Annotated in this window: 59 protein-coding genes (2 of these 59 cut by a window edge); 43 read left to right on the top strand and 16 right to left on the bottom strand. The window is 69.9% G+C overall.

Annotation, left to right across the window (positions count from 1 at the left end):
- Positions 1–462, bottom strand: the 5' portion of a protein-coding gene (locus ACWF82_RS05240; protein ID WP_452498200.1) for an RNA polymerase sigma-70 factor. It extends 417 nt beyond the left edge of the window; only the first 462 of its 879 coding nucleotides appear in the window; its start codon is at positions 460–462; its stop codon lies beyond the left edge, outside the window.
- Between the two features lie 148 nt (positions 463–610).
- Here ACWF82_RS05240 and ACWF82_RS05235 point away from each other — a divergent pair, with 148 nt between their 5' ends.
- The 3 genes from ACWF82_RS05235 to ACWF82_RS05225 all read left to right on the top strand — a co-directional run bounded on the left by ACWF82_RS05235 (position 611) and on the right by ACWF82_RS05225 (position 2,955).
- Entirely contained in the window at positions 611–1,522 is a 912-nt protein-coding gene (locus ACWF82_RS05235) for an EamA family transporter (RefSeq protein ID WP_452498151.1), read from the top strand.
- Between the two features lie 96 nt (positions 1,523–1,618).
- A complete protein-coding gene (locus tag ACWF82_RS05230; protein WP_452498149.1) occupies positions 1,619–2,125 on the top strand; it encodes a VOC family protein in 507 nt (168 codons plus the stop codon).
- Between the two features lie 29 nt (positions 2,126–2,154).
- Positions 2,155–2,955 (top strand): MerR family transcriptional regulator, encoded by an 801-nt coding sequence (locus tag ACWF82_RS05225; protein ID WP_452498147.1) that lies wholly within the window; start codon positions 2,155–2,157, stop codon positions 2,953–2,955.
- A gap of 113 nt (positions 2,956–3,068) precedes the next feature.
- Here the strand turns inward: ACWF82_RS05225 and ACWF82_RS05220 are convergent, their stop codons facing one another.
- Positions 3,069–3,452, bottom strand: a complete 384-nt coding sequence (locus ACWF82_RS05220; protein ID WP_452498145.1) for a hypothetical protein — start codon at positions 3,450–3,452, stop codon at positions 3,069–3,071.
- Positions 3,453–3,495: 43 nt separating this feature from the next.
- Here ACWF82_RS05220 and ACWF82_RS05215 point away from each other — a divergent pair, with 43 nt between their 5' ends.
- Together ACWF82_RS05215 and ACWF82_RS05210 are read left to right on the top strand one after the other, a co-directional pair.
- Positions 3,496–4,287, top strand: coding sequence for a helix-turn-helix transcriptional regulator (locus tag ACWF82_RS05215; RefSeq protein ID WP_452498143.1), 792 nt, complete (start codon positions 3,496–3,498; stop codon positions 4,285–4,287).
- A gap of 5 nt (positions 4,288–4,292) precedes the next feature.
- Positions 4,293–5,228 (top strand): MerR family transcriptional regulator, encoded by a 936-nt coding sequence (locus ACWF82_RS05210; protein WP_452498141.1) that lies wholly within the window; start codon positions 4,293–4,295, stop codon positions 5,226–5,228.
- A 46-nt stretch (positions 5,229–5,274) separates the two neighbouring features.
- Here the strand turns inward: ACWF82_RS05210 and ACWF82_RS05205 are convergent, their stop codons facing one another.
- Positions 5,275–5,565, bottom strand: coding sequence for a hypothetical protein (locus ACWF82_RS05205; protein WP_452498139.1), 291 nt, complete (start codon positions 5,563–5,565; stop codon positions 5,275–5,277).
- Positions 5,566–5,808: 243 nt separating this feature from the next.
- On the bottom strand, positions 5,809–6,627 hold the full coding sequence (locus ACWF82_RS05200; protein ID WP_452498137.1) for an SDR family oxidoreductase: 819 nt from the start codon (positions 6,625–6,627) through the stop codon (positions 5,809–5,811).
- Between the two features lie 335 nt (positions 6,628–6,962).
- Here ACWF82_RS05200 and pyrR point away from each other — a divergent pair, with 335 nt between their 5' ends.
- The 7 genes from pyrR (at position 6,963) to pyrF (ending at position 15,738) form a co-directional block, all read left to right on the top strand.
- Positions 6,963–7,595 (top strand): bifunctional pyr operon transcriptional regulator/uracil phosphoribosyltransferase PyrR, encoded by a 633-nt coding sequence (pyrR, locus tag ACWF82_RS05195; RefSeq protein ID WP_229739509.1) that lies wholly within the window; start codon positions 6,963–6,965, stop codon positions 7,593–7,595.
- Positions 7,592–8,548: an aspartate carbamoyltransferase catalytic subunit gene (locus ACWF82_RS05190; RefSeq protein ID WP_452498135.1), complete on the top strand. Its 957-nt coding sequence runs from the start codon at positions 7,592–7,594 to the stop codon at positions 8,546–8,548. Before pyrR ends, ACWF82_RS05190 begins: the two co-directional genes overlap by 4 nt.
- A gap of 71 nt (positions 8,549–8,619) precedes the next feature.
- The gene (locus ACWF82_RS05185) at positions 8,620–9,918 is read left to right on the top strand and encodes a dihydroorotase (protein WP_452498133.1); all 1,299 of its coding nucleotides are present in this window, start codon (positions 8,620–8,622) and stop codon (positions 9,916–9,918) included.
- Positions 9,919–9,931: 13 nt separating this feature from the next.
- Positions 9,932–10,438 carry a PH-like domain-containing protein gene (locus ACWF82_RS05180; protein WP_452498131.1) on the top strand — a complete coding sequence of 169 codons (507 nt, stop codon included), beginning with the start codon at positions 9,932–9,934 and terminating at the stop codon, positions 10,436–10,438.
- The gene (carA, locus tag ACWF82_RS05175) at positions 10,435–11,550 is read left to right on the top strand and encodes a glutamine-hydrolyzing carbamoyl-phosphate synthase small subunit (protein ID WP_452498129.1); all 1,116 of its coding nucleotides are present in this window, start codon (positions 10,435–10,437) and stop codon (positions 11,548–11,550) included. The genes ACWF82_RS05180 and carA overlap by 4 nt, the downstream gene beginning before the upstream one ends.
- Positions 11,550–14,912, top strand: a complete 3,363-nt coding sequence (gene carB, locus ACWF82_RS05170; RefSeq protein WP_452498127.1) for a carbamoyl-phosphate synthase large subunit — start codon at positions 11,550–11,552, stop codon at positions 14,910–14,912. Before carA ends, carB begins: the two co-directional genes overlap by 1 nt.
- Before the next feature lies 1 nt (position 14,913).
- Positions 14,914–15,738 carry an orotidine-5'-phosphate decarboxylase gene (pyrF, locus tag ACWF82_RS05165; protein WP_452498199.1) on the top strand — a complete coding sequence of 275 codons (825 nt, stop codon included), beginning with the start codon at positions 14,914–14,916 and terminating at the stop codon, positions 15,736–15,738.
- 129 nt (positions 15,739–15,867) lie between these two features.
- Here the strand turns inward: pyrF and ACWF82_RS05160 are convergent, their stop codons facing one another.
- Complete coding sequence (locus ACWF82_RS05160) at positions 15,868–16,962, bottom strand: serine hydrolase domain-containing protein (RefSeq protein ID WP_452498125.1); 1,095 nt, start codon at positions 16,960–16,962, stop codon at positions 15,868–15,870.
- Positions 16,963–17,117: 155 nt separating this feature from the next.
- Between ACWF82_RS05160 and ACWF82_RS05155 the strand changes: the two genes are divergently transcribed.
- The 3 genes from ACWF82_RS05155 to ACWF82_RS05145 are packed head-to-tail and all read left to right on the top strand — an operon-like array spanning position 17,118 to position 19,608.
- Entirely contained in the window at positions 17,118–17,768 is a 651-nt protein-coding gene (locus tag ACWF82_RS05155; protein WP_452498123.1) for a DedA family protein, read from the top strand.
- Between the two features lie 59 nt (positions 17,769–17,827).
- Complete coding sequence (locus tag ACWF82_RS05150) at positions 17,828–18,952, top strand: sensor histidine kinase (protein ID WP_452498121.1); 1,125 nt, start codon at positions 17,828–17,830, stop codon at positions 18,950–18,952.
- Positions 18,943–19,608, top strand: coding sequence for a response regulator transcription factor (locus ACWF82_RS05145; RefSeq protein ID WP_452498119.1), 666 nt, complete (start codon positions 18,943–18,945; stop codon positions 19,606–19,608). Before ACWF82_RS05150 ends, ACWF82_RS05145 begins: the two co-directional genes overlap by 10 nt.
- Before the next feature lie 9 nt (positions 19,609–19,617).
- On the opposite strand, the gene ACWF82_RS05140 is transcribed toward ACWF82_RS05145, so the two are convergent.
- Positions 19,618–19,965, bottom strand: coding sequence for a DUF6463 family protein (locus tag ACWF82_RS05140; protein WP_452498117.1), 348 nt, complete (start codon positions 19,963–19,965; stop codon positions 19,618–19,620).
- A gap of 30 nt (positions 19,966–19,995) precedes the next feature.
- Here ACWF82_RS05140 and ACWF82_RS05135 point away from each other — a divergent pair, with 30 nt between their 5' ends.
- The 9 genes from ACWF82_RS05135 to ACWF82_RS05095 all read left to right on the top strand — a co-directional run bounded on the left by ACWF82_RS05135 (position 19,996) and on the right by ACWF82_RS05095 (position 29,236).
- The gene (locus ACWF82_RS05135) at positions 19,996–20,586 is read left to right on the top strand and encodes a TetR/AcrR family transcriptional regulator (RefSeq protein WP_452498115.1); all 591 of its coding nucleotides are present in this window, start codon (positions 19,996–19,998) and stop codon (positions 20,584–20,586) included.
- Between the two features lie 347 nt (positions 20,587–20,933).
- On the top strand, positions 20,934–21,254 hold the full coding sequence (gene mihF / locus ACWF82_RS05130) for an integration host factor, actinobacterial type (RefSeq protein WP_030203531.1): 321 nt from the start codon (positions 20,934–20,936) through the stop codon (positions 21,252–21,254).
- 5 nt (positions 21,255–21,259) lie between these two features.
- Positions 21,260–21,844, top strand: coding sequence for a guanylate kinase (gene gmk, locus ACWF82_RS05125; protein ID WP_452498113.1), 585 nt, complete (start codon positions 21,260–21,262; stop codon positions 21,842–21,844).
- Positions 21,831–22,151, top strand: a complete 321-nt coding sequence (gene rpoZ, locus ACWF82_RS05120) for a DNA-directed RNA polymerase subunit omega (protein ID WP_378847075.1) — start codon at positions 21,831–21,833, stop codon at positions 22,149–22,151. Before gmk ends, rpoZ begins: the two co-directional genes overlap by 14 nt.
- Positions 22,152–22,179: 28 nt before the next feature.
- Entirely contained in the window at positions 22,180–23,397 is a 1,218-nt protein-coding gene (gene coaBC / locus ACWF82_RS05115) for a bifunctional phosphopantothenoylcysteine decarboxylase/phosphopantothenate--cysteine ligase CoaBC (protein ID WP_452498112.1), read from the top strand.
- Between the two features lie 204 nt (positions 23,398–23,601).
- On the top strand, positions 23,602–24,813 hold the full coding sequence (metK, locus tag ACWF82_RS05110; protein WP_452498110.1) for a methionine adenosyltransferase: 1,212 nt from the start codon (positions 23,602–23,604) through the stop codon (positions 24,811–24,813).
- Between the two features lie 14 nt (positions 24,814–24,827).
- Positions 24,828–27,440, top strand: a complete 2,613-nt coding sequence (locus ACWF82_RS05105) for a primosomal protein N' (RefSeq protein WP_452498108.1) — start codon at positions 24,828–24,830, stop codon at positions 27,438–27,440.
- Positions 27,441–27,666: 226 nt separating this feature from the next.
- Positions 27,667–28,482 (top strand): acyl-CoA thioesterase domain-containing protein, encoded by an 816-nt coding sequence (locus tag ACWF82_RS05100; protein WP_452498106.1) that lies wholly within the window; start codon positions 27,667–27,669, stop codon positions 28,480–28,482.
- A gap of 43 nt (positions 28,483–28,525) precedes the next feature.
- Complete coding sequence (locus ACWF82_RS05095) at positions 28,526–29,236, top strand: maleylpyruvate isomerase family mycothiol-dependent enzyme (RefSeq protein ID WP_452498104.1); 711 nt, start codon at positions 28,526–28,528, stop codon at positions 29,234–29,236.
- A 121-nt stretch (positions 29,237–29,357) separates the two neighbouring features.
- Here the strand turns inward: ACWF82_RS05095 and ACWF82_RS05090 are convergent, their stop codons facing one another.
- Positions 29,358–30,203, bottom strand: a complete 846-nt coding sequence (locus ACWF82_RS05090; RefSeq protein WP_452498102.1) for an SDR family oxidoreductase — start codon at positions 30,201–30,203, stop codon at positions 29,358–29,360.
- Positions 30,204–30,276: 73 nt separating this feature from the next.
- Between ACWF82_RS05090 and ACWF82_RS05085 the strand changes: the two genes are divergently transcribed.
- Complete coding sequence (locus ACWF82_RS05085; protein WP_452498100.1) at positions 30,277–30,858, top strand: TetR/AcrR family transcriptional regulator; 582 nt, start codon at positions 30,277–30,279, stop codon at positions 30,856–30,858.
- Between the two features lie 2 nt (positions 30,859–30,860).
- Here ACWF82_RS05085 and ACWF82_RS05080 read toward each other — a convergent pair whose 3' ends face one another.
- Positions 30,861–31,262, bottom strand: coding sequence for a nuclear transport factor 2 family protein (locus ACWF82_RS05080; RefSeq protein WP_452498099.1), 402 nt, complete (start codon positions 31,260–31,262; stop codon positions 30,861–30,863).
- 42 nt (positions 31,263–31,304) lie between these two features.
- Complete coding sequence (locus tag ACWF82_RS05075) at positions 31,305–32,879, bottom strand: HD domain-containing phosphohydrolase (protein WP_452498196.1); 1,575 nt, start codon at positions 32,877–32,879, stop codon at positions 31,305–31,307.
- Positions 32,880–32,969: 90 nt separating this feature from the next.
- On the opposite strand from ACWF82_RS05075, the gene ACWF82_RS05070 reads away from it, so the two are divergent.
- From ACWF82_RS05070 to ACWF82_RS05040, 7 genes are all read left to right on the top strand, one after another.
- The gene (locus tag ACWF82_RS05070) at positions 32,970–33,647 is read left to right on the top strand and encodes a PadR family transcriptional regulator (protein WP_452498097.1); all 678 of its coding nucleotides are present in this window, start codon (positions 32,970–32,972) and stop codon (positions 33,645–33,647) included.
- A 201-nt stretch (positions 33,648–33,848) separates the two neighbouring features.
- Positions 33,849–34,769 carry an esterase/lipase family protein gene (locus ACWF82_RS05065; protein ID WP_452498194.1) on the top strand — a complete coding sequence of 307 codons (921 nt, stop codon included), beginning with the start codon at positions 33,849–33,851 and terminating at the stop codon, positions 34,767–34,769.
- Positions 34,770–34,856: 87 nt separating this feature from the next.
- Positions 34,857–35,396, top strand: coding sequence for a peptide deformylase (gene def, locus ACWF82_RS05060; protein WP_452498095.1), 540 nt, complete (start codon positions 34,857–34,859; stop codon positions 35,394–35,396).
- Positions 35,396–36,319: a methionyl-tRNA formyltransferase gene (fmt, locus tag ACWF82_RS05055; RefSeq protein WP_452498093.1), complete on the top strand. Its 924-nt coding sequence runs from the start codon at positions 35,396–35,398 to the stop codon at positions 36,317–36,319. Before def ends, fmt begins: the two co-directional genes overlap by 1 nt.
- Before the next feature lie 150 nt (positions 36,320–36,469).
- Entirely contained in the window at positions 36,470–37,009 is a 540-nt protein-coding gene (locus ACWF82_RS05050) for a hypothetical protein (RefSeq protein WP_452498092.1), read from the top strand.
- Complete coding sequence (locus ACWF82_RS05045; RefSeq protein ID WP_452498090.1) at positions 36,955–38,319, top strand: RsmB/NOP family class I SAM-dependent RNA methyltransferase; 1,365 nt, start codon at positions 36,955–36,957, stop codon at positions 38,317–38,319. The genes ACWF82_RS05050 and ACWF82_RS05045 overlap by 55 nt, the downstream gene beginning before the upstream one ends.
- 301 nt (positions 38,320–38,620) lie before the next feature.
- A complete protein-coding gene (locus ACWF82_RS05040; RefSeq protein WP_452498088.1) occupies positions 38,621–38,965 on the top strand; it encodes an MmcQ/YjbR family DNA-binding protein in 345 nt (114 codons plus the stop codon).
- Positions 38,966–38,987: 22 nt separating this feature from the next.
- On the opposite strand, the gene ACWF82_RS05035 is transcribed toward ACWF82_RS05040, so the two are convergent.
- Together ACWF82_RS05035 and ACWF82_RS05030 are read right to left on the bottom strand one after the other, a co-directional pair.
- Positions 38,988–39,776 (bottom strand): RNA polymerase sigma factor SigF, encoded by a 789-nt coding sequence (locus tag ACWF82_RS05035; RefSeq protein WP_452498192.1) that lies wholly within the window; start codon positions 39,774–39,776, stop codon positions 38,988–38,990.
- Between the two features lie 104 nt (positions 39,777–39,880).
- Positions 39,881–40,303: an ATP-binding protein gene (locus ACWF82_RS05030; RefSeq protein ID WP_379309906.1), complete on the bottom strand. Its 423-nt coding sequence runs from the start codon at positions 40,301–40,303 to the stop codon at positions 39,881–39,883.
- A gap of 98 nt (positions 40,304–40,401) precedes the next feature.
- Here ACWF82_RS05030 and rpe point away from each other — a divergent pair, with 98 nt between their 5' ends.
- On the top strand, positions 40,402–41,058 hold the full coding sequence (rpe, locus tag ACWF82_RS05025; protein WP_379033572.1) for a ribulose-phosphate 3-epimerase: 657 nt from the start codon (positions 40,402–40,404) through the stop codon (positions 41,056–41,058).
- 13 nt (positions 41,059–41,071) lie between these two features.
- Here rpe and ACWF82_RS05020 read toward each other — a convergent pair whose 3' ends face one another.
- A complete protein-coding gene (locus tag ACWF82_RS05020) occupies positions 41,072–41,542 on the bottom strand; it encodes a hypothetical protein (protein ID WP_452498086.1) in 471 nt (156 codons plus the stop codon).
- A gap of 545 nt (positions 41,543–42,087) precedes the next feature.
- Between ACWF82_RS05020 and ACWF82_RS05015 the strand changes: the two genes are divergently transcribed.
- From ACWF82_RS05015 to ACWF82_RS05000, 4 genes are all read left to right on the top strand, one after another.
- Positions 42,088–42,711, top strand: coding sequence for a riboflavin synthase (locus tag ACWF82_RS05015; protein ID WP_452498085.1), 624 nt, complete (start codon positions 42,088–42,090; stop codon positions 42,709–42,711).
- A 205-nt stretch (positions 42,712–42,916) separates the two neighbouring features.
- Positions 42,917–44,161: a bifunctional 3,4-dihydroxy-2-butanone-4-phosphate synthase/GTP cyclohydrolase II gene (locus ACWF82_RS05010; protein WP_452498083.1), complete on the top strand. Its 1,245-nt coding sequence runs from the start codon at positions 42,917–42,919 to the stop codon at positions 44,159–44,161.
- A gap of 31 nt (positions 44,162–44,192) precedes the next feature.
- Entirely contained in the window at positions 44,193–44,669 is a 477-nt protein-coding gene (ribH, locus tag ACWF82_RS05005; protein ID WP_452498081.1) for a 6,7-dimethyl-8-ribityllumazine synthase, read from the top strand.
- An 11-nt stretch (positions 44,670–44,680) separates the two neighbouring features.
- Complete coding sequence (locus ACWF82_RS05000; protein ID WP_452498079.1) at positions 44,681–45,166, top strand: PH domain-containing protein; 486 nt, start codon at positions 44,681–44,683, stop codon at positions 45,164–45,166.
- Positions 45,167–45,170: 4 nt separating this feature from the next.
- Here ACWF82_RS05000 and ggt read toward each other — a convergent pair whose 3' ends face one another.
- A complete protein-coding gene (gene ggt / locus ACWF82_RS04995) occupies positions 45,171–47,117 on the bottom strand; it encodes a gamma-glutamyltransferase (protein WP_452498077.1) in 1,947 nt (648 codons plus the stop codon).
- 169 nt (positions 47,118–47,286) lie between these two features.
- Between ggt and ACWF82_RS04990 the strand changes: the two genes are divergently transcribed.
- Complete coding sequence (locus tag ACWF82_RS04990; protein ID WP_452498075.1) at positions 47,287–47,991, top strand: HAD family hydrolase; 705 nt, start codon at positions 47,287–47,289, stop codon at positions 47,989–47,991.
- Here the strand turns inward: ACWF82_RS04990 and ACWF82_RS04985 are convergent, their stop codons facing one another.
- From ACWF82_RS04985 to ACWF82_RS04975, 3 genes are all read right to left on the bottom strand, one after another.
- A complete protein-coding gene (locus ACWF82_RS04985; RefSeq protein ID WP_452498073.1) occupies positions 47,992–48,690 on the bottom strand; it encodes a hypothetical protein in 699 nt (232 codons plus the stop codon).
- Positions 48,691–48,805: 115 nt separating this feature from the next.
- A complete protein-coding gene (locus ACWF82_RS04980; RefSeq protein ID WP_452498071.1) occupies positions 48,806–49,225 on the bottom strand; it encodes a hypothetical protein in 420 nt (139 codons plus the stop codon).
- Between the two features lie 88 nt (positions 49,226–49,313).
- A complete protein-coding gene (locus ACWF82_RS04975; protein ID WP_452498069.1) occupies positions 49,314–49,967 on the bottom strand; it encodes a hypothetical protein in 654 nt (217 codons plus the stop codon).
- A gap of 167 nt (positions 49,968–50,134) precedes the next feature.
- Between ACWF82_RS04975 and uvrC the strand changes: the two genes are divergently transcribed.
- The 5 genes from uvrC to gap form a co-directional block, all read left to right on the top strand.
- A complete protein-coding gene (uvrC, locus tag ACWF82_RS04970) occupies positions 50,135–52,123 on the top strand; it encodes an excinuclease ABC subunit UvrC (protein ID WP_452498068.1) in 1,989 nt (662 codons plus the stop codon).
- A 121-nt stretch (positions 52,124–52,244) separates the two neighbouring features.
- Positions 52,245–53,201 (top strand): RNase adapter RapZ, encoded by a 957-nt coding sequence (gene rapZ, locus ACWF82_RS04965; protein WP_452498066.1) that lies wholly within the window; start codon positions 52,245–52,247, stop codon positions 53,199–53,201.
- On the top strand, positions 53,198–54,244 hold the full coding sequence (locus ACWF82_RS04960) for a gluconeogenesis factor YvcK family protein (protein WP_452498065.1): 1,047 nt from the start codon (positions 53,198–53,200) through the stop codon (positions 54,242–54,244). The genes rapZ and ACWF82_RS04960 overlap by 4 nt, the downstream gene beginning before the upstream one ends.
- On the top strand, positions 54,235–55,218 hold the full coding sequence (whiA, locus tag ACWF82_RS04955) for a DNA-binding protein WhiA (protein ID WP_452498063.1): 984 nt from the start codon (positions 54,235–54,237) through the stop codon (positions 55,216–55,218). Before ACWF82_RS04960 ends, whiA begins: the two co-directional genes overlap by 10 nt.
- 198 nt (positions 55,219–55,416) lie before the next feature.
- On the top strand, positions 55,417–56,356 hold the 5' portion of the coding sequence (gap, locus tag ACWF82_RS04950) for a type I glyceraldehyde-3-phosphate dehydrogenase (protein WP_452498061.1). 77 nt of this gene lie beyond the right edge of the window; 940 of the gene's 1,017 nt are visible here — the first part of the coding sequence; its start codon is at positions 55,417–55,419; its stop codon lies beyond the right edge, outside the window.

Below are 56,356 nucleotides of genomic sequence, written 5' to 3'. Positions count from 1 at the left end.
GGCCCGCGCCCGATGCGCGATCTGGCGCACCGCGGCCGGGGTCTTGTCGACAGCGGCGGCGATCTCGTCGTAGGCCAGGTCGAACACCTCGCGCAGGACGAACACCGCGCGTTCGACCGGCGCCAGCGTCTCGAGGACCAGCATCATCGCCATCGACACGCTGTCGGCGAGCTCGACATCCTCGGCGATATCCGGCGTGGTGAGCAGCGGCTCGGGCAGCCACGGCCCGACGTAGGTCTCCTTGCGGCGCCCGAGCGTGCGCAGCCGGGTCAGCGCCTGGCGGGTGGTGATCCGGACCAGGTACGCGCGCTGGTCACGGATCTCGGCCTGGTCGACATCGACCCAGCGCAGCCACGTCTCCTGCAGGACGTCCTCGGCGTCGGCGGCCGAACCGAGCATCTCGTAGGCGACCGTGAAGAGCAGATTGCGGTGGGCGACGAAGGCCTCGGTGGCGGAGTCCATGCTCACGGGTGATTCCTGTCTGTCGGCATGCGGTCGCTCATCAGACGCCGCTCCCCGCCGGTTTGTGACACCGACGGGTCGTGGCAACGCGCTCGCCGAGCGGCCGGTTCGCGTTGTCATCCGTCGTCGGCTGTGGATTACTCCTGGGATGAATTCGATCTCGGCTGCCGAACAACCGACGAAGAGCGCGCTACCCGGTTGGTCGGTACCGATGGTGTTCATCGTCGCCGCTACCTCACAGTATGTCGGGGCGGCGCTCGGCGTGTTCCTGTTCGACACCACCGAACCGTCCACCGTCGCCTGGCTGCGCGCCGCCGCGGCGGGCGTCGCGCTGCTGGCCTGGCGTCGACCGTGGCGGACCCGCTGGACGCGGCGGGGCATCGCGGTGGCGGCAGGGTTCGGCGTCGTCACCCTATCGATGAACATCGTGTTCTACGAGGCGATCGCGCGGATACCGCTGGGCACGGCGGTCGCCATCGAATTCCTCGGCCCGGTCGCCGTCGCCACGCTCGGCTCCCGACGGGCGAGGGACTTCGTCGCGGTGGCGCTGGTCGCCGTCGGTGTGGTGCTGCTGGCCGGTGTGCAGCTGGATGTCGAACCGGTCGGTGTCGCTTTCGCCCTCGCCTCGGCGATCCTGTGGGCGGCGTACATCCTGGTCGGTAAACGTGTCGCCGACAGCGGCGACGGACAGGATTCGCTCGCCGTCGGCATGGCGGCCGCGGCCGTCCTGCTCGCACCGCTCGTGCTGATCCCGCAACTGGCCGTCGACGCCGCGGTGTTCGCCGACCCGCGCACCTGGTTGCTCGGGCTCGGCGTCGGCGTGCTGTCGAGTGCGGTGCCGTACGCCCTCGACCAGGTCGTGCTGACCGCGGTCGGACGAGCGCGGTTCGCGTTGCTGCTCGCCCTGCTCCCGGCCACCGCGACTGTCGTCGGTGCCCTCGCGCTGAGTCAGCGGCTCACGATCCAGGAGCTGACGGGTATCGCGCTGGTCATGCTGGCATTGACGGTCAGCGCCCTGCCCACCCGCCAGCCCGCGCCGGAACCACCCGCGCCGCTGTAGCGCGATGGCGGACGGCGACCCACCGGTCGGCGTCCTGGTCGAGGTGCGCGGCCGACGGTTTGACCCTCACGCGGCGTGAGGGTTGACGATGCCCGTATGAGCACACCGTTTCCCGCTTTCGAGATCAGCCCGGTCCCCGTTCCCGGCCCCGATGCCGTGGCTCCCGAACCGTTCCACGGCCTGTACGGCATGCCGATGTTCGTCACCGTGCCGTCGGCCGATCTGACCGTGTCGACGGACTTCTGGGTCCGCGCGCTCGGCTTCTTCGATCTGTTCTCCGTCCCCGGTCAGCTGACCCATCTGCGCCGCTGGGCCTTTCAGGACGTCCTGCTGGTCGCGGGCGAACAGCGGGACGACACACCCGCCATGACGGTGAGTTTCTCCTGCGTGCTGAATGAGATCGAGGCGATCGCCGCCGCCTGTGAAGCGGTGTCACCCGGCTGCACGACCGGTCCGCGGCTCATGCCGTGGAACTCGGTCGAACTGGAAGTCCGCACTCCGGAGAACATCCGGGTCGTCATGACGGCCGCGCGGCCATGGGACCCCGACAGCCCGGAAGCCGCGCACCTGCGGTCGATCGGCATCGACGCGCCCGCGCAGTGACGGTCATCGGGCACGGCACACTGGATACCGTGTCCGAACCGCTCACCGTCGGCGCCGCGGCCGTACTGCTCGGCGTCACGACGCGCACGCTGCACCACTGGGACGCGGTCGGGCTGGTGCACCCGTCCGGCCGCACCGCCGCCGGCTACCGCCTGTACACGGCGGCCGACCTGGCCCGCGCCCAGCGCGTCATCGTCTACCGGGAGCTGGGCGTGGCACTGGACGAGATCGGCGCACTGCTGGACGCGCCCGCCGCCGACGCCATGGCCACGCTGCGCCGCCAACGCGAGGCACTGCATGCCAAGACGCTGCGCCTGCAGCGGATGACCGCGGCCATGGACCGGATGATCGAGGCGAGGGAGTCGGGGATCCTGCTGTCCGCGCAGGATCAGGTCGCGATCTTCGGCGCGGACTGGCAGCCGTCCTGGGTCGACGAGGCTCGCGAACGGTGGGGTGACACCCCGCAATGGACCCAGTACGCCGAGCGCGCCGCGGCCAGGTCGGCGGGGGAGTGGCAGCGCATCACCGACGACACCGCCGCCTTGCACGCCGACCTGGCCGAAGCTCTGCGCGCGGGCGTCACTCCCGGCAGCCCGCGCGCCGACGCGCTCGCCGAACGGCATCGCGCCTCGATCGCCGTCTACTTCGACTGCACCCACGCGATGCAGGTCTGCCTCGGGCGGCGCTACGTGTCCGACCCGGACTACACCGCGTTCTACGACGCCATCGAGCCGGGGCTGACCGCCTGGCTGAGTGCGCTCATCGACGCCAACGCCAAGGCGCACGGCGTCGACCCCGACACGGCGACCTGGGATCAGGGCTCGGAATGAGCTGTCACAGTGATGATCTCGTGGGGTTGTAGCAGGGACCGGCAGCTCGGGTTGCTGCGACACCAGTGGCCCGCTCACCCTTGGCCGGCGGGCTGGGCCGGCACTCGGGCACGTCACCCGGAGAAGCCGAACACAAGGGCGGCGACGACCAGTGCGGCGAGCGCGCCTACGTCGATTCGTGCCACCCGCTTGGTCGGGGCGCCGAGATCACCGAGACCGACCACGGCGGCGAGCACGAGAAACGAACTGGTGCTGATGATCCCGGCCGCGATGGTCACCGCCCGCACCGGTGGCACGAACGCCCCGACGATCAATCCGACGCCCACCAGGGCGAGCAATACCGCGCGATGGCGCAGCAACAGCTCGAGATCCCGGTTCGTGATCGCCGTGCCGTAGACCGCCGCCGCGCGCCCCGGCGCCAACGCCACCACGCCCGGCACCACATGCACCAGACCCACACCAACCAGCAGCACCGCGCCGACAATCTTTCCGACCATGTCCCCTCCTTCGTTCGACACCTGTCGTGCAAGCATTGCTGGCATGGGTGGAGCGCCACTTCCGGAAACGTGCAGCCCTCCGGCGACGGTGTGGCTGGGGGCAGGGCACGCCATCTACCTCGGCCCGTCGCTGCGACTGGACCGGCATTCCGGGTCGGTGGCATGCCTGGCGGTCGGGCTGGAAACACCGTTCACGGTCCACGCCGACGCGATCGGCGCCCGGACGATCCGCAGTGTGCTGGTCCCGCCGCGCACCCCGCACCGGATCGTCGCCGACGGGCGAATGCTGTTCTGCTACCTCGACTCCGGCTCGCCGCGCGCCGCGGCCTGCCGGGACCGGATGCTCGACCAGGCAGGCGGTTTCGGCTTCGGACACCGCGAGGAGGCCGCACTGATCCGCCGCGCCGCCGACTCCGCGCCCGCCGCCGTCCTCGATCTCGCCTGCGGCGCGGGCAGGCCCGGCATGGATCCCCGAGTCGCCGCCGCCACGGCCATCCTGTGCGCCGACCCGGCCGCCGCGATCTCCGCCGATCAACTCGCCGCCGCGGTCCACCTGTCGAAATCCCGCCTGCTGCACCTGTTCTCCGCTCAGGCGGGCACCACCTTCCGGCGCTACCGGGTGTGGGCACGCATGCTCGCCGTCGGCCGGGCGGTCGCCGACGGCGCCGACTTCACCACCGCCGCCGCGAATGCCGGGTTCGCCAGCCCCTCTCATTTCAGCGACACCTTCCACGCCATGTTCGGCCTGACCGCCGCGGAACTGCTCGGCGCGGGCGTCCGCATCGTCGTCGACGATCCGGGCTTGCTTCTCCCCCGAGGGGAGACGGCACGCTGAGCGACATGGACGACGACACGCTGTTCACGATCGGGGAAATCGCGGAACGGACCGGACTGACGGTCAAGGCGATCCGCTTCTACGCCGACCGCGGCATCGTGGCGCCGACCACGCTCAACCCGGTAGGCCACCGCCGCTACGACACCGCCGCCCTCGCTCGCCTGGAACTGGTCCGCACTCTGCGCACCCTCGGCATCGACCTCGCCACCGTGCGCCGCGTGCTCGCCCGCGAGGCCTCGATGACCGAGGTCGCCGCGACGCACGCGGACGCGCTCGACGTCGAGATCCGAACCCTGCGCGTGCGACGAGCGGTGTTGCGCGCGGTGGCCGCCCGGGAACCCACCACACCGGAGATGGATCTCATGCACCGACTCGCCATCCTGTCCGCCGCCGAACGACACCGCCTGATCCAGGATTTCGTCGACGACACCTTCGGCCGCTACGCCGCCAACCCCGCCATGGTCGACCTCGTCCGTGCCGCGATGCCCGATTTGCCCGACGATCCGACGCCCGACCAGCTCGCGGCCTGGATGGAACTCGCGGAACTGGTGCGGGACAACGATTTCTGCGACGCCGTCCGGCGCATGGCCGAGTACCAGGCCAGGGAACGCGCCGCGGGCGACACCACCGGCCTGCACCACGACCTCACCGAAGCCGTCCGCACCCGGGTCGGCGCGGCCGTCACCGCGGGCATTTCCCCCGGCTCCGCGGCCGCGATCCCGGTGCTCGACGCACTCACGGCCCGCTACGCGAGCACCTTCGACCGCCCCGACGACCCAGCGCTCCGGCACTGGATCCTCGAACGGCTCGACATCGCCGATGACCCACGCGTGCACCGCTATTGGCGGTTGCTCGGCAGCGTGAACGGCTGGCCCGAACAACCGGATCTGACCCCGGTCTTCACGTGGTTCGCGCAAGCGCTGCGCGCGGCGACGACCTGACCTCCACCGCCGGCCGTGAGTGGTACCCGCGGCCGGCGGTGTCGCCTCAGCTTCCCTGGGTCAAATAATTGTGGAGCTCGTGGATAGTGACGGTGGGCTGAGTGGTGATGCCGACCTCTTGGCTCAGCGGCCCGATGGTGGTCTGGGCGAACTCCTGGAACTGCCCCGCGGACTCCCACACATCGGTGACATGAAACCCGTCGTCGGTCTTCCTGGCCAGATGAAAGATCAATCCCGGCCCGCCGGTCCCCCTGTGCTTGTACCCCATCTTCTCCAAGATCTGGTCATACTGCTCCATCGTCGCGCCGGGGAAATCGAGTTCGACGGCAACAGCCATAACGTCATCTCCTTGCCGAAAGGTACGCCAAGATCCCGCGAAATCGCCCGCCCGCAGTCCAGATCCAGCGGTCGAGCAGGAAGAGCGACTGGCAGGCCCGGCTCATCGCGAGGGGGCGCGAGAATCACCGTGGCCCGGCGCTCCGATCGAACCACGCTTACGCTGAACGGCAACACCACATCCGCGCTATCGGCTGTGGTGCGCATCACAGTGTAGTCGGCACCCCGGTGGCCGACAAGCGAGTCACCAGCGGGAACGCCGGAATCCGCCCTCCGAGTCGATCACCTGCCCGACCACCCAGCGGGCTTCGTCGGACACCAGCCACGCGATCAACCGCGCCGGGTCATCGGGTGTTCCCACCCGTCCGCGAGGGAACGCGGCCCGGACTTCCTCGACGACGCCGAGATCCCTGTCCGCTGTCGCCGCCGTCAGATATCCGGTATCCACCGGGCCCGGGTTGACCGTGTTGAGCACGATTCCGCGCTCGATCAGTTCGTCGGCGACCGTGGCCGTGAGTCCCGCCAGCACCGATTTCGCCGCGGCATAAGCGATTTCCGTCCGCATCGGGCCGAGGTGCTGCCCTGAGGTCATCCAGATCACCCGACCACGGTCACCTACCGGACCGGCCTCGCTGCGGTATCTGCGTGCGAACGCCTTGGTCAGCAGCAACACCGACCGGGCGTCGACCGCCCAGTGCCCGTCGAGCATCCCCGCATCGACGTCGAACAGGCTTCCATCGCTACCGCTCCGCGCATGGTTGGCGACGAGAATGTCGACCTGCCCGAAGACGCCGACCGCCTCGGTGATCACCCGCTCCGCAGCCTCCGGTTCAGCCAGGTCGACGGCGATGTCCGCGACCCGTGTCACGGCTCCGAGCTCGCGGCACAATGCCGCCGGGTCCTCGGCGCCCCACGGCTGCTGTGCGTCGTGCGGAGCCCAGTGCGCAAGAAACAGCGCGGCACCCTCTGCTGCCAGCCGCTGTGCGACCGCGAACCCGATCCCGTTCCGCCGGCTCACGCCGGTCACCACGGCGACCCGCCCTGCCAACGCATCCGATGCCATACTGCCGATTGCACCCGGTACCCGTATTGCCTGCAACCGAATACTCGGTGGTCGGCGAAGTGGCCGGGTTCGGGTCGGATCCGGACGTGAACGCCGTCACGTGCCGTACGGCAGTGACAACGGCGGATGACCCGGTCCGGTGGTCAAACCCCCGCGCTCGCAGGACTTTCAGTCGGAGTGTGACAGCGGACGCATCGGCGCCGTCCGCGCGAACCGCGTGGCGGCGCTCACAAGCGGGACGACCTGGTCAGAGGTGGGTTCGGACGCTGATAGGGTGGAGCGCGAGTTAGGCATCCTTTAACGGACCGTCCGGTGAGGCGGGGAAGGAGGTCGGCATGGCTGTGCCCGAACGGGCGGCCAAAACCGGCGCGGGCGAAACATCGCAGCGGCACACTCCCGAGTGGGTGGCAGCCGGGCGCGAGCTGTTGTCGCCATCGGACGTGCACCGGACCGTCGCGCGCATCGCGCATCAGATCATCGAGAAGACCGCCCTGGATTCCGGCGACGCCGACGCACCGCGGGTGGTTCTGATGGGCATCCCGACTCGCGGCACCACCCTCGCCAACCGGCTCGCCGCCAAGATCGAGGAATTCTCCGGCGTGCGGCCCGCGTTGGGCTCGCTCGACATCACCCTCTACCGCGACGACCTGCGCAGCCGCCCGCACCGCCCGCTCGAGCGCACCTCGGTGCCCGACGGCGGCATCGAGAACGCCCTGGTCGTCCTCGTCGACGACGTGCTGTTCTCCGGCCGCACCGTCCGCTCGGCCCTCGACGGCCTGCGCGACCTGGGCCGCCCCCGCGCGGTGCAGCTGGCGGTACTCATCGACCGCGGTCACCGCGAACTGCCGATCCGCGCCGACTACGTGGGCAAGAACGTGCCGACCTCGCGCGCCGAGGACATCTCGGTCCTGCTCACCGAACACGACGGACACGACGGTGTGTATCTGCACCAGGAGGCGCAGGCGTGAAACATTTGCTGACGGTCGCCGATCTCGACCGGGCCACCGCCACCGAACTCCTCGACGAAGCCGAGCGCTTCGAACAGGCCCTGCTCGGCCGCGAGGTGAAGAAGCTCCCGACCCTGCGCGGCCGCACCGTGATGACGGTGTTCTACGAGAACTCCACCCGTACCAGGGTGTCCTTCGAGGTCGCGGGCAAGTGGATGAGCGCCGACGTGATCAACGTGAGCGCGTCGAGCTCCTCGGTCTCCAAGGGCGAATCGCTGCGCGACACCGCGCTGACCCTGCACGCGGCGGGCGCCGACGCGCTGATCGTGCGTCACCCGGCCTCCGGCGCCGCACACCAGATCGCGCGCTGGATGGAACAGTGGGCGCGCGAGGAGAACCGCGCCGCGCCCTCGATCATCAACGCCGGTGACGGCACCCACCAGCACCCCACCCAGGCGCTGCTCGACGCGCTGACCCTGCGTCAGCGCCTCGGCGACATCGAGGGCAAGCGGATCGTGCTGGTCGGCGACATCCTGCACAGCCGGGTCGCCCGCTCGAATGTCTTCCTGCTCAACACCCTCGGCGCCGACGTGGTGCTGGTCGCGCCGCGCACCCTGCTGCCGGTGGGCGTGGACAGCTGGCCGTGCCGGGTCGCGACCTCGCTGGATGCCGAACTGCCCGGCGCCGACGCGGTCATGATGCTGCGGGTGCAGGCCGAGCGGATGAACGGCGGATTCTTCCCGTCGGCCCGCGAGTACGCGATCAATTACGGACTGTCCGAGCGCAGGCTCGGCGTGCTCGGCGACGACGCGGTGGTGCTGCACCCCGGTCCCATGCTGCGCGGCATGGAAATCGCCTCGGCGGTCGCCGATTCGCCGAAAGCGGCAGTCCTGCAACAGGTGACGAACGGAGTGCACATGCGGATGGCCGTGTTGTTCCGGCTACTCGTCGGCACCCAGGAGGTGGCGGCGTGAGCGGTCAGCGGCCGGAGGCGGCAGCGGAGCGTGACCACGGAGGCCGCCCGAGCACGCCAGAAGGAACCAGTGTGAGTGAACTGCTGATCAAGAATGTCCGGCCCTACGGTGAGGGCGAGCCGGTCGACGTGCTGGTGCGCGGCGCTGTCATCGCCGAGATCGGCACCGGCATCGAGGCGTCGGCCGACGCCGAGGTGATCGACGGCAACGGCCAGATCCTGCTGCCCGGCTTCGTCGACCTGCACACCCACCTGCGTGAGCCCGGCCGCGAAGACACCGAGACCATCGAAACCGGTTCGGCCGCAGCCGCACTCGGCGGTTATACCGCGGTGTTCGCGATGGCCAACACCAACCCGGTCGCCGACTCGCACGTCATCACCGATCACGTGTGGCGGCGCGGCCAGGAGGTCGGCCTGGTCGACGTGTTCCCGGTCGGCGCGGTCACCGTCGGGCTCGAGGGCAAGCAGCTCGCCGAGATGGGCACCATGGCGGCCGGTGTCGGCCAGGTGCGGATGTTCTCCGACGACGGTCACTGCGTCTACGACCCGCTGATCATGCGCCGCGCCCTCGAATACGCGAACTCGCTCGGCGTGCTCATCGCCCAGCACGCGGAGGAGCCGCGCCTGACCAAGGGCGCCGTCGCGCACGAGGGCCCCAACGCCGCGCGCCTCGGCCTGGCCGGCTGGCCGCGCGCCGCCGAGGAGTCGATCGTCGCGCGTGACGCGCTGCTGGCCCGCGACGCAGGCGCCCGCGTGCACATCTGCCACGCCTCCACCGCGGGCACCGTCGAACTGGTGAAATGGGCCAAGTCCCAGGGCATCTCGATCACCGCCGAGGTCACCCCGCACCACCTGCTGCTCGACGACTCGCGCCTGGAGACCTACGACGCGGTCAACAAGGTGAACCCGCCGCTGCGCGAGTCCGCCGACGTCGCCGCCCTGCGCCAGGCACTGGCCGACGGCGTCATCGACTGTGTCGCCACCGATCACGCCCCGCACGCCGAGCAGGACAAGTGCTGCGAGTTCGCCGTGGCCCGCCCCGGCATGCTCGGGCTGGAGACGGCGCTGTCGATCATCGTGCAGACGATGGTGCGGCCGGGCCTGCTCGACTGGCGCGGTGTCGCGCGGGTGATGAGCGAGAAGCCCGCCGCGATCGTCGGCCTCGACGACCACGGCCGCCCGATCGCCGTCGGTGAACCGGCCAACCTCACGCTGATCGACCCCGACGCCGAGTGGACGGTGCACGGCGCCGAACTGGCGAGCATCTCGAACAACACGCCGTTCGAGGACATGACGTTCCCGGCCCAGGTGTCAGCCACCGTGCTGCGCGGCCGGGTAACCGCCCGCGAGGGCAAGGCTGCCGGGATCTAGGAGGGCCAGGAACGTGGAAAGAACTCTGTGGGTACTGGGGTGTCTGGCCCTGTTCCTCCTGTGCCTGTGGCTGATGTACCGAGCCTGGCAGAAGAAGGCCGCGCGGCAGCAGGCACGGATCGGCGAACTGCCGACGGTGCCGGCCGAGCTGGGCGCGCAACTTCTGGAACCGACCACCGGCCTCTACCTGGGCAGCACCATCGCGCCCAGCTGGCAGGACCGGATCGCGGTCGGTGACCTGGGATTCCGGGCGACCGCCGAACTGACGCGGTTCGAACGCGGAATCCTGCTCGAACGCGACGGGGCGACGCCGATCTGGATTCCGCAGGAATCCGTGACGGCCGTGCGCACCGAACGCGGACACGCGGGCAAAGTGATGACAGAGAATGGTGTGCTGGTAATTCGCTGGACACTGCCGAGCGGAACCGAGATCGATACCGGTTTCCGCGGCGACGACAAGACGGTGTACCCGGCATGGACAGCGGACGTGACCAGGGCGAGGACGGGAGACGACGAATGAGCAAAGTGAAGGCAGCCCTCGTGCTGGAGGACGGCCGCGTGTTCCGCGGTACCGCCTTCGGCGCCGAGGGCCAGACCCTGGGCGAGGCGGTGTTCTGCACCGCGATGACCGGGTACCAGGAGACCCTGACCGACCCCAGCTACGACCGCCAGATCGTGGTGGCCACCGCCCCGCAGATCGGCAACACGGGCTGGAACGACGAGGACGACGAGTCCGGCAAGATCTGGGTCGCCGGTTACGCCGTGCGCGACCCCTCCTCGATCTCGTCCAACTGGCGCGCCACCGGGACGCTGCAGGACCAGCTCGACAAGCAGAACGTGGTCGGCATCGCCGGCATCGACACCCGCGCGGTCGTGCGTCACCTGCGCACCCGCGGCTCGATGAAGGCGGGCATCTTCTCCGGCGCCGCCCTCGCCGGTGACGACGAGCTGCTGGCCCGGGTCAACGGCCAGCCCTCCATGCTCGGCGCGGACCTGGCCGAAGAGGTCAGCACCGACGGCATGTACACGATCGAACCGGTCGGTGACCACCGCTTCACCGTCGTCGCGGTCGACCTCGGCATCAAGACCAACACCCCGCGCATGTTCGCCGAGCGCGGCGTGCGCACCCACGTGGTGCCGTCGAACACCTCCCTCGACGACATCCTGGCGCTGAGCCCCAACGGTGTGTTCCTCTCGAACGGCCCCGGCGACCCGGCCACCCAGACCGGCGCGATCGCGCTGACCCAGGGTGTGCTCGAGCGCGGGATCCCGCTGTTCGGCATCTGCTTCGGCAACCAGATCCTGGGCCGGGCACTGGGCCGCAATACCTACAAGATGAAGTTCGGTCACCGCGGCATCAACATCCCGGTGGTCGAAGAGGGCACCGGCCGCATCTCCATCACCGCGCAGAACCACGGCTTCGCGCTGGAAGGTGAGAAGGGCGAGGTGTTCGACACCCCGTTCGGCAAGGCCGAGGTCTCCCACATCTGCGCCAACGACGGCACCGTCGAGGGTGTGCGACTGCTCGACGGTCGCGCCTTCTCGGTGCAGTACCACCCCGAGGCCGCCGCAGGCCCGCACGACGCCGCATATCTGTTCGACCGTTTCGCCGGTCTCATGGAAGGAGCCTGATGCCTCGCCGCGAGGATCTGAAGCACATCCTGGTGATCGGCTCTGGCCCGATCGTGATCGGCCAGGCGTGCGAATTCGACTACTCCGGTACCCAGGCATGCCGGGTGCTGCGGTCCGAGGGACTGCGCGTATCGCTGGTGAACTCCAACCCGGCGACCATCATGACCGACCCCGAGTTCGCCGACTCCACCTACGTGGAGCCGATCACCCCGGAGTTCGTCGAGAAGGTCATCGACAAGGAACGCCCCGACGCCATCCTGGCCACCCTCGGTGGGCAGACCGCGCTCAACACCGCGGTCGCGCTGCACGAGCGCGGTGTGCTGGAGAAGTACAACGTCGAGCTGATCGGCGCCGACTTCGAGGCCATCCAGCGTGGTGAGGACCGGCAGAAGTTCAAGGACATCGTCGCCAAGGTCGGCGGCGAGAGTGCCCGCAGCCGTGTCTGTTACACCATGGACGAGGTCCGCGACACCGTCGCCGAACTCGGCTTCCCGGTCGTCGTTCGCCCGTCGTTCACCATGGGTGGCCTGGGTTCGGGCATGGCCTACAACAACGAGGACCTCGACCGCATCGCCGGTGGTGGCCTCGCCGCATCGCCGACCGCGAACGTCCTGATCGAGGAGTCCATCCTCGGCTGGAAGGAATTCGAGCTCGAGCTCATGCGCGACGGCCGCGACAACGTCGTGATCGTCTGCTCGATCGAGAACGTCGACCCGATGGGCGTGCACACCGGTGACTCGGTCACCGTCGCCCCCGCGATGACGCTCACCGACCGCGAGTACCAGAAGATGCGCGATCTCGGCATCGCCATCCTGCGCGAGGTCGGCGTCGACACCGGCGGCTGCAACATCCAGTTCGCGGTCGACCCGAAGGACGGTCGCCTGATCGTCATCGAGATGAACCCGCGCGTCTCGCGTTCCTCGGCGCTGGCGTCGAAGGCCACCGGCTTCCCGATCGCCAAGATCGCCGCCAAGCTGGCCATCGGCTACACCCTCGACGAGATCGTCAACGACATCACCGGCGAGACCCCGGCCTGCTTCGAGCCGACCCTGGACTACGTCGTCGTCAAGGCGCCGCGGTTCGCGTTCGAGAAGTTCCCCGGCGCCGACGCCACGCTGACCACCACCATGAAGTCGGTGGGTGAGGCGATGTCGATGGGCCGCAACTTCTCCGAGGCGCTCGGCAAGGTGCTGCGCTCGCTCGAGACCAAGGCCGCCAGCTTCTGGACCACCGACGACGGTCAGTGGGCGCCTGCCGATCCGAGCGATCCGGCATCGGTGCGCGAGGCGATCGAGGCCATCCTCGCCGACCTGCGCGTGCCTACCGAAGGCCGCATCTACCAGGTCGAGCGGGCCCTGCGCCTCGGCGCGAGCATCGAGGAGACCGCGCTGGCCTCCGGTGTCGACCCGTGGTTCGTCGCCGAGGTCGCCGGACTGGTCACGCTGCGTCAGGAAGTCCTCGACGCGCCGGTGCTCGACGAGGACCTGCTGCGCCGTGCCAAGCACTACGGCCTGTCGGACCGTCAGCTCGCCGCGCTGCGGCCCGAGCTCGCGGGCGAGGCCGGGGTGCGCTCGCTGCGCCACCGTCTCGGCGTGCGCCCGGTCTACAAGACCGTCGACACCTGTGCCGCCGAGTTCGAGGCCAAGACGCCGTACCACTACAGCTCCTACGAGCTGGATCCCGGCGCGGAGTCCGAGGTCGCGCCGCAGCGTGAGCGCGACAAGGTGATCATCCTCGGCTCGGGCCCCAACCGCATCGGTCAGGGCATCGAGTTCGACTACTCGTGTGTGCATGCGGCGCAGACGCTCTCGGCCGCGGGCTACGAGACCGTCATGGTCAACTGCAACCCCGAGACCGTCTCCACCGACTACGACACCGCCGATCGTCTCTACTTCGAGCCGCTCACCTTCGAGGACGTCCTCGAGGTGTACAACGCCGAAACCGAGTCGGGCACCGTCGCCGGTGTGATCGTGCAGCTCGGCGGCCAGACCCCGCTGAGCCTGGCGCAGCGGCTCACCGACGCAGGCGTGCCGGTCGTCGGTACCTCCGCGGCCGCGATCGACCTGGCCGAGGACCGCGGCGAGTTCGGTGACGTGCTCGTCGCCGCCGGCCTGCCAGCGCCCAAGTACGGCACCGCAACCACGGTCGAGCAGGCGAAGAAGATCGCCGCCGAGATCGGCTACCCGGTGCTGGTGCGCCCGTCCTACGTGCTCGGCGGCCGCGGCATGGAGATCGTCTACGACGAGACCTCCCTCGAGGGCTACATCTCCCGCGCCACCGAGCTCAACCCGGATCATCCGGTGCTGGTCGACCGCTTCCTGGAAGACGCCATCGAGATCGACGTCGACGCCCTGTGCGACGGCGAGGAGGTCTACCTCGGCGGCGTGATGGAGCACATCGAGGAAGCCGGTATCCACTCCGGTGACTCGGCGTGTGCGCTGCCCCCGATCACCCTGGGCCGCAGCGACATCGAGGCCGTGCGCCGCTCCACCATCGCGCTGGCCAAGGGGATCGGCGTGAAGGGCCTGCTCAACGTGCAGTACGCCCTCAAGGACGACATCCTCTACGTGCTCGAGGCCAACCCCCGCGCGAGCCGCACCGTGCCGTTCGTCTCCAAGGCGACCGCGGTGCCGCTGGCCAAGGCCTGCGCGCGCGTCATGCTCGGCGCCACCATCGCCGACCTGCGCAAGGAAGGCATGCTGCCGCCCGAGGGCGACGGCGGCCACGTGCCGCTGGACGCGCCGGTCGCGGTGAAAGAAGCCGTGCTGCCCTTCCACCGGTTCCGTCGCGCCGACGGTTCCGGCGTCGACTCGCTGCTGTCGCCGGAGATGAAGTCCACCGGCGAGGTCATGGGCATCGACGCCGACTTCGGCACCGCCTTCGCCAAGAGCCAGGCCGCCGCCTACGGCTCGCTGCCGACCGAGGGCACCGTGTTCGTCTCCGTCGCCAACCGCGACAAGCGCGCCATGGTGTTCCCGATCAAGCGCCTGCACGACCTGGGCTTCCGCATCCTCGCCACCGAGGGCACCGCGGAAACCCTGCGCCGCAACGGCATTCCGTGCGAGCAGGTGCGCAAGCACTCCGACCCGGAAGCCACCGATCCGGCGACCGGCATGCCGGAGGCCTCGATCGTCGAGCAGATCCGCGACGGCGAGATCGACATCGTGTTCAACACCCCCTACGGCAACTCGGGCCCCCGCGTGGACGGCTACGAGATCCGCACCGCCGCGGTGGGCGCGAACATCCCGTGCATCACCACCGTGCAGGGCGCGGCCGCGGCGGTGCAGGGCATCGAGGCGAGCATCAACGGCGGCATCGGCGTGCGCTCGCTGCAGCAGCTGCACTCGGTGCTGCGTGGCTGACATGCACAGCTTCGGTCACCGGTTGCAGCACGCCATGCGGGCATTCGGCCCGCTGTGCGTCGGCATCGACCCCCACCCCGGTCTGCTCCGGGCGTGGGGGCTCACCGAGGACGTCGACGGGCTCGAGGCGTTCGCCGAGATCTGCGTCGAGGCCTTCGACGGCCGCGTCGCCCTGGTGAAGCCGCAGGTCGCGTTCTTCGAGACCTACGGTTCCGGCGGCATCGCGGTGCTCGAGCGCACCATCGAGGTGCTGCGTGCCTCGGGCACCCTGGTGCTGGCCGACGCCAAGCGCGGCGACATCGGCTCCACCATGGACGCCTACGCGAAGGCCTGGCTCGGTGACGGACCCCTCGGTTCCGACGCGGTGACGGTCTCGCCCTACCTCGGTTTCGGGTCCCTGGACCCGGCGCTGAGCCTGGCCAAGGCCAACCACCGCGGTGTGTTCGTCCTCGCGGCGACGTCGAATCCCGAAGGGGCGCAACTACAGCGGATCACCGCGGCGGACGGGCGCACGATCGCCCAGACGATGGTCGACGAGGCGGCGGCGCGCAACGCGGGCCACGGTTTCGGCTCCGTCGGGGTGGTCGTCGGGGCGACGCTCACCGAGGCGCCGGACCTGTCGGCCCTCAACGGCCCGATCCTGATGCCCGGTGTCGGCGCGCAGGGCGGGGGAGCGGACTCCATCCGCGCCCTGGTGCCGGAAGCGAACCTGGCGGCCGTGGTGCCCAACGTGTCGCGCGAGGTCCTCAACGCGGGCCCGTCGGTGACGGCGCTGTGCGACAAGATGGCTCAGCTGCAGGAGGAGTTCGCCTTCCTGCAGGGGTGACAAACGCGAAAGGCCGGGGTAGCGACACGCTGCCCCGGCCTCGTCGTTTCCGTGGTCCGCGCCCCATGATCAGGTGGGGGTTGCCGGTCGCGAACCGCGTTGGTCTGTCCGCGTGGCGGCGAACTGCGGTCAGGCGAGGCAGTAGGTCGCCGTAACCGTGGCGAACAGCGACAGCGCGTCCGACGAGGCCGCCGAGCCGAGGACCATCGTCAGTGAACGGCCGTCGGTCGACCGGAACGCATACGAGACGTAACCGAGCAGCTCACCGCCGTGTCCCCACAGATCGGCACCACACGGTGGGTCGAAACGCTGCAGGCCCAGGCCGTAATGGAAGCCCATGCCCATCGGGACGGTCTCGCGCATCCGGTCCAGCGAGGCAGGGCTGATCAGCCGGCCACCCAGCAACGCGGCGAAGAACGCGTCGAGATCGGCGGTGGTGGAGATCATTTCGCCCGCGGCCCAGTCCAGCGACGGGTTCATCTCGGTCACGTCCACCCGGCCGGCGCCGTCGATATCGCGATGTGCGGTGAGGGCGGGCGCGGGGATGCTGGGGTCGTCGCCGGGAACGGTGGTGGCGGTCAACCGCAGGGGAGTGAGGATGCGGTCGCGGATCTCGTCGCCGTAGCGGTGCCCGGTCACGTGCTCGATGAGCAGGCCGAGCGCGATGTAGTTGGTGTTCGAGTACCGGAAGCGGGCGCCCGGCGCGAAATAGGGGTCGTGGCCCACCGCGGCGGCGAGCAGATCGCGGGGCGCGTGACTGCGGAATCGGTCGTCGCCGCGCCACCGGTTCGTCGACATGCCGGGTTCCTTCATGTAGTCGTAGAGCCCGCTGGTGTGATTCATCAACTGCCGCACCGTGATCCGGTCCCCGCCGGGAATCGGGTCGGGCAGCTGTGCGGCGATCGAATCATCCAGGTCGACCTTGCCCTCGTCGACAAGTTGCAGCACGACGGTGGCCACGAAGGTCTTGGTGATGCTGCCGATCCGGAATCGGCTGTGCGGGTCCGGCGTGGACTGCCCGCTGCCGCCGTACTGCCACTCCCGCTGCCGCTCCCCGTCGGAGACCCGCAGCACCACGTCGGTGTCGTTCCAGCGCGCACCGGCCTCGACCGTGTCCCCGACGACTTGCCAACGTGCCGCCACGAGGACGGTGGCGGCCACCAGCGTGGCCGTCAGCACGGTGCCCAGAACGACCACAGAGGCACGAAACAGTTTCTGTCGCATAGGTTTCGACGCTAGGCACGCTCCGCGCCGCCAACGAGGGTGCACGCCCCGCAGCCGGGGTGCGGAAAACCCCACCTCTCGACTGCGGTCGAACCCCGCCGACCGGGTGGCTGACGCTACTGATCGCCAGGCGCCCGCTTCCTAGCGTCGAAAACATGGAAACGACAGGCACTTCGACCGAACTCACCGGCATCGCGGGATGGGCGGTCCACCTCATGGAACAGCTCGGCGGCCTCGGCGCAGGCATCGCCATCGCGCTCGAGAACCTCTTCCCGCCACTGCCCAGCGAGGTGATCCTGCCGCTGGCCGGATTCACCGCGAGCCGCGGCCGCTTCAGCCTCGCCGAGGTCCTGCTGTGGACGACACTCGGCTCGGTCGTCGGCGCCCTCGCCCTCTACGGACTCGGCGCCGCCCTCGGCCGCGACCGCCTGCGCCGCATCGTCGACCGCCTGCCACTGGTACGCCTGTCCGACCTGGACCGCACCGAGGACTGGTTCGCCCGCCACGGCGACAAGGCCGTGTTCTTCGGCCGGATGATCCCGATCTTCCGCAGCCTGATCTCGATCCCCGCCGGCGTCGAACGGATGCCGATCGGGCGCTTCACCCTGCTGACCACCGCGGGCAGCCTGCTGTGGAACGCGGTCTTCGTGTTCGTGGGGTTCGCGCTCGGCGAGAACTGGCACCTCGTCGAGACCTACGCGGGCATCCTGCAGAAGACCGTGATTGTCGTCGTGCTCGTCGCCGTGTCAGTGTTCGTCGTCCGGCGTCTGCGTCAGGTGCGGACGCAGACGACCGCAGGGCGATGAGCACCTTCCCGGCGCGAACCTCGCACGTCGATGTGGGTGTAACACAGGAGGATTGGATGATGAGCTCGTCCGCTGCGCGATCGTCGCGTACCGCCGCGGTGATCGGGGGGTATCTGCTCGGCGTGGTCACCGTGCCGCTCGACCTGCTCGGCGTACTCGCCGCGCCGATCTCGCCGGCCCTGACCGACCGGATCGCCTCGATGGAGCACCGGCGGCTCACCCGGCTCCTCGGCGTGCGCTCGAACGGCGTGCCGAGGGGGCCGCGGGCCGCGGGCTATCTGGCGGCCCGCGCGCTCGTCGGGACGCTCGGCGCGCTGGTCCTCGCGTTGTCCGGGCTGGGGGTCGTGGTCGCGGTGGCCGTGGTCTACGGCGCGGCCACCGGTGCCGCCGTGCCGATCATCGACGCGACCGAACCGGGGCAGGTCACCTGGGCGAGCGTCATGGTGCTGGCGCTGCCGGGAGCGGTGCTGTGCTTCCTCGCCGTGCAGGGGTTGCTCGGGATCGTGCGAGCCGAGGCCTGGTGTCTGCGGCGGAGCACCCGCCCCGGCCAGGACGAACTCGCGCAGCGGGTGGCGCAGCTGACCACCACGCGCGCCGAGGTGATCGAGGTGATCGACGACGAACGCCGGCGCATCGAACGGGACCTGCACGACGGCGTGCAGCAGCGGGTGGTCGCGCTGTCGATCCTGCTCGGCCGGATGGACAGGGCATCCGACGAGGCCGGGCGCGGCGAGCTGCGACGGCGGGCGATCGCCGAGACCGGGCACATCCTCGACGAATTGCGGGAGGTGTCATGGCGGATCTACCCGGCCATGCTCGCGCGTGACGGACTCCGCGCTGCTCTCGAAGCGCTCGCCGACCGAACACCGGTACCGACCCGGCTGACCGTCGACCTCGACGAACGCGCACCCCGCCCGGTCGAATCAGCCTGCTACTTCACCGCCAGCGAGGCGATCACCAACGCCATCAAACATTCCGGCGCTACCGCCATAGAGGTCGGTGTCGAGCGCGAAGGTCCGCTGCTGCGACTGTCGGTGCGCGATGACGGCCGCGGGGGCGCGAACCCCGATGGCCACGGCCTGGCCGGCATCGCCACCCGCGTCACCGCGCTGGACGGCACGATGAGGGTGGACAGCCCGCCGGGCGGTCCGACCATCGTCACCGTGGAGGTTCCGTGCGGATAACCCTGGCCGAGGACTCGGCGCTGCTGAGGGAGAGCCTGGCCCAGCTGCTGACCGCAGAGGGACACGAGATCGTGGACTCCGTCGGCACGGCGACCGAACTGCTCGCCGCCGTGCGGGTCCGGCCGCCCGACCTCGTCATCGCCGATGTCCGGATGCCGCCCGATCACGTCGACGAAGGCATCAGGGCGGCGCTGGAGATCCGCCGGGACCAGCCGGGGATCGCGGTCCTGGTGCTCTCGCAGTACGTCGAACGCAGGCACGCGGCCGAATTCCTGACCGGCACCGGCGGCATCGGCTACCTGCTCAAGGATCGGGTCGCCGCGATCGGCGCGTTCCTCGACGCGGTCGAGCGGGTCGGCGCGGGCGGCACCGCCTTCGATCCGGAGGTGGTGCGGCAGCTGCTGCTGCACAACCGCGCCGATTCGCCGCTGCACCGGCTGACCGCGCGCGAACGCGCGGTGCTCGAACTCATGGCGCAGGGCCTGAGCAACGCGGCGATCTGTCAGCAGCTGTTCGTCACGCGCAGCGCTGTCGAGAAGCACATCAACGCGATCTTCACCAAGCTCGATCTCCCCGCGGGTGAGGCGCACAACCGGCGCGTTCTCGCGATACTGCAGCACCTGCGCGCGGGCGCTGCCGACGCCGAGCCGGGGTGATCGGCCCGGTCAGGCCTCGGCCGGCACGGGCGCTCGCCTCCGCCACCAGCCCAGCGCGCCGACGCCGAGCGGCACCAGCAGCGTGACGAACCCCGACATCGGCATGTACGCCAACCCGACGACCGTCGTCACGCCGAGCGCGACGAGCACCGATCCCGGCACGAAACCGCGCGCTCGCTCCAGTTCGATCATGGCCACCCCGAGGCCGATCCCGACCACCCCGAACGTGGTGAACCAGAACGACAGCTCGGTGTCCTGATCGCTCGCCGCGAGCAGCGCGACGCCCATGATCGTGTGCACGGACGCGATGAACACCACAGCGGCCCCGGCCAGCGGAAATCTAGTTTTTGAATTCATATTCATAAACTGTGCCACTAGGCTGGGCCGGTGGCAAGACCCCGTCTCTTCACCGACGATCAGGTGCTCGACGCGGCCCGCGACCTGCTGGTCGATCCGGCGATCACCCGGCCCGCGATCACCGCGATCGGCAAGGCCGCAGGCGTGCACACGGGGTCGATCTATGTGCGCTTCGCCTCACGTGACGAACTGCTCGCCCGGCTGTGGGTGCGCTCGATCCGGCGCTTCCATGTCGGCCTGCTGGCCGCGCTGGCCGGGCCGTCACCGCTGCTCGCCGCGGCCACCTATCTGCCGCGTTACTGCCGTGCCAACCCGACCGAGGCCAGGGCGATGAAGATGTTCCATCGCGACGAACTGCTCGATGTCGGGCCCGAGGATCTGCGGGCGCAGATCGCCACCGTGAACGACGCGATGAACGCGGCCCTGCTCGCTGCCGTCGTCGCCGAATTCGGGACCGCCGACGAGCGCGCGACGGCGCTGGCCGAGGCCGCGGTGAAGGCGATTCCGTACGGTCTGGTGCGCGATTACATCGCCCGCGCGGCACCGATTCCCGGCTGGATCGACGAGGTGACCGCGACCGCCACCGGCGCGGTTCTGGAGCGGTTCCGTTCCCGATCTTGACGACACGCGGTACGAAATCCAGCGACACGCGGGGAATTTCGGGAAAGTCCCTGGTCGGGCATCACCGGGTTTGCCAGGCCGATGACCACACCGCGCGCTACCTGATGGCTAACATCGCCCATATCGGTATAACCGCTGGTAGGGGTGCATTTTTCGATTTCGGCGGTACGATCGGTGCGGAGGAATCGGTGGTCACCGCATCGGGCCCGCGCGCCCCATACGGCATCCGTAATCCTGCCCTGACCTGGGGGTCGGGTTCGCAATCGGCGGGCGTCGTGGGTACGGTCGCACAGACCGTCCGGGTAACCGGCGGTAGATCTAGCAATGAACGATGAGACGGAGGAACCGTGGCCCTTCCCCAGCTGACTGACGAGCAGCGCGCCGCTGCTTTGGAGAAGGCGGCTGCCGCTCGCCGTGCTCGGGCGGAGCTCAAGGAGCGCCTGAAGCGTGGCGGTACCAACCTGAAGCAGGTCCTCACCGACGCCGAATCCGATGAGATTCTCGGCAAGATGAAGGTCTCTGCGCTGCTCGAGGCTCTGCCGAAGGTGGGCAAGGTCAAGGCTGCCGAGATCATGACCGAGCTGGAGATCGCCCCTACCCGGCGTCTCCGTGGCCTGGGCGACCGTCAGCGCAAGGCGCTGCTGGCTCGCTTCGACTTCGACTCCTGATACAGGTGGTCGAACACACGCGGAAGGGTCGGCTGGTTGTACTGGTCGGCCCCTCGGCCGTGGGTAAGTCCACGGTCGTGCGGTGCGTGCGGGAACGCCTGCCCGAACTGGTCTTCAGCGTGTCGGCGACGACCCGGGCCCCCCGGCCCGGGGAAGTCGACGGCCGTGACTACCGTTTCGTTTCACGAGCCGAGTTCGACGCCATGATCGAGGCGGACGAACTGCTCGAATGGGCAGACATTCACGGGGGGTTGCAGCGATCGGGCACCCCCGCGGCTCCGGTGCGGGAAGCGCTGGCGGCCGGACATCACGTCCTGCTCGAAGTCGATCTCGAGGGCGCCCGATCGGTCCGCCGGGCGATGCCCGAGGCACTGCTGGTGTTTCTCGCCCCGCCGAGCTGGGAGGAACTGGTCTCGCGGCTGCGTTCGCGCGGCACCGAGACGCCCGAGGTGATCGAGCGCAGGCTCGAGACCGCCCGGGTCGAATTGGCGGCCTGTGACGAGTTCGACACGGTGATCGTGAACGCCGAGGTGACGACCGCCTGCGAGCAGTTGGTATCGTTATTCGTTAGCACAAATTCGAGTTCTTGACCCACTAACCCCGCAGGAGCCTCCCCTAGTGAGTACGGACACCGCAGCCGCGCCCGCGTACGACACCCCGATCGGCCTCACCAACCCGCCGATCGACGAGCTGCTCGAGCGCACTTCGTCCAAGTACGCCCTGGTGATCTACGCGGCCAAGCGCGCGCGTCAGATCAACGATTACTACAACCAGCTCGGCGACGGCATCCTCGAGTACGTCGGCCCGCTGGTCGAGCCCGGCCTGCAGGAGAAGCCGCTGTCGGTCGCCATGCGCGAAATCCACTCCGACCTGCTCGAGCACACCGAGGGCGAGTGACTATCTCTTTTCCGGAGGCGTAGAGACCATGCGGATCGTCGTCGGGGTCGGCGGGGGCATCGCCGCCTACAAGGCGTGTGCCCTCGTTCGCCGGTTCACCGAGACCGGCCATCAGGTGCGGGTGATTCCCACCGAGTCGGCCCTGCAGTTCGTCGGTAAGGCGACCTTCGAGGCGCTGTCCGGCCAGCCGGTGCACACCGGTGTGTTCGCCGACGTGCCCGAGGTGCCGCATGTCCGGATCGGCCAGGAGGCCGAGCTGGTCGTCATCGCCCCCGCCACCGCGGATCTGATGGCGCGCGCCGCACAGGGGCGCGCCGACGATCTGCTCACCGCCACGTTGCTGACGGCTCGATGTCCGGTGCTGTTCGCGCCCGCGATGCACACCGAGATGTGGGAGCATCCGGCGACGGTGGCCAATGTCGCGACGCTGCGAGCGCACGGCGCCAATGTCATGGAACCCGCGTCGGGCCGGCTCACCGGCACCGACACCGGTCCGGGCAGGCTGCCCGAGCCGGAGGAGATCTTCGGACTGGCCTCGCTGCTGCTCGAACGCCCCGACGCGCTGCCCCGCGACCTGACCGGTCGCCGCGTGGTGATCACCGCCGGTGGCACCAGGGAACCGCTCGATCCCGTGCGTTTCCTCGGCAACCGCAGCTCGGGCAAGCAGGGCTACGCCCTGGCCAGGGTCGCCGCCCAGCGCGGCGCCCAGGTGACGCTGATCGCGGGCAACACCATCGAACTCGCGCCTCCCGCCGCCGTCGACCTGGTCCACATCACCACCGCCGACCAGCTCAAGACCGCGGTCGACAAGCACGCGCTCGGCGCCGATGCGGTGATCATGGCGGCAGCGGTGGCCGATTTCCGGCCGACCCATGTCGCCGCGGCGAAGATCAAGAAGGGCGCTGACGAGCCCGACGTGATCCCGCTGACCAAGAACGAGGACATCCTCGCCGGCTTGGTCGACGCCCGCACCGACGGCAGGCTCGCAGGCACCGCGATCGTCGGCTTCGCCGCCGAGACCGGGGACGACAACGGTGACGTGCTCACCCACGCCCGCGCCAAACTGGCCCGTAAGGGCTGCGACCTGCTCGTGGTCAACGCGGTCGGCGAGGGCAAGGCGTTCGAGGTCGACACCAACGACGGCTGGTTGCTCGGCGCCGACGGCACCGAACAGGCCCTGGATCACGGTTCGAAGGCGCTGCTGGCCAGCCGGGTGCTCGACGCGCTCGTCCCGCTGCTGCGCTGACCGGGGGGTACGTCCTCCTGCTTCGCGAGATCTGTTGCGCTGCAATGATCGTCGCGCAGTGTACTGCGCACGGGCGCGGTCGGTGGGCGGCTTCGCCGGTTCGGTGAACAGTCCGGGGCAGTCTGTGTGCACTGCGCCACCTCGTCGGTGGTTTGGAATAGTCTTGATAAGGAACGAGTACCCGTTGAGGGAGAGGGAATAACTGTGCGTACGACAGGTAGTCGGCTATTCACCAGTGAGTCTGTGACCGAAGGTCACCCGGACAAGATCTGTGACGCGATCAGCGATTCCATCCTCGATGCGTTGCTCGCGGAGGACCCGAGCAGCCGGGTCGCGGTGGAAACCCTGGTGACCACAGGTCAGGTCCATGTGGCGGGCGAGGTCACCACCTCGGCCTACGCCGACATCCCGCGGATCGTCCGGGAGAAGGTCCTCGAGATCGGATACGACTCCTCCGCAAAGGGATTCGACGGCAACTCCTGCGGTGTCAACATCGCGATCGGCGCCCAGTCGCCCGATATCGCGCAGGGTGTCGACACCTCGCACGAGGCGCGCGTCGGCGGTTCCGACGACGCGATCGAGCGCCAGGGCGCCGGTGACCAGGGCCTGATGTTCGGCTACGCCACCACCGACACCCCCGAGCTGATGCCGCTGCCGATCGCGCTCGCGCACCGGCTCTCGCGCAAGCTCACCGAGGTCCGCAAGTCCGGCGTGCTGCCGTACCTGCGTCCCGACGGCAAGACCCAGGTCACCATCGAATACGACGGTGACCGCCCGGTCCGCCTCGACACGGTCGTCATCTCCACCCAGCACGCGGCCGATATCGACCTGGACAACCTGCTCGCGCCCGATATCCGCGCGAAGGTCCTCGACGCCGTCGTCGGCGACCTGGAGCTGCCCAGCCTGGACACCTCCGACATCCGGCTGCTGGTCAACCCGACCGGTAAGTTCGTGCTCGGCGGCCCGATGGGCGACGCGGGCCTGACCGGCCGCAAGATCATCGTCGACACCTACGGCGGCATGGCCCGCCACGGTGGCGGCGCGTTCTCCGGCAAGGATCCGTCGAAGGTGGACCGCTCGGCCGCCTACGCCATGCGCTGGGTCGCCAAGAACGTCGTGGCCGCCGGGCTGGCGGAACGGGTCGAGGTGCAGGTCGCGTACGCGATCGGCAAGGCGGCCCCGGTCGGCCTGTTCGTCGAGACCTTCGGCACCGAGAAGGTGGATCCGATCCGCATCTCGGCCGCCATCTCGGAGGTCTTCGACCTGCGTCCGGGCGCGATCATCCGCGACCTGGACCTGCTGCGCCCGATCTACGCGCCGACCGCGGCCTACGGTCACTTCGGCCGCACCGATGTCGACCTGCCCTGGGAGCACACGGATCGCGCCGACAAGCTGCGCGCGGCCGTCGGCCTGTAAGACTCACCGCCCGCGTGGCAGCGGACGATACAACGACAGCAGCGGGACACCCGATCGCTCGGGTGCTCCCGCTGCTGTCGCCTGCGCACCTTGACCGCGATTTCGACTACCTGGTGCCACCGGAACTGGACGAAGTCGCTCAGCCCGGTGTGCGGGTCCGCGTCCGTTTCGCGGGCCGCCTGGTCGACGGCTACTTGCTCGAGCGTCTCCCGCGCAGCGATCACACGGGCAAGATGGTCAAGCTCGAGCGCGTCGTCTCCCCGGAACGCGTCCTCACCCCGGAAATCCTGCGCCTGGCCACCACCGTCGCCGCCCGTTACGCGGGCACCCGCGCCGACGTCCTGCGCCTGGCCATCCCACCCCGCCATGCCCGCACGGAAGCGGGGGCAACCAAGAAGCCCACTGCCGCAACGGAATCGGTGTCCGATGCGCACGCGGCTGACGCGGCTGACGCGGCAGGCACGGCCCACGCGCCTGACACGGCCGACGCGGCAGATGCGACCGACGCGACCGACGCAGCAGGTGCAGCAGGCGCGGCCCACGCGCCTGACGCGACCGACGCGATCGACGCGGCTGACGGGACCGACGCGGCTGACGGGACCGACGCGGCTGACGGGACCGACGCAGCTGACGCAGCTGATGCAGCAGGCACGGCCCACGCGCCTGACACGACCGACGCGGCCGACGCAGCAGGCGCGGCCCACGCGCCTGGCACTGCTGACGCAGCCGAGTCGACGTCGTCGGCGACCCCGAACCTGCTGGTATTCGGTCGCGGTCAGCCCCCGGCGACCGAGCGGTCCGCGGTGGAGCCGCAGCGGTCCGGAGACGCAGCCGTCGACGCCGTGCCCGACGAACGGTTGTCATCGCAATCGGCGGCAGCGCAGTCGGCGGCAGCGCGAGAATCGTCGGCTCACTATCAAAGGCCGAACGACGAACCGCGGGCCGAGCCTGGAGCGCGGGCGGGGACGGAGCAGCGGCGGGCGACGTCCGGTTCGGACAGTGAAACATCCAGCGCGGTAACGGAACCGAGCGTCGACACGTCGGCGTGGGGTCGCTATGTGCACGGCGAGGCGTTCGTCGGCGCGCTGCGGCAGCGTAGGGCGGCACGCGCCGCCTGGCAGGCGCTGCCGGGGGAGGACTGGGCGGCGCGCCTGGCCGAACTCGCCGCGACGGTGGTGGCCGGTGGGCGCAGTGCGGTGCTGATGGTGCCGGATCAGCGCGACCTCGATCGGCTGCTGGCCGAATGTGTTCGGCTGGTGGGGGATTCGGCGGTCGGGCTGGCGGCAGGACTCGGGCCTGCGGCGCGCTACCGGCGGTGGCTGGCGGTGCTGCGCGGGCAGGCGCGCATCGTGGTCGGCACCCGCGCCGCCGTCTTCGCGCCCGCGCGCGACCTCGGGCTGATCGCGATCTGGGACGACGGCGACGACACCTACGCCGAGCCGCGTGCCCCGTATCCGCATGCGCGCGAAGTGGCGATGCTGCGTGCTCACGAGACGGGCGCGGCCTTCGTCGCCGCCGGTTTCGCCCGGACCGCCGAGATCCAGGCGGTGGTCGAATCCGGGTGGGCCCGTGATCTTCTCGCCGAGCGTCAGGTGCTGCGTGAGGTGATGCCGCGGATCAGCGCGCCTGGCGACACCGACTTCGCCCTGGAACGTGACGCGCTGGCGCGGGCGGTCCGGATGCCCGGTGTCGCCTTCGCGGCGGCGCGCGCGGCGATCAAGGAGAACGCCGCGGTGCTGGTCCAGGTGCCACGGCGCGGATACGTCCCCTCGCTGGCCTGCGCGAAATGCCGGACGCCTGCCCGCTGCAGGCACTGCAACGGGCCGCTGTCGCTGCCGCAGTCCGCCGACGGCCAGGCCGCGAGCCCGCAGTGCAAGTGGTGCGGTATCACCGAGGCCGCCTTCCGCTGTCAGGCCTGCGGGGCGCGCGCCTTGCGGGCGATGGTGATCGGTGCGGCGCGCACCGCCGAAGAACTCGGCCGGGCGTTCCCTGGCGTGCCGATCCGGGGTTCCGGTGGCGGGGAAGTCCTCGACACCGTCGAACCGGGCGCGCAGGTGGTGGTCGCCACGGTCGGTGCGGAGCCGCTGGTGCGTGGCGGCTACGGGGTCGCGCTGCTGCTCGACGGCTGGGCCCTGCTCGGCCGGGCCGACCTGCGGGCGAGCGAGGACACACTGCGCCGCTGGATGGGAGCCGCCGCCCTGGTCCGGCCGCGCGGACAGGTCATCGTGATGGCCGAGCCCGCGTTGCCCACCGTCCAAGCCCTGGTCCGCTGGGATCCGGTCCACCACGCCGCCGCCGAACTCGACGCGCGCGCCGAGGTCGGCTTCCCACCCGCCGTGCGGCTGGCCGCCATCGACGGCACGTCCGCCTCGATCGCCGAGTTCCTCGACGCGGCGGCGCTGCCCGACGGCACCGAGGTGCTCGGTCCGGTCCCGCTGCCCCCGACGGCACGGAAACCGTTCTCCGGCAGTGACTCCCCGGCGGAGGTCGAACGCATGCTGCTGCGAGTCGGCCGCTCCGCGGGCGCGCCGTTGGCTCGCGCCCTGACCGCTGCCCAGGCGGTCCGCAGCTCCCATCGATCCGACGCCCCCCTACGAGTACAGGTCGACCCGGTCGACATCGGCTGACCGGCGTGCGCTCGAGTCGCGGGCGCGGTGACTGGGCGGCTCGGGCGACGAGCGCCCCGTCGGATTCGCGGGCCGCGTGCCCTGTCGGCCCGGTCGACATCGGCTGCCGGTGTGCGCTCGGGTCGGGGGCGCGGTGACCGGGCGGACCTGGGCCGCGAGCGCCCGCCGGATTCGGCCGCCGCGGGCCCTGCCCTACCATGACCTCGGGTGAGCAGAGAGGATCGTGGTGGAGTTCTTCACGACGCACGACGGGATGTACGTGCCGGGCGATCTGGCGGTGAGCCGCTGGTCGCCGAACCAATTGCACGGCGTCGCGGTGTGTGGACTGCTCGCGCTGGAGGCCGAGAAGCACAGTCCGGGAACGGGATTCGTGCCGGCGAGGATCTCGGTCGATCTGTTCCAGCAGGTCGCCCGCGAGCCGATCACACTGCACAGCGCGGTGGTGCGGGCAGGCAACCGCATCAAGGTCGTCGACTCCTGGCTCGTCCAGCAGGACCAGACGCGGGCCAGGGCGACCGTGACCTTCCTGGCCGCCACCGACGACCCGCCGGGAACCGTCTGGCAGCCGCCACGGACGTTGCCGGCCCCCGCGGAACGCCGTGACGATCCGGAGGGCGCCGCACCGCTGTTCAAGTCCGGTGACGCCGACTGGATCACCGACATCGGTGCCGCTCGCGACGCCGAGCGCAAGGTCACCTGGCAGAACCTGCCCTCGCTGGTGGCCGGGGAGCCGTTCACTCCGTTCCAGCGCGCCGCCGCCACCGGTGACCTCACCAACCTCGTCTGCCACTGGGGTTCGCGGGGCGTCGGCTACATCAACGCCGACATGACGCTGACCCTGTCCCGCCTGCCGGTCGGCCCGGAACTCGGGATGCAAGCCCTCGACCACGTCGGGAACGCCGGGGTCGCGGTGAGCACCGCGACCATGTACGACCGCGAAGGACCGCTCGGCACCTGCGTGATCACCGCCGTGGCCAACGACCGGCGCCGGTCGTTGCCCGCCCACCGCGGCGAACCGGTGACCGCGACCGCCGAGGGCTGACACCGGGGCCGATGAATTCGCGCGGTCGGCATCGTCTGCACTGATGACGGCGCGCGTTCGCGCGTCCCAGAACCGCGCCCTGGAGGTCCCCGTGCCGACAACCCCAACCCGCGACGAACTGTGGGCGATGGCGCACGCCGAACGGGCGGCCCTCGCAGCTGACCTCGCCGCCTTGGACGACGAGCAGTGGGCGCGGCCGTCACTGTGCGGGGACTGGGTGGTCGAGGAGGTCGTCGCCCACCTCACCGCGGCGGCGAGTATCGGCAGGCTGCGGTGGCTGAGGAGCGTCCTCGGCGCCCGCTTCGACTTCGACCTGCACAATGCCCGGCGCCTGGCCGAACATCGTGGGGCCACACCCGCCGAGACCCTCGCGCTGTTCCGGGCGATCGGCACCAGCACGACCGCGGCGTCCGGGCACACCGCGGCCTGGCTCGGCGAGGTTGTCGTCCATGGGCAGGACATCCGCAGACCACTCGGGCTGTCCACCATTCCCTCGACGGAGGCCGCCACCGCGGTCGCCGACTTCTACGCGAGCCGCGATTTCACCGTGCCCAGCAAGACCACCATCGCCGGCCTGCGCCTGGAAGCCGCCGACGGGCCCTTCGCGACAGGCGCCGGTCCGCTGGTCAGCGGTCCGACGATCGCGCTGGTCATGATCATGGCGGGCCGCGTCGCCTACGCCGACGAGCTGACCGGGCCCGGCCTGCCCACCCTGCGTACCCGCCTGAGCGCTGGTCCCGCCGACGAGACGTGAGCCGAGCCCGGTGTGCCCACGCTGCGGGCCCGCCCTCCGGCGGCGCGTGAGCTCGGTGGCGGCGCCGTGCACGAGCGACACCGACCTCCGCCGCCGGGTGATTCGATCCCGATCGCAGGACTCAGGCGTACAGCGCACGATGGCGGTGCGCCCATTCCGCGTAGGCGGTGGCCGGACGGCTCAGCACCCGCTCGATATCCCCACTGACCTGCTGTTCCTCCGGGGTGGGCGCCCCGAGGATGGTCAAGGTGTGGTCGGCGACCGCCTCGGGCATGAATCGCAGCATGTTCTCCTTGGCCTGCGCCGGGGTGAGCTCGACGAAGGCGATCGGCACTTCGACGGCTGCCGCGATGGCGGCGGCCTGTTCACGCGGGGTCACCACTGCCGGGCCGGTCAGCGTGTAGGCGCGACCAGCGTGCCCGTCCTCGCGCAGGGCGACCGCCGCGACCGCGGCGATATCACCCGGATCGACCGCGGGCAGGCCGATATCGCCGAACGGCGCGGCGACGGTGCGCGTGGTGCGCACCGGCTCGATCCAGGCGTAGGTGTTGGAGAAGAACGCACCAGGCCGCAGCGCGGTCCACTCGAGATCGGACTCCGCCAGCGCCTGCTCGAAGGCGATCGTCCGCGCGTACCCGGCGGAGGCGGGACGGGTCACCGCGCCCTGCGAGGACACGAACACCACCCGGCGGACCCCGGCGGCGGAAACAGCCTTCACGACCTGGGCGGGTTCTGGCCCGGTCATGAGCTGCTCGCCGGTGATCAGCAGGAACAGCGCATCCGCGCCGCGCAGGGCGGGGGAGAGGCTGTCGAGGTCGCCCAGATCGGCAACGGCGTGTTCGACACCCGCGGGCAGGTCGACGGGCTTGCTGCCCCGAGAGACCGCGCGAACCGATTCGCCCGCGTCGGCGAGCAGCCCGACCAGCTGACGGCCGATGTTGCCGGTGGCTCCGGTGACGACGATCATGAGAACTCCTTGAGTTAGTTGACTGACTAACTCAACGTAGCAAGGACTGACCGGGCTGTCTATAGTTAGTTGCATGACTGACTCAGTGGCGCCCAAGGCGGGCAAGCGGGAACGGCTCGTCCACGCGGCCGCGCGGGTTTTCTACGAGCAGGGGATCGAGAAGACGACCATCGCCGACATTGCCGGTGCCGCCGATGTGCCGGTCGGCAACGTCTACTACTACTTCAAGACCAAGGACCAGTTCGTCCAGGCCGTGATCGACACCCACGCCGCGGTACTCGGCGAGGTCATCGCGGGAATCGAGCCGCTGCCCGGCCCCGCCGAGCGGTTGAAGGCGATGGTCGCGAGCTGGGTGGACCAGCGTGAGCTGGCCGTGCGCTTCGGCTGTCCGACCGGCTCGCTGGCCGCCGAACTCGACAAGCGCGACGACGCCTTCGGCGGCGAACCGGCGCGGCTGATGAGCCTGCTGATCGACTGGGCGAAGGCTCAGTTCGCCGAGCTCGGCCGGCCCGACGCCGCCGAGCTCGCCGTCGCCTTCGTCGCGGCCTATCAGGGAATCTCCTTGCTCACCAACACTTTCCGGGACCCCGAGCTGATGGTGACCGAGGGCGCGCGGCTGGAGCGCTGGATCGACGAGCTGGCAGGCCGGAGCTGACCTCACCCGGCAGGCTGCCAGCCGGAGCACAGCAGATCGATGGTGGTGATCCGGTCCTGTTCGATGGTGAGGAAGAGTCGCTGCTCGGCGACCCGGGCGGCGCCGGGAGCGTGGACGGGCCGCATCCGGACCAGCCAGTGCAGGGCGGGCTTGCCGCCGACGCGGTCACTACCGGCGTCGAGCACGGTGAAATCGTCGGGCCCACCGAACCAGCCGCGGAACCGGTCGACGGCCGGACCTGGGCCGATCGCGTCGAACGGGCCGGGTGGGATGAGGCCGCGCAGGCGGACCTCGGGGCCGAGGCAGGCGGCCATCGCGGCGAAGTCGCGCCGGGTCAGCGCGGCGAGAAACAGATCGGCGACCGTGGATTCGGTCGGCTGTGGGGTGAGGGTCGAAATAGTCATACCGGAAGTGTCGGCCGTGCGCGGCGGCCGGACATCGGGTGATCACCCGATCTTTGCGGGCTGATCCTCGTCCGGCAGCAGGCCGTGGCGCATGGCGAACACCGCGGCCGAGCCGCGGCTGTGCACGCCGATCTTGGTGTAGATGTGCTCGACATGGCTGCCCGCGGTCCGGGGGCTGATGCCGAGCGCCTGCGCGATCTCCCTGGTGGAACGTCCGCGCACCAGCAGTGCCAGCACATCCAGTTCGCGGGCGGTCAGACCGGCGACCTGCGCGCGTTTGCGCGGCCTTCGACCCTGGGCGGCGGCCAGCACCGCGGCGACGGCGTCGCCGTCGAGCCTGCCCGCGGTCACCTCGGCGCGCAGGATCCTCGCGCGTTCGTCGGGATCGGCGGCCGGTCGGTGCGCGCGGTCCTCGCCGAGCGCGCGCAGCATCTGGGCGGCGGCCAGGATGCGGGCCGCAGGCGGCAGCATCGCGCCGGTGAGCCCGCGCGGATACCCGGAGCCGTCCATCCGCTCGTAGACCATCGAGGCCGGTCCGGCCAGCACGGCGAGATGCGGGCTGCGGGCCAGGACGCGCTCGGTGAGATAGGGGACCATGCGCACGCGTTCGCGCTCGCTCGGGGATAGTGGCCCCGGCTTGTTCCAGATGCCGGTCGAGACGCCGATGGTGCCGAGTCTGCACACCAGCGCGGCGCGGCGGACCAGGGTCGCCTGGTCGGCGGGCAGGCCGTACTCGCGGGCGGCCGCCGCGGCCAGTTCGGCGACCGCGCGCGAATGTCCGAGGAACCAGGTGGCTTTCGCGTCGGCGTAGTCGGCGAATACCGCGAGCACCTCGGTGAGTTCGGCCTCGGGGATCGGGCGGTCGAGGGCGGCGCAGCCGTCGATCACGTGCCGCCAGGCGTCGACCTGATCGAGCCCGTCGAGCAGCGCGCCACCGTCGCGGGCGCACAGGTCGACCAGGTCGGGATCGAATTCGGTGCCGCGGCGGGCGCGCAACATCTGCACGGCCGCGTCGACGCCGCCGACTCGGGCGTGTACTTCCGCGTCGTCGGCGATGTGGACCACCCGCATCACCGGGATGATCGCGTCACCGCGCAGGCCCGCGGGCACGCCGTGGCCGTCCCAGCGCTCGAAGGCCTGCGGCAGCGCGGCGCGGACCGCGGCGGGCAGGTCGAGGCGCTCGGCGATGTCGGCGGCGGTCCGGCAGTGGGTGAGGAACGAGTCCATGGTGTCGCGGATCCCGCCTGCCAGGAATCGGCTGGTCACCGAGAGGCGCCGGAGCGGGGAGCCGCCCGCGTCCAGGTGGCCGAGCAGGAAGGCCATCATCGGCAGCCCGGTCTTGTCGATGCCGTAGCTGTCGGCCCTGATCCGCAGATCGTTGCCGTACCAGTGGGCCATCTCGGGGGAGTCGGTGACGCAGCCGACCCACGCGAGCAACGAAACGTAGTACGCCGCGGCACGATCGGCGTCGGACAGGCCTGCGGCGTCGGCGAGCCGGGTGGCCAGCACCGTCTGCCGCAAGACGTGCTCCTGCGGCTGCCCGAGGCCGAGATCGGTGGCCAGCGACAGCGAGGCGATGAGTTCGGCCAACCGCATCGGCCGCAGCGGCTCCGTCATGGTGATCACAAGAATACCCCTTGCACTCGATGCATTGCCGATATATCGTCGATAGTGTCAAGAACAACGAGAGAGCCTGAGGAGGCTGTCATGCGCAACGCAGAGAATCGAGAATTCGGACACTTCGGCCGCGGTCGTGGACCCGGCTCCGCGGAATTCGGTCCCGATCGGCGGCAGTTCCGCCGGGGCGGGCGACACGGGCACGGCCCCGAGTTCGGACCGGGCTTCGGCCCCGGTTTCGGACCGGGTTTCGGTCCCGGCTTCGGTCGTGGACGCGGCCGCGGCGGCCGGGGCAGGCGCGGTGACGTGCGTGCCGCGGTGCTGCTGCTGCTCGTCGAGCGGCCCATGCACGGCTACGAGCTGATCCAGCAGATCCGCGAGCGTAGCGACGATGTCTGGCGTCCCAGCCCGGGATCCATCTACCCGGCACTGGCCCAGCTCGAGGACGAGGGTCTGGTGCTCATCGAGAAGGTGGCCGGTCGCAAGACCGCCCAGCTCACCGACGAGGGCAAGGCCTATGTCGAGGCCAATCGCGAGGAGCTCGGTGACCCGTGGGCCGAGGTCAAGCAGGACATCGGCGATCAGGCGCTTGACCTGCGCGGATTGGTCGGACAGGTGATGGGCGCGGTCGGTCAGGTCGCCCAGGTCGGCACGGCGGAGCAGGCGGCCAAGGCGGCCGAGGTGCTCACCGAGACCCGGCGGGCCCTGTATCGGATCCTCGCCGAAGACGACATCACGCCCGGGGGCGACACCACTTCCGGGAAGTGAGCTTCCGGTGCGGGGTCGGCGCCGTCGCGGCACCCCCGATAATTCGGGGCATCTATACCCCGAATATGGAGGTGCGAAACCCTCTCCGAGGGTGTATTTCTTTGGGATATGGGACAGCGGCGGCGCAAGCGGGTTTGGGGAGTGGCACAAAAGCGACGGGCGGGCGCGATCGCGCTAGCCCTCGCCGCGGCCTTCGGGAGCATGGCCTCGCCTGCCGGGGCCGAACCCGCGGGGTACCGGCCTGCGCTCGTGCCGAACGAACCGGGCCCGCGCCAGACCGACCATCTCGCCGCCGCCCGCTATCTGGACGGGCATCCGGGCGTGGTTCCGTTGGGGGTCAACAACTTCGGCTGTAAGCCGACCGCCGAGCATCCGCGTCCGGTGGTGCTCGTGCACGGTACCGACTCCAGTGCGTACTCCGATTGGGCGGGGATCGGTCCGCAGCTCGTCGACGCGGGGATGTGCGTGTTCGCCCTGAACTACGGCGGCGCGCCCGGCGCCGACACCTACGGCACCGAGGACATGCGGATCAGCTTCGCCCAGCTCGCGGCGTTCGTCGACGACGTGCTCGCGGTGACCGGGGCGGCGAAGGTCGACCTGGTCGGCTTCTCCCAGGGCGCGAACGTCAGCCGGTACTACGTGAACAAGCTCGGGGGAGCGCCGAAGGTCGGCACCTGGGTCGGGCTCGCCTCGCCCAGCTACGGCGGGGTCATGTACGGCCTCGTACCGGTCGGCCAGGCTGTTCCCGGCATGATGGACGTCTACGCGAAGGTCACCTCGACGGCCGCGGTCCAGCAGGCGCAGGGTGAACCGCTGATGGTCGAGCTCAATGCCGGTGGCGACACCGTGCCCGGCCCCCGCTACGTCACCGTCGGCAGCCGGGTCGACGAGATGATCCAGCCCTTCGAGAACATCGCGCTGCACGGCGCGGGCGCGGAGAACCTCGTCCTGCAGGACCTGTGCGCCGACGACATGACCGGCCATTTCCACCTGGTCTACGACCCGTTCGTGCAGCAGCTGCTGCTGCGCGTGCTCGACCCGGCCCACGCCCCGGCTCCGGTCTGCAAGCCGGTTGCCCTCGGCACCGGTATTCCCCAGGTGATCATCGCCGGAAATTCCTGACGGCCCGGCCGGATGGTGCGCCGACGACTCGGCCGCGGGGATCAATAGAATGGGCTGACCGCACTTCGTCCAGCCGGGAGCCGCCGCGTGACCATTCAGCCCGTTCGCCTGTTCGGCGATCCCATTCTGCGTTCCCGTGCGGATGCGGTCACCGAGTTCGGCGCCGAGCTCGGCCAGTTGATCGCCGACCTCACCGAGACCATGCACGACGACGGTGGGGTCGGGATGGCGGCGCCGCAGATCGGGGTCGGGCTGCGGGTGTTCGTCTACGACACCGGTGACGCCGCGGGACACGTGGTGAACCCGGAATGGACGGCGATCGGCGAGGACGAGCAGGTCGGGCCCGAGGGCTGCCTGTCGATTCCCGGGGTGCGCTACGACGTGCGCCGCGCCCTGCGGGTGCGCGTCACCGGTGTCGACAGTGCCGGTGCGCCCGTGGAATTCGAGGCCGAAGGGCTGCTCGCGCGATGCGTGCAGCACGAGACCGATCACCTCGACGGCGTGCTGTTCGTGAACAAGCTCGAGCAGGCCGACCGCAAGGACGCGATGCGCACCATCCGCGAATCCGACTGGTTCCGTGCCGGAATCACCGTCCGCGAGTCCAGCGGCGTCGGCGGTGGCCGCTGATGCGCGTCGTCTTCGCGGGAACACCCGAACCCGCCGTGCCGTCGCTGCGCAGGCTGATCGAGAGCGAGCGCCACGAGGTCGTCGCCGTGATCACCCGCCCCGACGCCGTCGCCGGCCGCGGCCGCAAGATCATGCGCTCCCCGGTGGGGCAGCTCGCCGACGAGCACGGCATCCAGGTACTCACCCCGCGCAAGCCCGCCGAGCCCGAGTTCGTCGCGGCGCTGACCAACCTGGCCCCGGACTGCTGCCCCGTGGTGGCCTACGGCGCGTTGCTGCCCCAGCAGGTGCTCGACATTCCCACCCACGGCTGGATCAACCTGCACTTCTCGCTGCTGCCCGCCTGGCGTGGCGCCGCGCCGGTGCAGGCCGCGATCGATGCCGGTGACGACATGACCGGCGCGTCGACCTTCCTGATCGAGGCCGGCCTCGACACCGGCCCGGTGTACGGCGTGATGACCGAGACGGTCGGCGTCAGCGACACCGCGGGCGAGCTGCTCGCCCGGCTGGCCGAGGCGGGCGCCGTCCTGCTGGACAAGACCCTCGACGGCGTGGAAGACGGGACGCTGCAAGCGATTCCGCAATCCGGCGACGGCGTGTCCTACGCGCCGAAGGTCACCGTGGAAGCGGGCCGGATCCGGTTCGACGAGACCGCACTGGCCATCCACCGCCGCATTCGCGCCGTCACCCCGGCGCCCGGCGCGTGGACCGAGATGAACGGACTGCGCCTCAAGCTCGGCCCGGTGGAGATGGTGGAGGAAACCTTGCCCGAACGCGAGATCGAGGTGCGCAAGTCCGGCGTCTTCGTCGGCACGTCGACCACGGCGGTCCGGCTCGGCCAGGTCCAGCCACCCGGCAAGAAGATGATGAACGCCCTGGACTGGGCCCGCGGCGCCCGCCTGGCACCGGGCACGGTGATCGGATGAGCGCGTCGGATCGCAGGCGTCGGCGGGAAGCCGACGAGCGCAGCGGTGCCGCACCGCGCGAGGAACGCAAGGTGTCTGGCAAGGATGTCGACGGGGGCTGGGCGGCGCGCGCGGCCAAGGGCGGCGGCACCGTTCGCCCCGGCTCCGACCGTGGCGCGCAGCGATCCGGCGGCGGGCGGTGGTCGGACGACCGCGGCGATGCCGGTAACCGGCGCTCCGGCGGATCGGCCCGCGATGCGGGCGAGCGTCGTAGCGATGCGCGCGGTGGTACTGATCGTGGCGCGGGCGATTGGCGTCGTGGTGACGACCGTCGCTCGGACGATCGCAGTGGCGCCGGACGTTCCGGCGTGCGTGCGGGTGGTGTTCGTGACGACGATCGGCGCGGTCGTGACGAACGATCGGGCACTCAACGGTCGGGTGGTCCCCAGGGGCGTGGCAGTGCGACCCGTGGTCGGGCCTCTGCGGATCGTGCTGCGCGCGAAGGGGATACACGTGGCGCCGCAGCGGGTCGCGCCGGTGGTTCGCACTCAGGCGGCGACGCCGCGCGCGGCAGCAAGCGCTCGGCGGGTGAGCGTGGCGGAAGCCAGGCAAGTCCGAGGGCGGATCGCAGGCGCGAGGATCGGCCTGATCCGAGTGTGCCGAGCCCGCGGAAGCGGCGTGGCGAGCCGGTCGACCCCGCGCGCGAAGTAGCACTCGATGTGCTGCGGGCCGTGCGGGAGCGCGACGCCTACGCCAATCTGGTGCTGCCGAAGTTGTTGCGGGAGCGCAAGATCAGTGGGCGTGATGCCGCGTTCGCGACCGAGCTGACCTATGGCGCGTGCCGCTCGCAGGGGCAGCTCGACGCGGTGATCGCGGCGTGCGCGGGGCGGCCGGTGGCCGAAATCGACGGGCCGATCCTGGATATTCTGCGACTGGGCGTCTATCAGCTGCTGCGGACTCGCACGAGCGCGCATGCCGCCGTCGATACCTCCGTCGATCTGGCGCGTGCCGAATTCGGCCAGGGCCGTGCCGGTTTCGTGAACGCGGTGCTGCGCCGGGCGGGAGAGAAGACGGTCGAGGAGTGGGTAGCCGAGCTGGCGCCCGCCGATCCCGTCGGCGGCCTCGCCTTCGAATACGCCCACCCCGCCTGGATCGCGCAGTCCTTCGCCGATGCGCTCGGCGCGCAGGCGGGCGAACTGGGTGCGCTGCTGGCCGCCGACGACGAGCGCCCGGTCGTGCACCTGGTCGCGCGGCCCGGTGAGATCACCGCCGAAGAACTCGCGCTGGTCACGGGCGGCGAGGAAGGCCGCTGGTCCCCCTATGCGGTGTATCTCGATGGCGGCGACCCCGGTCAGCTGGAACCCGTCCGCGACGGCATCGCCGCGGTCCAGGACGAGGGCAGTCAGCTCGTCGCCGTCGCGCTGACCAAGGCACCGCTGAACGGCCCCGACGCGGGCCGCTGGCTCGATCTCTGCGCGGGTCCCGGCGGCAAGGCGGCCATGCTGGGCGCGCTGGCCGCGATCGACCTGTTCACCGTCGACGCCGTCGAGCCTGCCGAGCACCGCGCGGAACTGGTCCGCAAGTCCACCCGCGGACTGCCCGTCACCGTGCACGTCGCCGACGGCAGGGACAGCGGCCTGACCCCCGGCTACGACCGCGTCCTCGTCGACGCCCCCTGCACCGGCCTCGGCGCGCTGCGTCGCCGGCCCGAGGCCCGCTGGCGCCGCACTCCCGCCGACGTGCCGGAACTGGTCACCCTGCAGCGTGAACTGCTCACCGCAGCCTGGGATCTGCTGCGCCCCGGCGGCGTGGTCGTGTACTCGACCTGCTCACCGCACCTGCCCGAGACCGTCGCGGTCGTCGCCGATTTCGTCCGCCGCTCCGGCGCCGAGCAACTCGACACCCGCGACTTGCTCCCCGGCGTCACCGACCTCGGCGACGGCCCGTCGGCCCAGCTGTGGCCCCACCGCCACGGCACCGACGCGATGTTCCTCGCGGCCCTGCGCAAACCGCTCGACTAGCGGTCGGCGGGCTACGACGCGCAGGTCGTAGCCCGCGGACACGGACAACCGCGACCGCGACTCTGATCGGTCTGGCACGAGCGCGCCGGTCCGGCTCGCACCGCGGCTGCCGACATCGGCCAACCGCGACCGCGTGCTCAGCTCGGACACGGTGGACCGGCTCACACCGTTGCTCGCGGACACGGGGCAACCGGCCCTGCTTCGGGCCTGGCTCGAGCGTGTCCGACCGGCTGCACCGCGACCCGCCGGCACGTGACATTCGTCCAATCGCCCGGCGCCCGAACAGGCGCAGAATCGGGGCATGGCGATGACGTGGGAGCAGGTGGTGGAAGTAGCGACAGCGCTGCCGGGCGTGGAGGAAGGCACCTGGTGGCGGAGTCCCGGGCTCAAAGTCGGGGGGAAGGGGTTCGCGCGGTTGCGGGTCGAGGCCGAGGGTGGGCTGGCATTGCTGTGTGAGCCGGGGGAGAAGGAAGCCCTCCTGGCCTCCGGTGATCCGGCGTTCTACACGACACCGCACTACGACGGCAGCCCGTACGTTCTCATCGATCTCGCGGCGGTCGACGCAGACCAGCTCGCCGAACTCCTCGACAGCGCCTGGTGGCTGCGGGCGCCCGCCCGGCTGCGGCGCGAACGGCAGGGCGCGTAGGGACATCGTTGTCCCGGTGATCTCAGTCCCGTTCGGACAATTCGCGCAGGCGGGCAAGGGTTTTCGCGAGGATCCGCGAGACGTGCATCTGGGAGATCCCCAGCTGGGACGCGATCTGGGTCTGCGTCATCGACTCGAAGAAGCGCATCGTCAGAATGCGGCGCTCGCGTTCGGGCAGGCCCGCAAGCAGCGGACGCACCGCGATGTACTCCTCGACCCGGTCGAACTGCGATTCCTCCTCGCCGAGGGTGTCGAGCAGCGAGGCATCGCTGTCGCGCCCGACCGAGGCGGCATCGATCGAGGTGGGCTGATACGCGTTGCCCGCGATCACCGCCTGGGTGACCTCGTCGGGGTCGACGTCGAGTTCGGCCGCGATCTCCTTCGCGGTCGGGGAGCGACCGAGCCGTTGCGACAGCTGATCGACCGCTGCCCCGATGCGTAGGTGGGTCTCCTTGACCCGCCGGGGAACTCGCATCGCCCAGGTGTTGTCGCGGAAGTAGCGCCTGACCTCACCCATGATCGTCGGCACCGCGAAGGACAGGAAGTTCGAGCCGCGGCTCAGGTCGAACCGGTCCACCGCGTGCACCAGGCCGACGCGCGCCACCTGCGACAGATCGTCGAACGGTTCGCCGCGACCGCTGAACTTCCTGGCGATGTGATCGGCCAGCGGAATGCACCGGTTGATCAGCGCGTCCCGCGCGACCGCGTGCGCGACGCTGCCGGGTTCGGTCGCCGCGAGACGCTCGAACAGCGCGCTGACGTCGTCGTAGCCGGATACCGGCTCCGCGGTCTCGGCGTCCTCGTCGACGATCTCCTCGGCCGGGTTCTCCGCCGCGGCGCCGTTGTCGGCGGCCTGCGGTTCGGCACGGGTTTCCTGGTCGGGCTTGTGGTCTTCGGTGGTGTCCTCGCCGTGCACTACGCCTTCCCCCGGACCCGACGGAATCGGACCGTCGTGGGATAACCGGACACGACCGTGTCGAAGCCCTGCTGGTCGGCACTCACCTCGTCGCTGAGCGTGCGCAGCACGTGCCAGCCGAAGCTGCGTTGATCGGGCATGCCCTCGGCCGCGGCGACACCGTCGACCCGCACCATCAGTTCGCTGTCACCGACGACGAATTCGCAGGTCAGCGTCGAACCAGGCGCCGCGATCGCGATGAGCGTCGAGCAGACCTCGTCCACGGCCAGGCGCACGTCGGCGACCTCGTCGAGAGTGAAATCACTGAGCAGGACCAGGGTTTCGGCCAGTCCGCGCAGGATCGGCAGCTGGGTCAACGAAGCTGCTACGCGAATCTCCACCGGGGCGCTGAACAGCCCTTGTTCCGCCGAAATATTGGTCACCCTATGGAGGCTACCCACATCCCGGCAGGGCAATCACCATTTGGTCGCTACACTTGCGCGCTGTGTCCACACCGACGTTCTCCCGCCCGGCCAAGCCGATGATCGCCCCGTCCATCCTGTCTGCGGACTTCGCGAACCTGGCTGCCGAGGCGGCCGCTGTCGAAGGCTGCGACTGGCTCCACGTCGATGTCATGGACGGCCATTTCGTGCCGAACCTCACACTCGGCCTGCCGGTGGTGCAGAGCCTGCTCAAGGCCACCGACATCCCGTTCGACTGCCACCTGATGATCGACGACCCCGGCCGCTGGGCGCCGGGCTACGCCGAGGCGGGCGCCTACAACGTCACCTTCCATGCCGAGGCGACCGACGACCCGATCGCGGTGGCCCGGGACATCCGCGCCGCGGGCGGCAAGGCCGGGCTGTCGGTGAAGCCGAATACGCCCATCGAGCCGTACCTCGAGATCCTGCGCGAATTCGACACCCTGCTGGTGATGAGCGTCGAGCCCGGTTTCGGCGGGCAGTCGTTCATTCCAGGCGTGCTGGAGAAGGCGCGGATCGTGCGCAATCTGGTCGACGCGGGCGAATTGCAGCTCGTCGTCGAGATCGACGGTGGCATCAACCTCGACACCATCGAGCAGGCCGCCGCGGCGGGCATCGACTGCTTCGTCGCGGGCTCGGCGGTCTACAACACCGCCGATCCCGGTGCCGCCGTGCAGACGCTGCGCAGCATCGCGACTGCCGTCTGGCAGCCGTAGATCCCGAATTCGATCAGAGCGAGCGGAGTTTGCGGGTGCCGAGCGCCCGCGCCGCTTCGATCACCGCCTGCACCGGCGGCCGGGTGTCGGCCGCCACGGGCGCCTGCACCCAGGTGCGGTAGCCGGTGCGCTCGTCGTCGGGTGAGGGCAGCACGATCTGGCTGCCGTGGCACGCGACCGTCGTGTAGAGCCGGAACAGTTCGGCGGACGCGGTGGGGGTGAGGGTTTCGGGGCGGTGCGGGCCGGTGAGGAAGGTCCAGCGCCTGGCCCGCGGGTGGTCGACGACCGGTCCCGCGATCGCGGCGCCGCGCAATCGGGCCTGCACCCGCTCGCCCAGATCGCTCGGCATGGTAACCGCGCCGTAGTGCGCGCCGATCAACAGCAGAATGCGACGGGAATCGGGATCGATCGTCGCGGGCAGGTGCAGTTCCCGCCGATAACGGACGCACCGAATTTCCAGCGTGGAATCGACCAATGTGCTCACACGGCACCCCCACATCTATCGAACCTGTTGTGACCCACAGTATTGTCTGACTTCCTGGAGTGGTGGACTATCCCTGGGTCGAACTGCCCACGACTGCCTTGCCGCGGGCCGAATGCGCCGCCGACCAGGCCGAGCCGAAAAGTTGAACAGCAGGAATCGGCGACATAACAATGTTGCGTCAATGACCCGCCCGGCGCAAGCATTCGAATCACCGTGTTTCTGGTTCGTAATTCAGGGGTAAGGACAGGTTAGAGCTGCCGGACGAATGGCTGTGACCGAATCTGTCGAAAATTCGATTGAACAATTACCGCCGGAATGATTAACGGCGATGTTTCGTCATGTCGGCCTGCGTTCACCGCCGGATCGATGCACCGCTGTCCGTTTCCCCGGACGTGACCGTGCCCGCGGTCCGAAGCGACCCCGACCCGGCAGGCCTCACCCGGCCCGCCACTAGGCTGTGCGGCGAGCGGGTGCCGCCGGGAATAGCGGCCACCCACCTGCTGTTGGGCCCAACGGGTACAGATGACGCGACAAGGGAGTCAGGCATGTTCACAGGGATCGTCGAAGAGCTGGGCGAGATCGTCGCCACCGAACAGCTGGCCGACGCCGCCCGGTTGACGATCCGCGGCAAGCTGGTGACTTCCGATGCCGGGCACGGCGATTCGATCGCCGTCAACGGTGTCTGCCTCACCGTCGTCGACGTGATCGATGGCGACAGCTTCACCGTCGACGTCATGGCGGAGACGCTGAACCGGTCGAGCATCGGCGCCCTGGTCGCCGGCTCCCGGGTCAACCTCGAGCGCGCCGCCGCGCTCAACAGCCGCCTCGGCGGCCATCTGGTGCAGGGCCACGTCGACGGCACCGGCATCGTGCTCTCGCGGACGCCGTCGGAGAACTGGGAGGTCGTCCGGATCTCGCTGCCCGACGCGATCGCGCGCTACGTGGTGGAGAAGGGCTCGATCACCGTCGACGGCGTCTCCCTCACCGTGTCGGGCCTCGGCATCGCCGACGAGCCCGCCGCCGACGGCAGCCGCGACTGGTTCGAGGTCTCCCTGATCCCGACCACGCTGGCGCTGACCGTCCTCGGCACCGCGCCCGTCGGCACCACGGTGAATCTCGAGGTCGACGTGATCGCCAAGTACGTGGAGCGACTCGCCCAGCGAGGCTGACCTACGAGACGGCGGGCGGTCGCCGGAGCCCCCGATCGCACGCCGTAATGTGGTAATCAATGCCATCCCCGGCAGTTTCTCGGCCGCCTCGATTCTGGACTGACCAGAGGGTGCGACGAAGGAGTGCCCGGCGGGAGGGAAGAATCGAGGCCTCAGGGCCGAGAAACACGCGGCCCCGGCCGCCAAAATTACGGAGCAAGCAGACGTGACCAGGTTGGACAGCATCGAGCGCGCGGTCGCCGATATCGCGGCCGGCAAGGCTGTCGTCGTCGTCGACGACGAGGACCGGGAGAACGAGGGCGATCTCATCTTCGCGGCCGAGAAGGCCACTCCGGAGCTGGTCGCGTTCATGATCCGCTACACCTCCGGCTACATCTGCGTGCCGCTGACCGGCGACGACTGCGACCGCCTCGGCCTGCCGCCCGCCTACGCGATGAACCAGGACAAGCACGGCACCGCCTACACCGTCTCGGTCGACGCGCGCGAGGGCATCACGACCGGCATCTCGGGCGCCGACCGCGCGGTCACCATGCGGCTGCTCGCCAGTGCCAAGGCCAAGGCCGACGAGTTCACCAGGCCCGGTCACGTGGTGCCGCTGCGCGCCAAGGACGGCGGCGTGCTGCGCCGTCCCGGCCACACCGAGGCCGCGGTCGACCTGGCCAGGATGGCCGGTCTGCGCCCGGCAGGCGTCATCTGCGAGATCGTCAGCCAGAAGGACGACGGGCACATGGCCCGCACCGACGAGCTGCGGGTCTTCGCCGACGAGCACGATCTGGCGATGATCTCGATCGCCGACATGATCGCCTGGCGGCGCAAGCACGAGAAGCATGTCGTCCGGGTGGCCGAGGCGCGGATTCCGACGGCGCACGGTGACTTCAAGGCGGTCGGCTACCAGAGCATCTTCGACGAGGCCGAACACGTCGCGCTGGTGCGTGGCGACATCGGCGACGGCGAGGACGTGCTGGTGCGCGTGCACTCGGAGTGCCTGACCGGCGATGTCTTCGGTTCGCTGCGCTGCGACTGCGGTCCGCAGCTGGACGCGGCGCTGGAGATGGTCGACGCCGAGGGCCGCGGTGTCGTGCTCTACATGCGCGGGCACGAGGGCCGTGGCATCGGCCTGATGCACAAGCTGCAGGCCTACCAGCTGCAGGACACCGGCCGCGACACCGTCGACGCCAATCTCGATCTCGGCCTGCCCGCCGATGCCCGTGACTACGGCACCGGCGCGCAGATCCTGGTCGATCTGGGTATCCGGTCGATGCGTCTGCTCACCAACAACCCGGCCAAGCGGGTCGGGCTGGACGGCTACGGCCTGCGGATCACCGAGCGGGTGCCGATGCCGTTGCGCGCCAATGCCGAGAACCTGCACTACCTGCGCACCAAGCGGGATCGCATGGGCCACGACCTGATCGGCCTCGACGACCTGGATCTGGGCGAAACCGCGCAGTGACCACCACGCACACTCCCGAAAGGCAGCAACGATGAGCGGCACGGGCGTCCCGTCCTTCGCGCTGGCACAGGCCAAAGACGTCAAACTCGGCATCGTCGCCTCGCGGTGGCACACCGAGATCTGCGACACCCTCGTCGCCAACGCGCAGCGGGTCGCCGAGGAAGCGGGCGTCGAGCAGGTGACCGTGGTGCGCTGCGCCGGTGCGATGGAACTGCCGGTGGTCGCCCAGGAACTGGCCCGCACGCACGATGCCGTCGTCGCGCTCGGTGTCGTGATCCGGGGTGGCACACCGCATTTCGAGTACGTGTGTGACGCGGTGACCGCCGGGCTGACCCGGGTGTCGCTGGATGCGGCCACTCCTGTCACCAACGGCGTGCTCACCACCAATGACGAGCAGCAGGCGCGCGACCGCGCCGGGCTGCCCGGTTCGTCCGAGGACAAGGGCGAGCAGGCCTGCGCCGCCGCCCTGGACGCCGCGCTCACCCTGCGCGCCCTGCGATCGGCGTGACCGTGCCGGTGGTGCGGACCTGGCGGCGCGGTGCGGGCGCACCCGAACCCGGGGCTACCTGGGAATTCGAGGTGCGGCCGCGGCGCGCGATCCGGACCGCCGTGGTGGTCGCGATCGTCATCCTCGTCTTCTTCACCGCCGGTGGTCTGCTCCTGCGCACCGGTTCGACCGGGGTGAACTTCCGGGTCGCCGACCAGATCGGGATGATCCTGATCGGCGTCCTCGGCGCGGCCGCTGTCCTGCTGCTCACCCGGCCGAGGGTCCGCGCGGGCGCCGCGGGGGTCGCGGTCCGCAATATCCTCGGCGATCACGAGTACCCGTGGGCCTACATCCGCGGCGCCGCGTTCCCCGATCGCAAGTCGTGGGCCCGCCTCGAATTGGCCGACGACGACTACGTCCCGGTGCTGGCGATCCGCTCCAACGACAAGGCCCACGCCGCCGACGCCATCGAGCGTCTGCGTGAACTGGGCGCCAAGTATTCGTCCGACCAGGACTGACCCGCTAGCGGGTGTCGCCGAGGACCGCGCCTTCGCGGCGGGGGTCGGCGCCGCCGATCCAGCCGTCCTTGCCGTCGCGTTGCAGTGCGCTCAGACCGCTGGTCTGTGGTGCCACCGAGACCTGGTGGCCCATGGCGCGCAGGCGCTGGACGAGGGGGTCGTGGTCGCCGTTGTCGGTGGCATTGATGTCGGGGTGTTCGCCGCCGATGCCGGTCACCGGGGTGTTGCCCGCGCCGAAGGAGACGCCGGAGACCGCCTGCTGCGGGTCGACGCCCCAGTCCAGGACGTTGACCAGGGTCTTCACCACGAACTGGATGATCACCGCGCCGCCGGGCGAACCGGTCACCAGGGCGAGGTCGCCGCGGTTGCCCGCGTCGTCGCGATCGAACACCAGGGTGGGGGCCATCGAGCTGCGCGGGCGTTTGCCGGGCTGCAGACGGTTGGCGACCGGGGTGCCGTCCGGGTCGAGCGGGTCGGCGGCGAAGTCGGTGAGCTGATTGTTCAGCAGGAAGCCGTCGACGAAGTGGAACGAGCCGAACGCCGCCTCGACGGTCGTGGTCATCGCGGCGGCATTGCCGTACTTGTCGACGACGGAGATGTGGCTGGTGCCGTGCTCGGGCGGCTGCGGGCCGTTGCCCAGCGGTACCGGGCCGAGGTCGCCGGGCTTGGCGGTGCCCATACTGCGCTGCGGGTCGATCAGCGTCGAACGCTGCTTCAGGTACTGCGGGTGCACCAGGGAGAGCACCGAATTGCCCGGCAGCGGAACGAAATCCGGGTCGGCGACGTACTTGTTGCGGTCGGCGTAGGCCAGGCGCTCCGCCTCGGAGATCAGGTGCACGGCCTGCGCGTCGGGGCGCCCGCCGTTGGCGTCGAGGTCCTGCGGGCGCAGGGCGGCCAGGTCGAAGTTGGCCAGGATGCCGAGCGTCGCGGCGACGGTGCTGCCGCCCGAGGACGGGGCAGGCATGCCGCACAGTTCGAATTTGCGGTAGCCGGTACACAGCGCGGCGCGCTTCTTGACCTGGTAGTCCGCCAGATCGGAGGTGGTCAGCACGCTGGGGGTGCGCCCACCCGCGGTGCTGCCCGTCGCCTCGACGATGTCCTGGGCGATGGCTCCGGTGTAGAGGGCCTGCGCGCCGTCGGTGGCGACGGCGGACAGTGTCTTGGCCAGGGCGGGGTTGGTGAGAACCGTGCCTGCCTTCTTGGGTGAGCCGTCGGCTTCGAGGAAATACCCACGCGCGCCCTCGTCGGCGGAGAGGTCCTTGGCCGACTCGGCGATCTGCCCGGCCAGCCGCGGGCTGATCGCGAAACCGCTGTCGGCCAGGCTGATCGCCGGGTCGAACAGTTCCTTCCACGCGGCCATCCCGTGCTCGCGGTGCGCGAGTTCGAGCATCTTCAGCACGCCGGGTACGCCGATGGACCGGCCGCTGGCCCGGGTGTTCGGTGCGGGTTCGGTGCGGTCGGTGTCGCTGACCCAGCGCAGGTAGTTCTCGGTGGCCGCGGCGGGCGCGGTCTCCCGGCCGTCATAGGCCTCGACGGTGCGCGACTTCGCGTCGTAGTGCAGCAGGAACGCGCCGCCGCCGATGCCGGAGGCCTGCGGTTCGACGAGCCCGAGCATCGCCTGCGCGGTGACCAGCGCGTCGGCGGCCGTGCCGCCCGCCCGCAGCACCCGGCACGCGGCCTCGGTGGCGAGCGGGTTGGCGGTGGAGACCGCGTACGTGCGGGTGCGCACCGCGGTCATGTCCGAGCGGTAGCCCGACGCGATCTCCGGGTTGGTGCTGAGATTCTGCGTGGTCGGGGCGCCGGTCGCGGGCGCCGCCGAGACGGGAGTGCCGTTCGGCGTGCTCGTGCACTCGGCTGCCGCGGTGTCGTTCGACGAGCAGCCCGTCAGCAGACCCACCGTGAGCACTCCGGCCGCCGCGGCCCCGATCCACGTCTGTCGCCTTGGCGTCATCCTGGCAGCGTAACCCCGCACGGCCTACCCCTGCCGACTTTTTCCGGCGCAGCGCCCGCGATCGACGGGTTGCCGCGCCGTCGACGCGCCGGTGACGACGGCACGAATCTTCGGTTGCCGAACCATTTTTCCGCCCGGTACCCCGTGCGGGCCTCGCTACCCTGGCGAGATGGATATCGACGCGGTGCTGTTCGACTTCTCCGGCACGGTCTTCCGATTGGAAGACGATCGGACCTGGGCCGACGAGCTGATCGACGACGACGGTGCGCCGTTCGACGTCGCGGCGAAAGCCGAAGTGCTGCGGCGGATGACGGCTCCGGTCGAGCAGTTCATGACCTTCGACGCGGCAGGTCAGCACGCCTGGGACAACCGTGATCTCGACCCGGCCCTGCACCGGCACGCCTATCTCGAAGTGCTGCGTGGCTCCGGGGTCCCCGACACCAAGGCCGCCCGCCTCTACGAGCGGCTCATCGACCCGCTGGCGTGGACGCCGTATCCCGATACCGGCACCGTCCTGGAATCCCTGGCCGCCCAGGGCATTCCGATCGGCATCGTCAGCAATATCGCCTTCGACATCCGCCCCGCCTTCGCGAAACACGGCTGGGACGGCCTGATCGGTGCGATGACGCTGTCCTACGAGATCGGCGCCGTCAAACCGAACGCCGCGATCTTCCGCGACGCCATCGAACGACTCGGCGTCGATCCAGGGCGTGTGCTGATGATCGGCGACAGCGTCGAGGCCGACGGTGGCGCCGCCGCGCTCGGCGCCCGGTTCGCCCTCGTCGAGGCCGTGCCGACCGCCGACCGCCCGCGCGCCCTGATCGAGGCGGTCATCGCCCACGGCATCCGGCTCGACGAAGTCCCGCCCGCCTGATCAGTGCGGGCGCGCGAACCAGCGTTGCGCGGATGCCTGGGCCAGCAGGATCGCGATCGCGGCACCGGCGACCATGCCGATCGGGCCAGGAAGCGTCTGCTGCGAGATCGACCCGGCACCGCACAGCGCCTCCAGGCACGCGACTGCGATCGCGCAACCGCGGATACCGGCGCCTCCGCTGGTGAATCCGAAGGCAAAGATCGCCAGGAACAGGAACGGCAGGAAGCCCGCGATGGCGGCGCCCGCGGCCTCGGGCAGGTCGTTGGCGATCAGAATGGCCACGAGCGCAATACCGAGCCCACCACAGACCCAGCTGATCACCTGCGCCGCGCGGACCGATGCCGGCATCGTGACAGGCCAGGTGGGCTCGCCGTGCGGCGGGCAGGCCGGGATCGCAGAGGGCGCGCCTGCCTGCCCGGAATAGGGCTCGTCCGGGGTCACCGCGCCCATAGGGTGGTGCGGCGCCTGCGCGGGATCAGCTGCGACGGGGTAGCCGGGATCGCCGGGGTAGATGACGTAACTGCCGTCGTGCCTGCGGGTCGAGCGGGGCAGCGGCGCGACCGGCGCACCGTAGGGCTGGTGCTGCGCCGGATCGGCCTGCGACCTCGGAGCGGCGAAGCCGGACGTGGACGGTTGCGGGGACGCTGGCTCGCCCGGCACGAAATTCGTTGCGGCGGGCTGGTATTCGGGGCCGGTCAACGGCTGTCCTTTCCGAGTGGATCATCGGGAGACGACAACACAGACCGATTCCGGCGCCCCCCTGGACCATTCAAGATCACCGGGGGCGGAATTGTCACCGTGAGTGCGCGTGCGCTCAGCGAGTACGGGTGAACCAGGAGCTGGCGGAGGGCCGCAAAAGCAGGGCGACGACGGCACCGTTGGCGACGATGCCGACCGCACCCGGCGGCAGACCGGTCAGGATCCCGGTGCACGACACCAGACCCGCCAGCGCGGCGACGCCGACCGTGGCCTTCCTGACCAGGTCACCGCCGCGGCCGAACAGCAGCACCAGCGGGACGAGCGCGAAAGTCGGCAGATAACCCGCGATCAGCGCACCGAGCGAACCTCCCGTGCCCAGCGCGACGGTGATGGCGATCAGCACGACGCCGACGGCGGCCGCGACCGCGGCGATGAGCCGCGCACCGCGCACGGTGCCCGGCATGACCCCCGGTGGGGTGGCCTCGTCGAACAGGTCATCGTCGGCGTGGAGTGGGGCAGCGGGCGCGTTGGTCATCGGACGTCCTTTCCGGCACGGAAGCCGGCCACCCACGCTACACAGGCGAGTCGGCGCGCCTGCCGTCGCGCGGTCGTCCGAGCGCTGATCAGCGCGGCCGGTGGAACCAATCGTGCGCCGACCGCTGCGCGAGCAGAATCGCGACGGCACCGCCGATCAGCATCCCGAGCAGGCTCGGCGGCATCTGGCTGGCCGTCGAACCGAGACCGCACAGCGCCGTCAAGCCGCCGACAACGATGGCCGTGGTCCTGATCCCAGGGCCGCCGGTGGGGAACGCGAACGCGAGCCCGCCCAGCACGAGGAACGGTCCGAAGCCGGCCATGGCACCCCCGGCGGCCTCACCGCCCGCCATCGCACCGAAGACCACGATCAGCGCCAGCCCGAGCCCCGCCGCGACGAACGAGAGCACCTGGGCCGCGCGGACGCTGCCCGGCATCCGGACCGGAGCCTGCGGGTACCCGCCGTATTGCGGGTACCCGGCGTATCCGGGGCCGCCCGGGTACGGGGCATAGCCGGGCTGTCCGGGGCCGCCGGGGTATCCGGGATCGGCGGGGTACGTCACATAGCTGCCGTCGGGCCCGCGGCCGGATCCGGAGTGCGGAGCCGCCGGACCACCGTAGGTCTGGTGGGGAGGCGCCGAGGGATACGGCTCGTGGCCGGGCACGGGTGCGATCGGCTGGGCGGTCGCCGGGTCGCCCGGTGCGGAATTCGGTACGGCGGGATGGTGTTCGGGGCCGGTCAACGGCTGTCCTTTCCGAGTGGATCATCGGGAGACGGCAGCACAGATCGATTCCGGCAGAAGCCCCCCCCGCGCACTATTCAAGATCATCGGTGCACGCGCGTCATCTCGGGGAGAGCCGATATCCGGAGCGCGACCTGCCTGTCGGACGTGCTCGCTAGGCTGGATGGGTGGCAGATCCCGCGACGTACCGGCCGGCGCCGGGCACTATTCCCGTCGAACCCGGTGTGTACAAGTTCCGGGACGTGCACGGGCGGGTCGTCTATGTCGGCAAGGCCAAGAGCCTGCGCAGCCGGTTGAACTCCTACTTCGCCGATGTGTACTCGCTGCATCCGCGGACCAGGCAGATGGTGACCACGGCGGCCAGTGTCGAGTGGACGGTGGTGTCCACCGAGGTGGAGGCGCTGCAGCTCGAATACAACTGGATCAAGGAATTCGATCCGCGGTTCAACGTCCGCTACCGCGACGACAAGACCTATCCGGTGCTCGCGGTGACGCTGAACGAGCAGTATCCGCGCCTGTTCGTCTACCGCGGCGCCCGCAAGAAGGGCGTGCGCTACTTCGGCCCCTACGCCCACGCCTGGGCGATCCGCGAGACACTCGACCTGCTGCTGCGGGTGTTCCCCGCGCGCACCTGCTCCAACGGAGTCTTCAAGCGGCACAGCCAGATCGGGCGTCCCTGCCTGCTCGGCTACATCGACAAGTGCTCGGCGCCGTGCGTCGGCCGGGTCACCGACGACGAGCACCGCCAGATCGTCGACGACTTCTGCGATTTCCTCTCCGGCAAGACCGACAGGATGGTGCGTGCGCTGGAACGGCGCATGCACGAGGCCGCCGACGACCTGGACTTCGAGACCGCCGCCCGCCTGCGCGACGACGTGCAGGCCTTGCGCCGCGCGCTGGAGAAGCAGGCGGTGGTGCTCGGCTCTGGCACCGACGCCGACGTGATCGCCTTCGCCACCGACGAACTCGAAGCCGCCGTCCAGATCTTCCACGTCCGCGACGGTCGCGTGCGCGGCCAGCGCGGCTGGGTGGTCGACAAGTCCGGCGACGCGCTCGACGTCGCCGAATCCGGGACCGAACTCGCGGCGCTCGTCGAACAGTTCCTCACCCAGTTCTACGGCGAACAGGCCGCCATGGCCGAGCAGAACGCCGACGGTGATGTCGTCGTCGTTCCGCGCGAGGTGCTGGTGCCCGAACTGCCCGCCGACGCCGAGGAGATCCAGGACTGGCTGACCAGGCTGCGCGGTTCGGCGGTCTCGCTGCGCGTCCCGCAACGCGGCGACAAGAAGGCGCTCGCCGAGACGGTGCAGCGCAACGCGGGGGAGGCGCTGGCCCAGCACAAACTCAAGCGCGCGGGCGATCTGACTTCGAGATCGCAAGCGCTGCAAGACATCCAGGACTTCCTCGACCTCGACAGCGCACCGCTGCGGATCGAGTGCGTCGACATCAGCCACGTTCAGGGCACCGACGTCGTCGCCTCGCTTGTGGTCTTCGAGGACGGCCTTGCCCGCAAATCCGACTACCGCCACTACGCGATCAAGGAGGCCGCAGGCGAAGGCCGCTCCGACGACGTCGGCAGCATCGCCGAGGTGACGCGCCGCCGCTTCGCCAGACTTGCCCGCGACCGCCAGCAGGTCGTCGACGTCGAGATCGACGACACCGACGAGCCGACCTCGCGCCCCGGCGTCGACCCGACCACCGGCAAGCCGCGCCGCTTCGCCTACCCGCCCAACCTCTACGTCGTCGACGGCGGCGCGCCCCAGGTCGCCGCGGCCGCCGAGGTGCTCGACGAACTCGGCATCACCGACGTCGCGGTGATCGGCCTCGCCAAGCGGCTCGAAGAGGTGTGGGTGCCCGGCGAACCCGACCCGGTGATCATGCCGCGCAACAGCGAAGCGCTCTACCTTCTGCAACGCGTTCGCGACGAGGCGCACCGCTTCGCGATCAACTTCCACCGCAGCAAGCGTTCGCGGCGGATGACGGCATCGGCGCTGGACTCGGTGCGTGGCCTCGGCGAGGCGAGGCGAACCGCGCTGGTCACCCACTTCGGCTCGGTCGCCCGTATCAAGGACGCGACTGTCGAAGAGATCACATCGGTGCCGGGTATCGGCGTCTCCACGGCGAAAGCGGTACTGGAAGCACTGAACAGCCCGTAGCTGGGGACGGGCGCGGATCACAGGACGCAAGATTGCGAGTGCCGTACGTTGTGTGTCTGCGCCCGATACCCGAACCGGTGCGGGATGATCGAAAGGCACCCAGAAACGGATCCGGTAGGACATGACACGCGTCGAATCGAACAACAATGCGGGGGCGGTACCCGGAAAGACCGGGTCGGCCACCGACAAAAAGCAACCAGTAGAAGTGGTCATCGTGACCGGCTTGTCCGGCGCGGGCCGCGGCACAGCCGCGCGCGTATTGGAGGATCTCGGCTGGTACGTCACCGACAACCTGCCGCCCGAACTGATCGGGCGGATGATCGAGCTCGGCGCCGCAGCCGAACCACCGATCCGGCGCCTGGCGCTGGTCATGGACGTGCGCAGCCGGTTCTTCACCGGTGATCTCTCCGGCGTCACCGAGCAGCTGCGCTCGGCAGGCATCCGGACGAGAGTGCTGTTCCTCGAAGCCTCCGACGACGTCCTGATCCGGCGATTCGGCTTCGCACGGCGCAGGCACCCGTTGCAGAGCGACAGCCCCGACGGCACCCTGTCGGCCGGCCTGACCGCCGAGCGGGTGCGGCTGGCCGCGGTGAAGGCTGCGGCCGATGTCGTCATCGACACCACCGAGCTGTCGATCCACCAGCTGCACCGCAAGCTGGAGGAGGTCTACGGCGCTGGCGCGCCAGCAGCGCTGCAACTGACCGTGCAGTCGTTCGGATTCAAGTACGGTGTTCCACTCGACGCCGACATGGTGTTGGATGTCCGATTCCTGCCCAATCCGCACTGGATTCCCGAGCTGCGGGAACACACGGGCCAGGAATCGGTGGTCAGCGACTACGTGTTGTCGAGGCCGGGCGCGCAGGACTACCTGCAGACCTGCCACCATCTCGTCGACCTGACCACGACCGGATACCGCCAAGAGGGGAAGCGATACATGACGGTGGCAGTGGGGTGCACCGGCGGCAAGCATCGCAGTGTGGCGATCGCCGAGGCGCTCGGCGAGCGCATCGGCGCCGATACCGGGCACGCGGCGGTGGACGTCGTCCGCGTCGTGCACCGGGATCTGGGGCGCGAATGAGTGGATGGGAAGCCGACCCGGCGGTTGTCGCGCTGGGCGGCGGACACGGGCTCTACGCGACCCTGACGGCGGTACGCAGGCTGACCAGGCGCATCACCGCGGTCGTCACCGTCGCCGACGACGGCGGGTCATCTGGCAGGCTGCGCGCCGAACTGGGCATGCTGCCGCCGGGTGACCTGCGGATGGCGCTGGCCGCCCTCGCCGAGGACGCCGACGGCGTCTGGGCGACGACGGTGCAGCACCGTTTCGGCGGAACGGGCGCGCTGGCCGGTCACTCGGTCGGCAATCTGATCCTGGCCGGGCTCACCGATGTCCTCGGCGACCCGGTGGCCGCGCTCGACGAGGTGGGCAGGTTGCTGCGGATCACCGGCCGGGTGCTGCCGATGTCACCGATCCCGCTCGACATCGAGGCCGAAGTGTCGGGCCTGGAAGCGGATCCGCGGATCGGGCGGTGCGTACGCGGTCAGGTTGCGGTGGCGACCACGCCGGGTAAGGTCCGGCGGGTGCGGCTGATTCCGTCCGATCCGCCTGCCAGCCCCGAGGCGACCTCGGCCATCGAACACGCGGATGTCGTTGTGCTCGGCCCTGGTTCGTGGTTCACCAGCGTCATTCCGCATGTCCTCGTGCCGAAACTGCACGAATCGCTGGTGCACACCAGGGCGCGCAAGGTGCTCGTGCTGAACCTGGCCGCCGAGCCGGGGGAGACGGCCGGCTTTTCGGCCGAACGTCATCTGCATGTATTGTCCCAGCACGCACCGGATTTCGCGGTCGACGACGTGCTCGTCGACTCGGCGTCGGTGCCCGAGGGGCGGCAACGGGAACATGTGGCAAGAGCCGCCGAACAGTTGCGTGCACGGGTAACGTTCAGCGATGTCGCCGAGCCGGGAACGGATCGGCATCATCCCGGAAAACTAGCCGCCGCACTGGATCAGCTGATCCGGCAGCCGCGGTCGCAACTGGCAGGGCTTCGAGTCGAGGGACGGCACACGGGATCGGATGTGCGTTCCGGGTCGGTGGGAAAGGAGCGCGTCTCGTGGCGATGACAGCCGAGGTGAAGGACGAGCTGAGCAGGCTCGTTGTATCGCAGGTCAGCTCACGCAAGGCGGAATTGTCGGCCTTGCTGCGGTTCGCCGGTGGTCTGCACATTGTCGGAGGCCGGGTGATCGTCGAGGCCGAGGTGGACATGGGGTCCATCGCGCGGCGGTTGCGCCGGGAGATCTTCGAGCTCTACGGGTACGGCTCCGACGTGCACGTGCTCGGTGCGGGCGGGTTGCGCAAGACGTCCCGCTACGTCGTGCGCGTGTCGAAGGAAGGCGAGGCGCTGGCACGCCAGACCGGATTGCTCGACGTGCGCGGGCGTCCCGTGCGCGGTCTGCCTGCCCAGGTGGTCGGCGGCAGCATCGGTGACGCCGAAGCGGCCTGGCGCGGTGCGTTTCTCGCGCACGGTTCGCTCACCGAGCCGGGGCGCTCCTCGGCGCTCGAGGTGAGCTGCCCCGGCCCGGAGGCGGCGTTGGCGCTGGTCGGCGCGGCCCGGCGGCTCGGCATCACCGCCAAGGCGCGTGAGGTCCGCGGCACCGATCGGGTGGTGGTGCGTGATGGCGAGGCGATCGGCGCGCTGCTCACCCGGATGGGCGCGCAGGACACCAGGCTCACCTGGGAGGAACGCCGGATGCGTCGTGAGGTGCGGGCGACCGCCAACCGGCTCGCCAACTTCGACGACGCCAACCTGCGCCGCTCGGCCCGGGCTGCCGTCGCGGCGGCGGCGCGGGTGGAGCGGGCGCTGGAGATCCTCGCCGACGACGTGCCGGACCATCTGGCCGCCGCGGGCAAGCTGCGTGTCGAGCACCGGCAGGCCTCGCTGGAGGAGCTCGGTCAGCTGGCGGAACCGCCGATGACGAAAGACGCTGTCGCCGGACGGATCCGGCGCCTGCTGTCGATGGCGGACCGGCGGGCCAAGGACCTCGGCATCCCCGACACCGAATCGGCGGTGACGGCGGAACTCCTCGACGACGCGTAGGGCGTTCGCCGCTCGCTGTGGTGAATCCGACGTTTAGGGCAGAGCGGTCATGCATGACCGCTCTGCCCTTTATTCTGGGGATCCCGCAGGCCGGGGGCGGGGACCTCACAAATCACAGGTGGCTGTCGTGAAGTCGAAGTCGGCTACTAGTGTGGTGACGGTCGGAATGAATCCGCTTGAAAGCTGAGGAGCGATAACGTGACTGTCCGGGTAGGTATCAACGGCTTCGGTCGTATCGGACGAAACTTCTTCCGTGCGGTGGAGGCGCTGAAGGCTGTCGGCAAGACCGATATCGAGATCGTCGCGGTCAACGACCTCACCGACATCAACACCCTCGCCACGCTGCTGAAGTACGACTCCATCCTGGGTCGGCTCCCGCAGGACGTCTCCGTCGACGGCGACACCATCGTGGTCGGCGAGCAGCGCATCAAGGCGCTCGCGATCAAGGAGGGCCCCTCGGCACTGCCGTGGGCCGACCTGAACGTCGACGTGGTCGTCGAGTCGACCGGCATCTTCACCGCCGCCGAGAAGGCCAAGGGTCACCTGTCCGCCGGCGCCAAGAAGGTCATCATCTCCGCGCCTGCCACCGGCGACGACATCACCATCGTGATGGGCGTCAACGACGACAAGTACGACGGCAGCCAGAACATCATCTCCAACGCCTCGTGCACCACCAACTGCCTCGGCCCGATCGCGAAGGTCCTGCACGACTCGTTCGGCATCGAGCAGGGTCTGATGACCACCATCCACGCCTACACCCAGGACCAGAACCTCCAGGACGCGCCGCACAAGGACCTGCGTCGCGCCCGCGCCGCTGCCCTGAACATCGTGCCGACCGGCACCGGTGCCGCCAAGGCCATCGGCCTGGTGCTGCCCGAGCTGCAGGGCAAGCTCGACGGCTACGCGCTGCGCGTTCCGGTCCCGACGGGCTCGGTCACCGACCTGACCGCGACCCTGACCAAGGCCGCCACCATCGACGAGATCAACGCCGCGATGAAGGCCGCCGCCGAGGGTCCGATGAAGGGCATCCTGAAGTACAACGAGGACCCGATCGTGTCGAGCGACATCGTCACCGACCCGCACTCCTCGATCTACGACGCGCCGCTGACCAAGGTCATCGGCAACGAGGTCAAGGTCG

The sequence above is a fragment of the Nocardia sp. NPDC055053 genome, from assembly GCF_053608285.1.
The sequence above is the reverse complement of the archived record's forward strand: the minus strand, read 5'-3'. Positions and strand labels throughout refer to the sequence as shown.

Bases quoted from the DNA above. Each gene is read 5' to 3' on its own strand.
- ACWF82_RS05235 (WP_452498151.1), top strand. From the start codon at position 611: ATGAATTCGATCTCGGCTGCCGAACAACCGACGAAGAGCGCGCTACCC.
- ACWF82_RS05230 (WP_452498149.1), top strand. From the start codon at position 1,619: ATGAGCACACCGTTTCCCGCTTTCGAGATCAGCCCGGTCCCCGTTCCC.
- ACWF82_RS05220 (WP_452498145.1), bottom strand. From the start codon at position 3,452: ATGGTCGGAAAGATTGTCGGCGCGGTGCTGCTGGTTGGTGTGGGTCTG.
- ACWF82_RS05215 (WP_452498143.1), top strand. From the start codon at position 3,496: ATGGGTGGAGCGCCACTTCCGGAAACGTGCAGCCCTCCGGCGACGGTG.
- ACWF82_RS05210 (WP_452498141.1), top strand. From the start codon at position 4,293: ATGGACGACGACACGCTGTTCACGATCGGGGAAATCGCGGAACGGACC.
- ACWF82_RS05205 (WP_452498139.1), bottom strand. From the start codon at position 5,565: ATGGCTGTTGCCGTCGAACTCGATTTCCCCGGCGCGACGATGGAGCAG.
- ACWF82_RS05200 (WP_452498137.1), bottom strand. From the start codon at position 6,627: ATGGCATCGGATGCGTTGGCAGGGCGGGTCGCCGTGGTGACCGGCGTG.
- pyrR (WP_229739509.1), top strand. From the start codon at position 6,963: ATGGCTGTGCCCGAACGGGCGGCCAAAACCGGCGCGGGCGAAACATCG.
- carA (WP_452498129.1), top strand. From the start codon at position 10,435: ATGAGCAAAGTGAAGGCAGCCCTCGTGCTGGAGGACGGCCGCGTGTTC.
- carB (WP_452498127.1), top strand. From the start codon at position 11,550: ATGCCTCGCCGCGAGGATCTGAAGCACATCCTGGTGATCGGCTCTGGC.
- pyrF (WP_452498199.1), top strand. From the start codon at position 14,914: ATGCACAGCTTCGGTCACCGGTTGCAGCACGCCATGCGGGCATTCGGC.
- ACWF82_RS05160 (WP_452498125.1), bottom strand. From the start codon at position 16,962: ATGCGACAGAAACTGTTTCGTGCCTCTGTGGTCGTTCTGGGCACCGTG.
- ACWF82_RS05155 (WP_452498123.1), top strand. From the start codon at position 17,118: ATGGAAACGACAGGCACTTCGACCGAACTCACCGGCATCGCGGGATGG.
- ACWF82_RS05150 (WP_452498121.1), top strand. From the start codon at position 17,828: ATGAGCTCGTCCGCTGCGCGATCGTCGCGTACCGCCGCGGTGATCGGG.
- ACWF82_RS05140 (WP_452498117.1), bottom strand. From the start codon at position 19,965: ATGAATTCAAAAACTAGATTTCCGCTGGCCGGGGCCGCTGTGGTGTTC.
- coaBC (WP_452498112.1), top strand. From the start codon at position 22,180: ATGCGGATCGTCGTCGGGGTCGGCGGGGGCATCGCCGCCTACAAGGCG.
- ACWF82_RS05095 (WP_452498104.1), top strand. From the start codon at position 28,526: ATGACGGCGCGCGTTCGCGCGTCCCAGAACCGCGCCCTGGAGGTCCCC.
- ACWF82_RS05090 (WP_452498102.1), bottom strand. From the start codon at position 30,203: ATGATCGTCGTCACCGGAGCCACCGGCAACATCGGCCGTCAGCTGGTC.
- ACWF82_RS05085 (WP_452498100.1), top strand. From the start codon at position 30,277: ATGACTGACTCAGTGGCGCCCAAGGCGGGCAAGCGGGAACGGCTCGTC.
- ACWF82_RS05080 (WP_452498099.1), bottom strand. From the start codon at position 31,262: ATGACTATTTCGACCCTCACCCCACAGCCGACCGAATCCACGGTCGCC.
- ACWF82_RS05075 (WP_452498196.1), bottom strand. From the start codon at position 32,879: ATGACGGAGCCGCTGCGGCCGATGCGGTTGGCCGAACTCATCGCCTCG.
- ACWF82_RS05070 (WP_452498097.1), top strand. From the start codon at position 32,970: ATGCGCAACGCAGAGAATCGAGAATTCGGACACTTCGGCCGCGGTCGT.
- ACWF82_RS05065 (WP_452498194.1), top strand. From the start codon at position 33,849: ATGGCCTCGCCTGCCGGGGCCGAACCCGCGGGGTACCGGCCTGCGCTC.
- fmt (WP_452498093.1), top strand. From the start codon at position 35,396: ATGCGCGTCGTCTTCGCGGGAACACCCGAACCCGCCGTGCCGTCGCTG.
- ACWF82_RS05040 (WP_452498088.1), top strand. From the start codon at position 38,621: ATGGCGATGACGTGGGAGCAGGTGGTGGAAGTAGCGACAGCGCTGCCG.
- rpe (WP_379033572.1), top strand. From the start codon at position 40,402: ATGATCGCCCCGTCCATCCTGTCTGCGGACTTCGCGAACCTGGCTGCC.
- ACWF82_RS05015 (WP_452498085.1), top strand. From the start codon at position 42,088: ATGTTCACAGGGATCGTCGAAGAGCTGGGCGAGATCGTCGCCACCGAA.
- ribH (WP_452498081.1), top strand. From the start codon at position 44,193: ATGAGCGGCACGGGCGTCCCGTCCTTCGCGCTGGCACAGGCCAAAGAC.
- ggt (WP_452498077.1), bottom strand. From the start codon at position 47,117: ATGACGCCAAGGCGACAGACGTGGATCGGGGCCGCGGCGGCCGGAGTG.
- ACWF82_RS04990 (WP_452498075.1), top strand. From the start codon at position 47,287: ATGGATATCGACGCGGTGCTGTTCGACTTCTCCGGCACGGTCTTCCGA.
- ACWF82_RS04980 (WP_452498071.1), bottom strand. From the start codon at position 49,225: ATGACCAACGCGCCCGCTGCCCCACTCCACGCCGACGATGACCTGTTC.
- rapZ (WP_452498066.1), top strand. From the start codon at position 52,245: ATGACACGCGTCGAATCGAACAACAATGCGGGGGCGGTACCCGGAAAG.
- ACWF82_RS04960 (WP_452498065.1), top strand. From the start codon at position 53,198: ATGAGTGGATGGGAAGCCGACCCGGCGGTTGTCGCGCTGGGCGGCGGA.